The sequence below is a fragment of the Mycobacterium conspicuum genome, from assembly GCF_010730195.1.
Classification (GTDB): Bacteria; Actinomycetota; Actinomycetes; order Mycobacteriales; family Mycobacteriaceae; genus Mycobacterium; species Mycobacterium conspicuum.
The window spans coordinates 3,996,641-4,054,311 of the sequence record NZ_AP022613.1 but is presented as its reverse complement, the minus strand read 5'-3'; the positions used below and the strand labels follow the sequence as shown (position 1 = coordinate 4,054,311).

At 67.4% G+C, this 57,671-nt stretch carries 46 protein-coding genes, 2 tRNA genes and 2 pseudogenes (2 of these 50 running past the window's edge); 28 read left to right on the top strand and 22 right to left on the bottom strand.

The window, feature by feature from the left end:
- Nucleotides 1–49 (bottom strand): annotated as a pseudogene (locus G6N66_RS30580) (acyl-CoA dehydrogenase family protein); its annotated part reaches 584 nt to the left of the window's first position; the annotation flags it as partial.
- Nucleotides 46–1,122 (bottom strand): acyl-CoA dehydrogenase family protein, encoded by a 1,077-nt coding sequence (locus G6N66_RS18585; RefSeq protein ID WP_085233133.1) that lies wholly within the window; start codon nt 1,120–1,122, stop codon nt 46–48. The pseudogene G6N66_RS30580 and the gene G6N66_RS18585, both read right to left, overlap by 4 nt.
- A 71-nt stretch (nt 1,123–1,193) precedes the next feature.
- Here G6N66_RS18585 and G6N66_RS18580 point away from each other — a divergent pair, with 71 nt between their 5' ends.
- The gene (locus G6N66_RS18580; RefSeq protein ID WP_085233132.1) at nt 1,194–2,051 is read left to right on the top strand and encodes an LLM class flavin-dependent oxidoreductase; all 858 of its coding nucleotides are present in this window, start codon (nt 1,194–1,196) and stop codon (nt 2,049–2,051) included.
- Nucleotides 2,052–2,059: 8 nt separating this feature from the next.
- Here G6N66_RS18580 and G6N66_RS18575 read toward each other — a convergent pair.
- Both G6N66_RS18575 and G6N66_RS18570 read right to left on the bottom strand, forming a co-directional pair.
- A pseudogene (locus G6N66_RS18575) lies at nt 2,060–2,761 on the bottom strand (SDR family oxidoreductase); the annotation flags it as partial.
- A 7-nt stretch (nt 2,762–2,768) separates the two neighbouring features.
- Complete coding sequence (locus tag G6N66_RS18570) at nt 2,769–3,599, bottom strand: FadR/GntR family transcriptional regulator (protein ID WP_085233131.1); 831 nt, start codon at nt 3,597–3,599, stop codon at nt 2,769–2,771.
- A 148-nt stretch (nt 3,600–3,747) separates the two neighbouring features.
- Between G6N66_RS18570 and G6N66_RS18565 the strand changes: the two genes are divergently transcribed.
- Nucleotides 3,748–6,144 carry a CaiB/BaiF CoA-transferase family protein gene (locus G6N66_RS18565; protein WP_085233130.1) on the top strand — a complete coding sequence of 799 codons (2,397 nt, stop codon included), beginning with the start codon at nt 3,748–3,750 and terminating at the stop codon, nt 6,142–6,144.
- Between the two features lie 14 nt (nt 6,145–6,158).
- Entirely contained in the window at nt 6,159–6,350 is a 192-nt protein-coding gene (locus G6N66_RS18560) for a ferredoxin (protein ID WP_085233129.1), read from the top strand.
- Nucleotides 6,351–6,355: 5 nt separating this feature from the next.
- On the opposite strand, the gene G6N66_RS18555 is transcribed toward G6N66_RS18560, so the two are convergent.
- Nucleotides 6,356–7,609 (bottom strand): cytochrome P450, encoded by a 1,254-nt coding sequence (locus G6N66_RS18555; RefSeq protein WP_085233128.1) that lies wholly within the window; start codon nt 7,607–7,609, stop codon nt 6,356–6,358.
- Between the two features lie 154 nt (nt 7,610–7,763).
- Here G6N66_RS18555 and G6N66_RS18550 point away from each other — a divergent pair, with 154 nt between their 5' ends.
- From G6N66_RS18550 to G6N66_RS18530, 5 genes are all read left to right on the top strand, one after another.
- On the top strand, nt 7,764–8,888 hold the full coding sequence (locus G6N66_RS18550) for an aromatic ring-hydroxylating oxygenase subunit alpha (RefSeq protein WP_085233330.1): 1,125 nt from the start codon (nt 7,764–7,766) through the stop codon (nt 8,886–8,888).
- Between the two features lie 19 nt (nt 8,889–8,907).
- Nucleotides 8,908–10,497 carry an AMP-binding protein gene (locus tag G6N66_RS18545; protein ID WP_085233127.1) on the top strand — a complete coding sequence of 530 codons (1,590 nt, stop codon included), beginning with the start codon at nt 8,908–8,910 and terminating at the stop codon, nt 10,495–10,497.
- A gap of 116 nt (nt 10,498–10,613) precedes the next feature.
- Nucleotides 10,614–11,042 (top strand): nuclear transport factor 2 family protein, encoded by a 429-nt coding sequence (locus G6N66_RS18540; protein WP_085233126.1) that lies wholly within the window; start codon nt 10,614–10,616, stop codon nt 11,040–11,042.
- Between the two features lie 70 nt (nt 11,043–11,112).
- Nucleotides 11,113–11,592, top strand: coding sequence for an FAS1-like dehydratase domain-containing protein (locus tag G6N66_RS18535; RefSeq protein WP_276012651.1), 480 nt, complete (start codon nt 11,113–11,115; stop codon nt 11,590–11,592).
- A complete protein-coding gene (locus G6N66_RS18530; RefSeq protein WP_085233124.1) occupies nt 11,589–12,029 on the top strand; it encodes a MaoC family dehydratase in 441 nt (146 codons plus the stop codon). The genes G6N66_RS18535 and G6N66_RS18530 overlap by 4 nt, the downstream gene beginning before the upstream one ends.
- Here G6N66_RS18530 and G6N66_RS18525 read toward each other — a convergent pair.
- Nucleotides 12,026–12,418, bottom strand: coding sequence for a hypothetical protein (locus tag G6N66_RS18525; RefSeq protein WP_085233123.1), 393 nt, complete (start codon nt 12,416–12,418; stop codon nt 12,026–12,028). The genes G6N66_RS18530 and G6N66_RS18525 overlap by 4 nt on opposite strands.
- Nucleotides 12,419–12,431: 13 nt before the next feature.
- Nucleotides 12,432–13,898 (bottom strand): aldehyde dehydrogenase, encoded by a 1,467-nt coding sequence (locus G6N66_RS18520; RefSeq protein WP_085233122.1) that lies wholly within the window; start codon nt 13,896–13,898, stop codon nt 12,432–12,434.
- Between the two features lie 152 nt (nt 13,899–14,050).
- On the opposite strand from G6N66_RS18520, the gene G6N66_RS18515 reads away from it, so the two are divergent.
- Nucleotides 14,051–15,418, top strand: coding sequence for a lipocalin-like domain-containing protein (locus G6N66_RS18515; protein WP_085233121.1), 1,368 nt, complete (start codon nt 14,051–14,053; stop codon nt 15,416–15,418).
- Here the strand turns inward: G6N66_RS18515 and G6N66_RS18510 are convergent.
- Nucleotides 15,372–16,526 (bottom strand): aromatic ring-hydroxylating oxygenase subunit alpha, encoded by a 1,155-nt coding sequence (locus tag G6N66_RS18510; RefSeq protein ID WP_085233120.1) that lies wholly within the window; start codon nt 16,524–16,526, stop codon nt 15,372–15,374. The two genes, G6N66_RS18515 and G6N66_RS18510, sit on opposite strands and share 47 nt — an antisense overlap.
- A gap of 186 nt (nt 16,527–16,712) precedes the next feature.
- On the opposite strand from G6N66_RS18510, the gene G6N66_RS18505 reads away from it, so the two are divergent.
- The 4 genes from G6N66_RS18505 (at nt 16,713) to qcrB (ending at nt 29,314) form a co-directional block, all read left to right on the top strand.
- Nucleotides 16,713–17,435 carry a DUF1906 domain-containing protein gene (locus tag G6N66_RS18505; RefSeq protein WP_139825232.1) on the top strand — a complete coding sequence of 241 codons (723 nt, stop codon included), beginning with the start codon at nt 16,713–16,715 and terminating at the stop codon, nt 17,433–17,435.
- A gap of 503 nt (nt 17,436–17,938) precedes the next feature.
- The gene (locus G6N66_RS18500; RefSeq protein ID WP_085233118.1) at nt 17,939–27,190 is read left to right on the top strand and encodes a type I polyketide synthase; all 9,252 of its coding nucleotides are present in this window, start codon (nt 17,939–17,941) and stop codon (nt 27,188–27,190) included.
- Nucleotides 27,191–27,218: 28 nt separating this feature from the next.
- The gene (gene acpS / locus G6N66_RS18495; RefSeq protein ID WP_085233117.1) at nt 27,219–27,611 is read left to right on the top strand and encodes a holo-ACP synthase AcpS; all 393 of its coding nucleotides are present in this window, start codon (nt 27,219–27,221) and stop codon (nt 27,609–27,611) included.
- Nucleotides 27,612–27,754: 143 nt separating this feature from the next.
- Nucleotides 27,755–29,314 (top strand): cytochrome bc1 complex cytochrome b subunit, encoded by a 1,560-nt coding sequence (gene qcrB, locus G6N66_RS18490; RefSeq protein ID WP_085233116.1) that lies wholly within the window; start codon nt 27,755–27,757, stop codon nt 29,312–29,314.
- 10 nt (nt 29,315–29,324) lie between these two features.
- Here the strand turns inward: qcrB and G6N66_RS18485 are convergent, their stop codons facing one another.
- The 3 genes from G6N66_RS18485 to macS all read right to left on the bottom strand — a co-directional run bounded on the left by G6N66_RS18485 (nt 29,325) and on the right by macS (nt 32,991).
- Nucleotides 29,325–31,130 carry a DUF2339 domain-containing protein gene (locus G6N66_RS18485; RefSeq protein WP_085233115.1) on the bottom strand — a complete coding sequence of 602 codons (1,806 nt, stop codon included), beginning with the start codon at nt 31,128–31,130 and terminating at the stop codon, nt 29,325–29,327.
- A gap of 66 nt (nt 31,131–31,196) precedes the next feature.
- Nucleotides 31,197–31,853 (bottom strand): response regulator, encoded by a 657-nt coding sequence (locus G6N66_RS18480; RefSeq protein ID WP_085233114.1) that lies wholly within the window; start codon nt 31,851–31,853, stop codon nt 31,197–31,199.
- The gene (macS, locus tag G6N66_RS18475) at nt 31,846–32,991 is read right to left on the bottom strand and encodes a MacS family sensor histidine kinase (protein WP_085233113.1); all 1,146 of its coding nucleotides are present in this window, start codon (nt 32,989–32,991) and stop codon (nt 31,846–31,848) included. Before macS ends, G6N66_RS18480 begins: the two co-directional genes overlap by 8 nt.
- 40 nt (nt 32,992–33,031) lie before the next feature.
- On the opposite strand from macS, the gene G6N66_RS18470 reads away from it, so the two are divergent.
- On the top strand, nt 33,032–34,366 hold the full coding sequence (locus tag G6N66_RS18470) for a dipeptidase (protein WP_085233112.1): 1,335 nt from the start codon (nt 33,032–33,034) through the stop codon (nt 34,364–34,366).
- Here G6N66_RS18470 and G6N66_RS18465 read toward each other — a convergent pair.
- The 3 genes from G6N66_RS18465 to bcp all read right to left on the bottom strand — a co-directional run bounded on the left by G6N66_RS18465 (nt 34,363) and on the right by bcp (nt 36,078).
- Entirely contained in the window at nt 34,363–34,842 is a 480-nt protein-coding gene (locus G6N66_RS18465; RefSeq protein ID WP_085233111.1) for a DUF3060 domain-containing protein, read from the bottom strand. The two genes, G6N66_RS18470 and G6N66_RS18465, sit on opposite strands and share 4 nt — an antisense overlap.
- Before the next feature lie 108 nt (nt 34,843–34,950).
- Nucleotides 34,951–35,451 (bottom strand): PE family protein, encoded by a 501-nt coding sequence (locus tag G6N66_RS18460; protein WP_139825231.1) that lies wholly within the window; start codon nt 35,449–35,451, stop codon nt 34,951–34,953.
- Between the two features lie 153 nt (nt 35,452–35,604).
- Nucleotides 35,605–36,078 (bottom strand): thioredoxin-dependent thiol peroxidase, encoded by a 474-nt coding sequence (bcp, locus tag G6N66_RS18455; RefSeq protein WP_085233329.1) that lies wholly within the window; start codon nt 36,076–36,078, stop codon nt 35,605–35,607.
- 194 nt (nt 36,079–36,272) lie between these two features.
- Here bcp and G6N66_RS18450 point away from each other — a divergent pair, with 194 nt between their 5' ends.
- Nucleotides 36,273–36,500, top strand: a complete 228-nt coding sequence (locus G6N66_RS18450; protein ID WP_085233109.1) for a DUF3618 domain-containing protein — start codon at nt 36,273–36,275, stop codon at nt 36,498–36,500.
- On the opposite strand, the gene G6N66_RS18445 is transcribed toward G6N66_RS18450, so the two are convergent.
- The 3 genes from G6N66_RS18445 to G6N66_RS18435 all read right to left on the bottom strand — a co-directional run bounded on the left by G6N66_RS18445 (nt 36,487) and on the right by G6N66_RS18435 (nt 39,718).
- Entirely contained in the window at nt 36,487–38,235 is a 1,749-nt protein-coding gene (locus G6N66_RS18445; RefSeq protein ID WP_085233108.1) for a DUF3556 domain-containing protein, read from the bottom strand. The genes G6N66_RS18450 and G6N66_RS18445 overlap by 14 nt on opposite strands.
- Nucleotides 38,236–38,327: 92 nt before the next feature.
- A tRNA-Lys gene (locus tag G6N66_RS18440) sits at nt 38,328–38,400 on the bottom strand.
- 85 nt (nt 38,401–38,485) lie between these two features.
- Nucleotides 38,486–39,718, bottom strand: coding sequence for a GNAT family N-acetyltransferase (locus tag G6N66_RS18435; RefSeq protein ID WP_085233107.1), 1,233 nt, complete (start codon nt 39,716–39,718; stop codon nt 38,486–38,488).
- A 303-nt stretch (nt 39,719–40,021) separates the two neighbouring features.
- Between G6N66_RS18435 and G6N66_RS18430 the strand changes: the two genes are divergently transcribed.
- A complete protein-coding gene (locus G6N66_RS18430) occupies nt 40,022–41,215 on the top strand; it encodes a L,D-transpeptidase (protein ID WP_372515640.1) in 1,194 nt (397 codons plus the stop codon).
- 154 nt (nt 41,216–41,369) lie between these two features.
- Entirely contained in the window at nt 41,370–41,723 is a 354-nt protein-coding gene (locus G6N66_RS18425; protein WP_085233105.1) for a hypothetical protein, read from the top strand.
- Nucleotides 41,724–41,780: 57 nt separating this feature from the next.
- On the opposite strand, the gene G6N66_RS18420 is transcribed toward G6N66_RS18425, so the two are convergent.
- A tRNA-His gene (locus G6N66_RS18420) sits at nt 41,781–41,856 on the bottom strand.
- A 31-nt stretch (nt 41,857–41,887) separates the two neighbouring features.
- Nucleotides 41,888–42,535 carry an oligoribonuclease gene (gene orn, locus G6N66_RS18415; RefSeq protein WP_085233104.1) on the bottom strand — a complete coding sequence of 216 codons (648 nt, stop codon included), beginning with the start codon at nt 42,533–42,535 and terminating at the stop codon, nt 41,888–41,890.
- A gap of 110 nt (nt 42,536–42,645) precedes the next feature.
- On the opposite strand from orn, the gene G6N66_RS18410 reads away from it, so the two are divergent.
- The gene (locus G6N66_RS18410) at nt 42,646–44,196 is read left to right on the top strand and encodes a helicase HerA-like domain-containing protein (RefSeq protein ID WP_085233103.1); all 1,551 of its coding nucleotides are present in this window, start codon (nt 42,646–42,648) and stop codon (nt 44,194–44,196) included.
- Nucleotides 44,197–44,199: 3 nt separating this feature from the next.
- Here G6N66_RS18410 and cmrA read toward each other — a convergent pair whose 3' ends face one another.
- A complete protein-coding gene (gene cmrA / locus G6N66_RS18405) occupies nt 44,200–45,006 on the bottom strand; it encodes a mycolate reductase (RefSeq protein WP_085233102.1) in 807 nt (268 codons plus the stop codon).
- A gap of 78 nt (nt 45,007–45,084) precedes the next feature.
- Here cmrA and G6N66_RS18400 point away from each other — a divergent pair, with 78 nt between their 5' ends.
- A complete protein-coding gene (locus G6N66_RS18400) occupies nt 45,085–46,407 on the top strand; it encodes an MFS transporter (protein WP_085233101.1) in 1,323 nt (440 codons plus the stop codon).
- Between the two features lie 4 nt (nt 46,408–46,411).
- On the opposite strand, the gene G6N66_RS18395 is transcribed toward G6N66_RS18400, so the two are convergent.
- Nucleotides 46,412–47,191 (bottom strand): MmpS family transport accessory protein, encoded by a 780-nt coding sequence (locus G6N66_RS18395; protein WP_085233100.1) that lies wholly within the window; start codon nt 47,189–47,191, stop codon nt 46,412–46,414.
- Nucleotides 47,192–47,271: 80 nt separating this feature from the next.
- Nucleotides 47,272–47,934 (bottom strand): SACE_7040 family transcriptional regulator, encoded by a 663-nt coding sequence (locus tag G6N66_RS18390; protein ID WP_085233099.1) that lies wholly within the window; start codon nt 47,932–47,934, stop codon nt 47,272–47,274.
- Nucleotides 47,935–48,103: 169 nt separating this feature from the next.
- Here G6N66_RS18390 and G6N66_RS18385 point away from each other — a divergent pair, with 169 nt between their 5' ends.
- The 9 genes from G6N66_RS18385 to bkdB all read left to right on the top strand — a co-directional run.
- Nucleotides 48,104–48,847 carry a CoA transferase subunit A gene (locus G6N66_RS18385; protein ID WP_085233098.1) on the top strand — a complete coding sequence of 248 codons (744 nt, stop codon included), beginning with the start codon at nt 48,104–48,106 and terminating at the stop codon, nt 48,845–48,847.
- A 16-nt stretch (nt 48,848–48,863) separates the two neighbouring features.
- A complete protein-coding gene (locus G6N66_RS18380) occupies nt 48,864–49,511 on the top strand; it encodes a CoA transferase subunit B (RefSeq protein ID WP_085233097.1) in 648 nt (215 codons plus the stop codon).
- Entirely contained in the window at nt 49,508–51,088 is a 1,581-nt protein-coding gene (locus G6N66_RS18375) for a carboxyl transferase domain-containing protein (protein ID WP_085233096.1), read from the top strand. Before G6N66_RS18380 ends, G6N66_RS18375 begins: the two co-directional genes overlap by 4 nt.
- Before the next feature lie 5 nt (nt 51,089–51,093).
- On the top strand, nt 51,094–53,067 hold the full coding sequence (locus G6N66_RS18370; protein WP_085233095.1) for an acetyl/propionyl/methylcrotonyl-CoA carboxylase subunit alpha: 1,974 nt from the start codon (nt 51,094–51,096) through the stop codon (nt 53,065–53,067).
- Nucleotides 53,054–54,226, top strand: a complete 1,173-nt coding sequence (locus G6N66_RS18365) for an acyl-CoA dehydrogenase family protein (protein WP_163645963.1) — start codon at nt 53,054–53,056, stop codon at nt 54,224–54,226. The genes G6N66_RS18370 and G6N66_RS18365 overlap by 14 nt, the downstream gene beginning before the upstream one ends.
- Nucleotides 54,223–54,714 carry a MaoC family dehydratase gene (locus G6N66_RS18360; RefSeq protein ID WP_085233093.1) on the top strand — a complete coding sequence of 164 codons (492 nt, stop codon included), beginning with the start codon at nt 54,223–54,225 and terminating at the stop codon, nt 54,712–54,714. Before G6N66_RS18365 ends, G6N66_RS18360 begins: the two co-directional genes overlap by 4 nt.
- Nucleotides 54,714–55,535, top strand: a complete 822-nt coding sequence (locus G6N66_RS18355) for an HpcH/HpaI aldolase/citrate lyase family protein (protein WP_085233092.1) — start codon at nt 54,714–54,716, stop codon at nt 55,533–55,535. The genes G6N66_RS18360 and G6N66_RS18355 overlap by 1 nt, the downstream gene beginning before the upstream one ends.
- 209 nt (nt 55,536–55,744) lie before the next feature.
- Nucleotides 55,745–56,842, top strand: coding sequence for a pyruvate dehydrogenase (acetyl-transferring) E1 component subunit alpha (pdhA, locus tag G6N66_RS18350; RefSeq protein WP_085233091.1), 1,098 nt, complete (start codon nt 55,745–55,747; stop codon nt 56,840–56,842).
- Nucleotide 56,843: 1 nt separating this feature from the next.
- A protein-coding gene (bkdB, locus tag G6N66_RS18345) for a 3-methyl-2-oxobutanoate dehydrogenase subunit beta (RefSeq protein WP_085233090.1) crosses the window boundary here: on the top strand, nt 56,844–57,671 show its 5' portion. It continues 207 nt past the right edge of the window; only the first 828 of its 1,035 coding nucleotides appear in the window; it begins with the start codon at nt 56,844–56,846; its stop codon lies off the right edge, out of view.

Here is a 57,671-nt window from a genome sequence, read left to right as displayed (position 1 = left end):
GCAGGAAGTCCGCCAACCACGCGCGGTATTCCTCGACCAGCGCGCTCACGCGGCGCCCCCGCAGAACCGCCGGCCCACCTCGTGATACAGGCTGCGGCTGTCACCCAGCATCGCGGCGCCCTGCCAGGCGTGCCTGACGTAGAGGTGAGCGTCGTGCTCCCAGGTCTGCCCGAGGGCGCCGTGCACCTGGACCGCCGTGCGCGCGGCGTTGGCGGCCGCGTCGCCGGCCGCCGCCTTGGCCAGCGCCGCGGCGGTCCACACCTCGGCGGGGTCCGCGCTCGGATCGCCGAGCTGGGCCGCGGCCGCATAGGTGAGGCTGCGGGCGCGTTCCAGTCCGACGTAGTTGTCGGCCAGCGCGTGCTTGATGCCCTGGAATGCGCCGATCGGAGTGCCGAATTGGCGGCGCGTCTTCGCGTGCTCGACCGAGCGGTGCAGGGCAGCGCCGGCCACGCCGACCAGGTCGGCGGCGGCGGCCACCAGCGGTGCGCTCAGCGCGGATTCGACGCTGTGCACCGGGGCGACGGCCACTGGCTCAGTGTCGATGTCGACGTCGGCCAGCGGTTGTGCGGGGTCTGTGCACTCGACGCTGGCCATGTTCACCCCGTCACCGCAGCGGGCGACCGCGGCCACCAGCCCGTCACCAGCTCGCGCCAGCGTGACGATCAGCTCGGCGCGCGACACGTTGGGGACGGCCACCGCTCGTCCGCGCAGCCGTCCGTCGTGCAGCGTCATCGTCGGCCCGGGCAGCCGGTGACCGGGGGAGTGGACCGCCAGGGTGGCGACCGCTCCGCCGGCGATGTCGGTGAGCGCCGCGTCGAGCCCGGTGCCGCGCAACGCGCCCGCGGCCAGGCCGACGCTGCTGAGCAACGGGATCGGCGCCAGGGCCGCGCCGCATTCCTCGAGGACCACCGCCAGCTCGACGGGACCGTAGTCGCCGGCCCCTTCCGCTGAGGGCGCCGCCAGCTCCGTCCAGCCCAGGCCGACGACCGTCTTCCACAGGGTGCGCCAGCGCTCCGGATCGGTCAGCGCTTGGCGCGCTGCGTCGGCCGGGCATTCGGTGCGTAGGATGTCGCGCACGGTCGCGCGCAGCGACAGCTGCTCAGCGTTCAGTCCGACATCCATAAGACCCCTAACATAATAAAGATAGTAAACTAGACCACCTGTTGCAATCGCACGAGAACCTAGGTGGGCGCATGGTCGAGTGGTTTCTGTTCCTGCCGCAGGTGCGGTTGTCGGTCGCCGACATCGCGGAGCGGGCGCGCCATGCCGAGGACAGTGGCTTCGACGGAATCGCCTTCATCGATCACCTCGAGGCACCCGGGCTGCCCGGCGAAAGTATTTGGGAGGCAATGGGCATTGCGACCTGGGTGGCCGCCAAGACACAGCGGCTGCGGATCGGCCACCTTGTCCTGTGCGACGCCTTTCGGCATCCCGCCGTGTTGGCCAAACAAGCCGTCACCCTCTCGGACGCGTCGGATGGCCGATTCGAGCTCGGCCTCGGTTCGGGTTCCTGGCCGGCCGAGTTCACCAGATTCGATGTCGGTCAGCAGGATCCGGTGGCCAGGGTCGAGCAGCTGGGCCGCCATCTGGGCTTGATCCGGCGGTACTGGGGGGACAGCGATGACGGTGGCGGCGCGAGCGCAGCCCAACTACCGAAACGGACGCATCCGATACCGCTGGTGCTGGGTGGCAGCGGGCCGCGCATGATGGAACTCGTTCGTAGCCATGCGGATTGGTGGAATCTGCAGGCGAATCACCTGGACCGGTTGCCCAAGCTGGCAGCGGCGGCGGGAACCGCACGGGTGTCGATTCAGCAGATGGTGGGCTTCGCCAGATCCGGCAGCGACCCGAACAAGGTCCGCGAGGTCAGCACCCGACGGTTCGGCAACCTCGGCCCCGGGCTGGTGTGCGGCGATGCCGACGAGTTGGTCGAACACTTCCGCGGCCTGGCCGCGCAGCGGGTGGAACGCTGCTACGTGTGGTTCGCCGACTTCGCCGCCCCGGAATCGCTCGCCGAATTCGGGGAGTCGGTGATCAAGGCGTTCCCCTGAGCGGCGCGGCGGCGGCGCGCCTCGGTGGGCACCACCGGCGGTCGCGCGTACGGACCGCGCTGCACCGCACTGAGCCGGATCTCTGGTAGGTCCACCGACGGGTCGACGGTGTCGAGCCACGCGACCGCCTCGGCGACGTCGGACACCTGGATGGCGTACATCTCGAAGGGGACGTCGGCCAGCATCTCGGTCTCCACCGGTCCCGGCGTCACGATGTGCACCGCGATTCCATCGCGGTCGACTTCGAGCGCCAGGGCGCGGGCGAACGCGTTCATGCCGGCCTTGGACGCCGAGTAGGCGGTCCGGGCCATCATCGGTTCGTGTGCCGCCGACGACGAGATGAACACCAGTCGTGAGCCGGCGCGCATCCTGGGTAGCACGGCCGAGGTCACCACGAAACACGAATCCAGGTTGGCCGACATGATCGCCCGCCATTGCTCGAATGTTTGCTTGCGCGCGTAGGTTCCGCCGAGCGTGCCCGCCGCGTGGACCACCAGGTCGATCCGCTCCAGTTCGCTTGTCGCAGCGGCGAATCCGACCGGGTCGGAGGCATCGGCGACGACATAACGCGCACCGATCTCCTCGGCGGCGGCCCGCAACGGGCCTTCGCGGCGCGCCGTGAGCACGACGTCGTAGCCCAGCTCGGCCAGCTTGCGGCCGCATCCCTTTCCGATCCCGCCGCTGCCGCCGGTGACCAACGCAGTTCGCATAGCAGTCTCAGGGGTGGCGGATATCTTGCGGGCGCGATCCGGGCCGGGACAACGCCTGCGGCGAAAGCGCATAGATCCGTTGGTCGGGCCGGCCGTTCAGCACATAGGTCTGGGTGTCGGCGAGATGGCGGCCGGCGATGCGGCGGGCCCGGTCGACGTCGCCCTCGGCGATGGTTTCGGCCAGCTTGATGTGCGTGTTGAGCGCGGCGCGGCGCTGGGCCAGCGAGGGGTAGGTGCCGCGCGCCGCGCTCTCGTCGGCCCACTGCCGCTCGTGGCTGGTCCACAGCGTCTCCAGGCTGCCGACGACCGCGATGATCGTGTGGTTGCCGCAACCCTGGACGACGAGATTGTGGAATTCACGGCCGATTTCGGTGAATCGCCGTCCGTCCTCGAGGTGCTCGGCCATGGCGTCGTTGACCTTCTTGAGCTCGGGCACCAACGTGTCCGCGCGGTCCGGCCGCCGCGCCGCCAGCGCCGCGCAGGCCGGCTCGAGCTCCTGCAAGGCGAAGCCCAGGTCGGCGACCTCGACCGCCTCGCTCTGCAACAGCAGACCAAGCATGTAGGCGGTGCTGGTCTTGGCCGGCGCGTGCACGACGGCGCCGCCCCGATTGCCGCGCCGAACCGAAACCAGGCCCTCGGTCTCCAAGATCCGCAGCGCCTCGCGCAGCGAGACCAGGCTCACGTTGAACTGCTCGACCAGCACCTCCTGGCGCGGCAACAGGTCTCCGTCGGCTAGCTCGCCGTCGATGATCTGACGTCGCAGCTCGTCGGCTACGATTTCGGCGATCCTCGGCGCCGACAACCGCCGACGGGCGTCCGGGCCAATACCCACGGTCATCCGGTCCTCGCAACAAGCAGCAGGATGAGCGCGCAGCACAGCGCACTCGACTGGTTTTGCTATTTTAGCAGTAATGGCATAAATAGCCGCTCTGTCGAAACGGCCCCCGAACTATGCTCTTGCAACGTGAGGCAGACGTGAGTACATCGTGAGCCCGGCGCCCGACAGCCACCCGACACCGCTGCACGAGTTGCGGGTCGTCGAGATCAGTGACCGGATAGCCGGCAGCTACTGCGGGAAGTTGTTGCTCGACGCCGGGGCGGATGTCTGCAAAGTCGAACCACCGCAAGGGGATTGGCTGCGCCGGTACTCGGCCAGCTGTTCGCCGATGCCGCGGGGTGCCAACTCGCCATTTTTCAGTTATCTCAACGCGGGCAAGCGCAGCATGACATTTCCGTCCGATGATTCGGCGCGATTGCGTGACCTGCTGGCCGGAGCCGATGTCGTGGTCGTCACCGCGGGCCGCGCGCGGGCGGCGGCGCTGGGCGTCGATCCGCAGCGGCTGCTGGCAGATTCACCGCAGGCGGTCGTGGTGACCATCTCCGACTTCGGCTGGAGCGGGCCGTACGCCGACCGCGCCGCCAGCGAATTCACGCTGCAGGCCTGGGCGGGCTCGCCCGGGTTTCGTGGCGACCCCGCCGGCCCGCCCATCGCGATCGGTGGCGATTTGGGGGAGTACATGGGTGGCGTGTTCGCCGCGTTCGGTGCGCTGGCCGTGCGCCGCCGCGTCGAGCACGGCGGACCGGGTGAGCATCTGGATCTGTCCATGCTCGAAGCGATCACCGCGATGCAAAGCAGCGAATGGCTGCACTCGCAGCTGCTGCGGGTGCCGCCGATTCGCCGCACCCTGGAAGTGCCCTCGATCGAACCCGCCAAGGACGGCTTCGTCGGGATCACCATGGTCACCGGTCAGCAGTGGCTCGACTTCGTGGCGATGGTCGAGTGCCCGCAGCTCGAGGAGATCGAGCAGCTGAAATTTCAGATCGGCCGATGGGACTACCGCGACCTTATCCGCGAACACATCGGTCCCTGGATGGCCGAGCGAACGGTGGCGGAGATCGTCGAGCTCGGTCAGCTGTTCCGGTTGCCGATCGCGGCGCTGGGCAACGGAGCCACGATCCGCGACATCGAATACAGCACCGAACGCGGGGTATTCGTCCGCAACCCCGACGGTTTTCATCAGCCCCGCCCGCCCTGGCTGATGTCGCACTGCGCGCCCGCGCCGGTGCGGCCCACCGCGGCCCTGGGCAGCTCCGACGACGAATCACCCTGGCACAAAAGAAAATCCGAAGGTGCTACGGACGACAACCGTCCGCCGCTCGAGGGCGTTCGTGTCGTGGATCTGACCGCGTTCTGGGCCGGCCCCGCCGCCACCCACCTGTTGGCCGCGTTCGGTGCCGACGTTGTCAAGGTGGAATCCATCCAGCGGCCCGACGGCATTCGTTACTCGGGCGGCATGCGCAAGGATGTCGACGACTGGTGGGAGTACGGCTGGGTGTTTCACGCGATGAACACCAACAAGCGTTCGGTCACACTTGATTTGGGCTCTAGCGACGGCCGCGACCTTTTCCTGCAGCTGGTGGCTGGCGCCGACGTGGTGATAGAGAACTTCTCACCACGGGTGATGGACCACTTCGGGCTCACCGCCGACGTGCTGCTCGCGGTCAACCCCAAGCTGGTGGTCGCGCGGATGCCGGCGTTCGGGCTCGATGGCCCCTGGCGCGAGCGTGTGGGATTTGCCCCCACCATGGAACAGATCGCGGGCCTGGCCTGGGTGACCGGGTTGCCCGACGATCCGCCGGTGACGCCGCGCGGAGCCTGTGATCCGCTGGCCGGTGTCCATGCGGCGTTCGCGGTGCTGGCCGCGCTGAGCTTCGCCGAGCGCACGGGCGTGGGCCAGCAGGTCGAGCTGCCGATGATCGAAACGGTGTTGAACGTCACCGCAATTCAGCCGATCGAAGCCGAGGTCCTTGGAGTCACGCTGAGCCGGCGGGGCAATCGCGGTCACGGCCACATCATTCAGAACCTTTACCGGTGCGCCGGTTCGGGCGACGAGTGGATCGCGGTGACGGTGCGCACCGACCAGCAGTGGGACGCGCTGGTCGAGCTGTTGGGCCGGCCGGCGTGGTGCGAGGGCGTGACGGACCTGCGCGACGCGGCCGCGCGGGACGACCGGGCCGACGAGATCGATCGGCGGTTGCGGGACTGGTTTGCCGCGCAGTCCAGGGATTCGGCGGTGGAGCGGTTGGCCGGTGCGGGCATTCCGGCGGCGCCGGTGGTTTCGCCGTCGCTGGTGACCGAGAATCCGCAGCTGCGCGATCGCGGGTTCTTCGAGGAACTCGAGCACTGCAGAACCGGTGCCGGCCTGTATCCCTGCCCGCCATTCGCCCAGCTGGCCGGCCAGCGTCGCTGGCTGCACCGGCCGCCGCCGACCCTCGGCGAGCACAATGAAGAGGTGCTGCGCGATCGGTGCGGGCTGACAGACGAACAACTGGCCCGCCTCGCGGCCAGCGGGGTCATCGGGACCCGACCCAAAGGCGCCTAGAGAAGGAGCAGCTGATGCGTGTGACCGTCGACGAAAACTTGTGTGAGGCCAACGGCTTCTGCGAATCGATCGCGCAGGACATCTTCGAACTCGGCGATGCCGACGTCGTGCAGATCGCCGAGGGCGAGGTACCCCCCGACCGCGAGATCGACGTTCGTGCCGCGGTGGATCAGTGCCCCAAGGCCGCGCTGCGACTGGTCGACTGAGGCGATCAGGCGCGCCGTTCCGTCAGCGATATCGCCATCTCGTCATAGATCGACATGTTGGTGGTCAGGTTCGGATACGACACCTTGGCCGGGCCGACGCGCAGGTCGTCGCACCGCAACAACAGTTCGTCGAACGCCGCGCGCAGTTCGGCACGCGCCAGCATCGCGCCTAAGCAGTGGTGTGGGCCCCCGCCGCCGAAGGCCACGTGCGGGTTGGGGTGCCGCCCGATGTCGAAGGTGAAAGGCGACTCGAAGACCTCCTCGTCCCGGTTGGCCGAACGCAGCATCGACACCACCCGATCGCCTTGCGGTATGTGCTGGCCATCGATCTCGACGTCGACCTTGGCGGTGCGCGTCCAGTACGCCACCGGGGACGCCCAGCGCAGCACCTCCTCGACGGCGCTGGCGCGCAGCGCTTCCTCGGCTCGATACCGTTCGATCTGCCCCGGATTCGCAGCGAACGCCTGCAGCCCGATGGCCAACGCGTTCTTGGTCGTATCGCTGCCGGCGAAGGTGAGCACGAAGAAGAAGAACTCGAGTTCGTTTGCGGGCAGGCTGAATTCCTCACCGTCGTCGCCCGTGATGACCGCGGTCGCCAACGTGCTCCAGATGTCGTCGGCGGGGTTGCGCCGCTTTTCCGCGGTGAGCTCCATCGCGTACCCGAAGATGGTGGAGTAAAGCTCGACATAGTCCTGCTGGCGCAGCCGCACCCCGGGCGAATTGGCCTTCAGAATGCGGTCGAGGGAATCGAAGATTCGCGGCCGGTCTTCGTCCGGTATGCCGATGATGTCGCCGATGACCGTCATGGGCAGCGCGTCGGCGACGTCCGCGATCCAGTCCCCACCGCCCTTGCTCAACAGGTCGTCGATCATTCGCGCCGCCCGCGCCCGGATGCCGGCCTCGAGTTTGGCGATCGCGCGCGGGTTGAACGCGCTGGAAATGAGCTTGCGGCGCTTGTTGAGTCCCGGTGGGTCCATGTTGATGATCGTCGGATACGACGAGAACATCCCGACCGGTTGGATGAGCGGGCCATCCACCGCGGTGAAGGAATCAACGTCGCGGTGCAGGCGAACGGCATGCCGGTGCTTGGTGGTCACCCAGAAGTCACGCTGCAGCGTTCCGGAAAAGAGCTGCTGGACGCCGGCGGTCAGCTCATGGCGGAAAAGTGGCCTGGTGCGCCGCAACTCGCCGAACAGCTCGTCGGGAAAACCATTGCGCCACAACGAAGAATCGGAGAGATCCACCGCGACTGCCGTCATTGCAACTCCACTCTGCCCGGACGTCACTCACCGGCCGGTCGGCGGCGCGTTGACGTTCAATGCTTAAGATAGTAAAAATAGACCTAGCCGTCGAACTGCGGCGTGTTGAAGGGCGGCCCAGTTGTGCTCGGCCGCGTGGGAATCGGAGTGCTTCGTGACAGATACGGTTTCGGACTCGGCTTCGAATTCGAGCGTGGATCCATCGGACCAGGAGTTCGGATCGGGCATCGCGCTGTCGAAGTACCGGTTCCCGACGGGATGGTTCATCGTCGCCTTCGCCTCCGACCTGGCCCCCGGTGACGTGAAGCGCGCCCACTACTTCGGCGAGGAACTGGTGATATTCCGCACCAAATCCGGCCAGGTGCACGTGATGGACGCCTACTGCCAGCACTTGGGCGCCAACATGGGCGTCGGCGGCGAAGTGGAAGGCGAGAACATCGTCTGCCCCTGGCATGGCTGGCGGTGGCGCGGTGACGGCACCAACGCCGAGATTCCCTACAGCAAGATCAAATGCAAGACCAACGTGCGCATCCGCACCTACCCGACCGCGGAGTGGTACGGCTTCATCGTGGTGTGGCATGAGCGGCACGGGCGGGCGCCGTATTGGCAGCCGCCGGTGCTGCCCGAGCTGGAAACCAACGAGTACTACCCGCTGCACCCGCACAGCCGGATGCTCAACCGGGTCAAGGTGCACGCGCAGATGATCATCGAGAACGCCGCCGACCCGTACCACGTCCAGTACGTGCACAAGGCCGCCAACCCCGCCAACACCACGTCATTCGAGGTGTCCGGCTACCACCTGCACGCCACGGTCAGCGCGCATTTCGGCGGTGGGCGCGGGTCGACGTGGTTGACCCCGAACGGACCCGTTGACGCCAAGATCATCTACGACAACTACTCACTGGGGCTGGGCATCGTCCGTTTCCCCGCAGACTTGGTGGCCACCATCGAGGTCACCGGGCAAACGCCGGTCGACGAGGACTACACCGACTACTTCTACACCCAGGCGTCGGTCCGTGAGCCTGGCGATGACGGCGACGTGCCCACCGGCCGCGCCGCCAAATTCCTGGCGCTGCAGCAAGAGGTCATCAAACAGGACTTCTTCACCTGGGAGAACATGAAATACCTGGAGAAGCCGAACCTGGCGCCCGAAGAGGCACGCGATTACGCCGCCCTGCGCCGATGGGCTCACCGCTTCTACCCGGGAAGCGAGCCGTCGGCCACCGACTTCGGCTACACCGCCGAGGGTGAGCCGGATCCGGCCGCTGCGGGCGCCTGACTAAATCCGCCGACGCCTGATGTGCGCTGACCGGAGCGGACCCCTCGGCCCGTCCGATTTCGACGTCGACCGTTTCACCGTGCCCGCCGTGCTGGATCGCCGGGCCGAGCAGTACCCCGACCGGGTGATGATGGCGATCGCCGGTGTCGAGGTGACCTTCGAACAGATGCGCCAGCGATCCCGCGCGGCCGCGAACCTCTTGGCCGACTTGGGTATTGGGCGCGGTGACTGTGTGGCGCTGTTCAGCGCCACCTGCCCGGAATGGGTGTACTTCTGGCTGGGCGCGGCGCGCATCGGCGCGGTGAGCGCGGCGGTGAACGCGGCGAACAAGGGCGACTTCCTGCTGCACACGCTGCGGTTGTCGCGGGCCAAGGTGGTCTTCACCGACGCCGAGCGGCGGCCACGCGTCGATGACATTGCCGGCCAGCTGGAAACCGTGACCGATGTTGTGGTGCAAGGTGATTCGCTCACCGAGGCGCTGATGCGCCCGGCTGGCCCGGCCGACTCCGCCGACGGTCCCGTGGCTCCCGAGGAGGTGGGATGCCTGTTCTTCACGTCGGGCACCACCGGACCGTCGAAGGCGGTGGCCACCAGCTGGCACTACCTGTTCTCGGTCGCCGCGACGGTCGCCTCGGCCTGGCAGTTCGGCCCAGGCGAAGTGTTGTGGACCGCGATGCCGCTGTTCCATCTCAGCGCGGCGCCGAGCGTGCTGGCCCCGATGCTGGTCGGCGGCACGACCGCGCTCGCCGGCGCGTTTCATCCCGGCGAGGTGTGGGACGACGTGCGGGCCCGCGGCGCCATCGGCTTCGCGGGCGCCGGCGCGATGGTGTCGATGTTGCAGAACCTGCCCCCGGATCCGCGCGACGCCCAGCTGCCGTTGCGCTTCATCTCCGCGGCGCCCATCGAGGCGAACGCCTATCGCGAGATCGAAAAGCGTTACGGCTGCAAGATTGTCACCATGTACGGGATGACGGAGGCCTTTCCGATCGCCGTCAAAGGGGTGGCAGACGAGGGCGTGCCCGGAACGTCCGGCCGGCCCAACCCGAATTTCGATGTGCGCATCGTCGACGCCGAGGGCAATCCGTTGCCGCCAGGAGCCGTCGGCGAGATCGCCTGCCGGCCCAGATACCCGCACGCGATGAGTGAGGGCTATGTGGGTCAGGATGCACGGGTGCAGCCGCACCAGGAGTGGTTTCGCACCGGGGACTTGGGCAGGCTCGACGGCGACCACAACTTGACCTACGTCGATCGGATCAAGGACGCGCTGCGCCGGCGCGGCGAAAACGTGTCGTCGGTGGAAGTGGAGACGGTGGTAATGCGCCACCCCGCGGTGCAGGAGGCCGCGGCCGTCGGTGTGCCCAGCGAGCTGGGTGAGGACGACATCTTGCTGCTCGTCACGCTGCGTGCCGGGGCCACGCTGGATTACGCGGAGCTGCTCGACTTCTGCGCCGCCCGCATGCCGTACTTTTGCGTGCCCCGGTTCGTCGAGATCCTCGACGAACTGCCGAAGAACGTGATCGGGCGGATCCGCAAAGACCTCTTGCGCTCGCGCGGCCTGAGTCCGACGGCGTGGGATCGCGAACGACATGGCTACATCGTTCGCCGCTAAGTTACGCCGATGTTACGTAGGAGTCGTTAAGTTAAGTTATTGTTACGTAAAGCGTCCGCTCATCCCCTTGTCCTCGCGTTTTCCCCGTCCTTGTCCAGAGAGGCTGAAGTGCACACATGACCAACTTGAGCTATCAGGAGCAACAGATGCTCGCCGCCGCGACGGGCCGGGACGCGATCCTGAATCTGAACGCTCGGCACAACCGCGCCTACTCCGACGGCGACCGCGATGCCTGGATCGCCACATTCCGCCACTCCGGGGCCACCTTCATCCGCGACCACGACGTGTTCACCGACCTGCGGGTGGCGTTCGACGGCGGCGACAACCAGCGTCTGGTCTGCGTCGACCACGAGATTGAGGTCGACGGCGTGCACGCCCGGCAGCGCTGTGTCGCCGTGCTGTATGCCTCGATGTTCGGTGACGTCGCACTGCGGGCCACCGGGACGTTCCGCGACGAGCTGATTTACGAGCGCGGCGGCTGGTATTACACGTCTCGCGAACTCGCGTGGGATGCCATGCCCAGCCGGCACCCGCTCGTCATGTAGGCGGTAGCGATACGTGGAGCAGGACCTGAGCTACGAGTTGGCTTTCGGTACCTACGAAGATGCGCTGCGGATGGTTGGCGCGACAAGCGAACCGCGAACCGCGCCGGCGGCCGTCAGTCGCGCGCGCATCCAGTTGTTCGCCGCGATGGTCCACGACGGCAATCGTTCGTACTGGGACGCCGAATACGCCCGGCAGCGATGGGGTGGCCTGCTGGCCCCGCCGGCTCTGTTGATGGGATGGCTGATACCTCCGCCCTGGCAGCCGCCGCACCAGGCCAGCGCGCGGCCCGCGGGCCTGGTATTGCGAATACCGTTGCCCGGCACCACATTCATCAACGCGGCCAACGATGTCGAGTTTCTCGAACCGATCGTCGAGGGCGATCTACTTACCGTGGTCGAGGAACTGGTGTCGGTGTCGCCCGAGAAGACGACCCGCCTGGGTGTCGGTCACTTCGTGCAGACGCTGGAGACCTTTCGCCGCCAGGACGGCACGGTGGTCGCCCGGAATCGAAACACGTTGTTCCGCTTCACTCCTGCGACAGCGTTATGACCGGTGCGGATGTGGACTGGAACGAAATCGAGGTTCCGGTCGAGCTGCCGGAAGTCGTCGACGAGATCACCTACCAACGTGTCGTGGAGAACGCCGGAGCAACGTGGGACTATTTTCCCGGCCATTTCGACCCGGTCTATGCCCAAAGTCAGGGCAACCCAACGATTTACGTCAACACCATGCACCTTGCGGGATTCGCCGACCGCGTGGCGACCGAGTGGGCCGGCCCGGGCAGTCGCGTGGTGCGCCGTTCGCTGCGACTGGCCGGCTCGGTCTATGCCGGCGACACCATGGTCGGCCGGGGGCGGGCGGTGGCCAAGCGGTGTGACACCTCGGTCGAACCGCCGGGCTACCTCGTCGACCTTCAGATCGAAGTGACCAACCAGCACGGCCAGCTATGCTGCCCGGTCGAGCTCACGCTGCAGCTGCCGGGTTAATCCGTCTTCTGCCAGGTCTGGCAGCTGTGCGTCAGAAACGCTGTGTCACCGGGCAGGACCTTTACCGACTGGGGGCCGGTGCTGATGTCGTTGGTAATGATGTCGGTCGAATTGAGGCTGTGCAGCCTCGCCCAGTAGCAATCGGATTCTCCGCCGGGCCTGGGGCCGGCGGAGTGATAGGTGCCGGGCAGGATATCGATGCCGACCCGATACGTGCCATCGGTTTCCATGATGGTTTTGGGGACATTCGGTGGCGGTGGGCCGGTCACCGTCACCGTTTTCGTGACTTCGAGCGTGGACGTCACGGTGACCGCCGCCTTGTTGCCTGAGCCGCCGCAACCGGTGAGCACTATGGCCGCTGCGGCGACGGCGGCCTTCTTCCACTGCATTGAAGGAGGATATCTAGAGCGGTGGCAGCTTCCCGGCGCACACCACCGACTGCAGCTCGACATACTCGTCGAGACCCTCGGGCCCGAACTCGCGTCCGATGCCCGATTGCTTGAAGCCGCCGAACGGACTGCTGATGTCGAGCATGTACATGTTGATGCCGTAGGTTCCGGTGCGTACACCGGCGGCGATCTCGAGACCGCGGGCCGTGTCGGCCGTCCAGACCGAACCGGCCAGGCCGTAGTCGCTGTCGTTGGCGATCGCCACCGCGTCGTCCTCGTCGGTGTAGCGCAGCACGGTCAACACCGGGCCGAAGATTTCCTCGCGCGCGATCCGCATGTCATTGGTGGCGTCGGCGAACAGCGTCGGGCGCACATACCACCCACGTTCGGCCGGACTGTCCGGACCACCGAGCACGACGTGGGCGCCTTCCTGCTGGCCCGAACGGATGAAGTCCTGGACCCGACGTTGTTGCCGTTGCGCGACAAGGGGTCCGATGTCGGTTGCCTCGTCGTCGGGGTCGCCGACGCGCAAGCCCGCCATCATCTCGGCCAGCGCGTCGACGAGCTCGTCGTGGCGGCGTTCGCTGACCAGGATGCGGGTCTGCGCGACGCAGGCCTGGCCGTTGTTCATCAGGCTGGCCATCTTCAACCCGGCCACGGTCTTGCCGATGTCGGCATCGTCGAGAATGATCGCCGCCGACTTGCCGCCTAGCTCCAGGCTCACCCGCTTGAGTTGCTCTCCGCACAGGGCGGCGATGCGGCGCCCGGCCGCACTGGATCCGGTGAAGGCGATCTTGTCCACATCGCGATGGCGCACCAGCGCCTCGCCGACGTCCGGCCCGCCGGGCAGCACCGACACCACCCCGTCGGGCAGGCCGACCTGCTCGATCATCTCGGCCAACCACAAAGCGTCCAGCGGTGTTTCGGGTGCCGGCTTGACGATGACGGGGCAACCGGCGATCAGTGCGGGAATCAGTTTGGGCATGATCAGGTTCTGCGGCACGTTCCACGGCACGATCGCGCCGACCACGCCCACCGGTGCCCGACGCAGGTGCGCCTGGCCGAGGACACCCTGGCGACGTTCCACCCACGGAAACTCGCGGGCGGCCGCCAGCGTCAGGTGCATCATCGAGGCCGCACCGGCCGCCTGACCCAGCCTGCTGAAGCTGCGCGGAGAACCCATTTCCGCGGTGATCAGGTCGGCCATTTCGTCGATGTGGCCGGCGTAGATCGCGGCCAGCTCCTCGATCTTGGCCATCCGCTCGTGGGGTTGCATCCGCGGCCACGGGCCGTGGTCGAAGGCCTGCCGCGCGGCGGCGACGGCCGCATCGACATCCTCGGGACCGGCCACCTGCGCGTGGCCGATGGGCTCTTCGGAGTGCGGGGAAATCACCTCGAGCCGTTGCGGGTTGGCCGGCTTGCGCCAATGACCTCCGATGAACAGTTCGTCATAGCGGCGGTGGCCGGGATTCGCTGTCATCGGGCGGGTACCTTCCGGGACCGTAACTTTACTATTGCTGCTAACATAGCAAAAAAGGACGCTGGACCATTGGCGAGCAGACGCAAAAGCCCCCGCACGCCCGGCGTGTCGGGGCTTTTTGCGTCTGCTCGCGCCAACAGACAAGGCCTGACATGAATTGGCGCGCTTACCCTTTCCAACTCGTGCCCGGCGATGCCCAGCTCGAGTTTCCCGCCGCCGAAGGCGAACACCCCGACCAGGAGTCCGACACCTGGTTTATCGCGGGGCAACTCGACGCGACCGCGGGCGGCCGCTCCTTTGCCTTCCTGACGATCTTCAACAAGAACCAGCCCGGCGGAACCGTCGTCGCCGACTTCTATACCTTGGCGCTCTTCGACCTGGACACCGGCGACTATGGCACCTATACCGACTACGACATGCCGCCGGCCAACATGAAGCCGGGTGCGCAGCGCAAGCTGACCATGGCCACCGGGTACCTGGACATCAGTTACCAAAGCGGCGCCGGTACCGCTTCCTGGGTCGCCTGCCGCGACGCCGACGGGGAACTGCGCCCCTACACCTACGCCGTCCACCTCGTCGGCGAGGACCATTCCGGTCGACTGATGCAACTGGATTTGGCCGTAACGCCAACGCGCGCACCGACACCGGTGGGCGCGTCGGCCTACAACGGCAAGATGGCGTGTTTCGGCCAGCCCGACACGTACTCCTACTTCCAGACCGGAATGGCGATGAGCGGAACCCTGCGCTGGGGTGACGTGGTCGAAGAGGTCAGCGGCAGCGCCGGACACATCGACCGGCAATGGTTTCCGAAATATGCCGGCGGCGGCGGAACCGGGGGAGACCCGCGGGCCCGCTCGCACGAATGGCGCACCATCAATTTCGACAACGGCATCGACATGAGCATCTGGCGTCAGTTCGACCGCACGAATGGCAATGCGCTGCAGCCGTTTACCGGTGTCACCGTGAGCTACCCGGACCCGGGCAGAGCGCCGGAGTGCGCCGAGGACGTCGAAGTCACGGTCAGCAGCTACGTGAAGTGGCCGAACTCAATCAGGCCCTTGGTGCGCCCACTCGCGATGGCCCGGTACATGCCCGACCGCCACCGGATCACCTGCGACACACTGCAATTGGACATCGTCGGGGAGCCGCTGGTGGCGGCTCCCGCGCACGGCCTGCCGATCGAATACATGGAAGGCCCCTATCGCTACCGTGGCACTCTGCGGGGCGAACCGGTGACCGCCTTCGCGTTCAACGAACGCTCGCTCGCGCTGTACCGGGATTGGGAGCTGGTCGAGGTGCTGGCCACGACCCTCGCCGATCCCGCAACCGTCCCACCGGCCGATCCGGATCTGCAGGCTGCGGCGGATCAGCTGGCGCCGCTGCTGGCTGCGGGCCGTCGCGCCGAGGCACGCGATTTGCTGACAAAGGTTCGGCCAGGCCAAAACGGCATGCTTGCAACGCTTCTCGATGATCTTATCGGGGTGTTGTCGCAAGACGAGGCAGAGCCTGCTCCCAGGTGATGTGGCGATGCTGAAGCCCCGGTTCGTTGCGCCCGAACACGAGTTGATCTCGGGCGCCCGACTCGAGGTTGGCCTGCAGCCCTGCGACTAGGCGGTAGTCCTCGTCGCGCACGGTGGCGTGGGCGTAGTCGAAGACGGCTTGCGCGCCCGCGGCAACGGAGTCGTCGGAGAGGTCCAGCGGTGTCGAGTTCTGGTGAACGGTAATGGATCGACCCGGTCGGTCTGCGGGGTAGATGCGGAACAGTTCGCCGTTGGCGATCGTCACCGAGAGCACGATGTTGGGGAACAGCGCGTAGATCACCACCATGTTGTGGAACGGATCCCACTGTTCTTCGGGAGTGTTCTCCAGCTCGAGGATCGTGTTGAGCGGAAAGATCAGCCGGTGGTGCGGGCCGTAGGCATCGAAGACCGTGCAATTGCTGCGGGCGATGGTGGCGAAGGTCTGCCGATGCACGGTGGCGAAATGGTAATTCTCCGCGAAGGTGTCGACGGCTAGCTTCCAGTTGATGGGGGAGTCGAGCACCTTCTCGCCCAGTGGTGACCATCGGCCGATGCCCCACGAGTCAAGCTCGTCGGCCAGCGGCCCCAGGTGGGCGGCGACGTCCAGGGTGGCGCCGGGATCCAGGGCCACCCAGAGGAACCCGGCGAACTCGCTGGCCGGCAGCTCGGTCAGACCGTCGGACTTGGGTGCCACGTCGGGGAAGCCCTCGCGGCCGGGCACGGAAACCAATCGTCCGGTGTTGTCGTAGGTCCAGGAGTGATAGGGGCAGGTGAACCGTTTCGCCGTGCCGCAGCCCGTCGCCACCTGTGACTGGCGGTGCAGGCAGACATTGTCGAATGCCTTGACCGAGCCGCTAGGGGTTCTGGTCATCAGGATCGATCGCCCCATGACCGTCTTGGTGCAGAACGCGCCGGGTTCGGGAAGTTCGGACACATAGCCGACCAATTGCGGGCTGGCCATCAGCATGGCCCGGTCACGATCGTGTCGCTCGACTGAGGTGTACTCGCGCGCGTCGACGGCGTGCTGCGCGGGTGCGAGGTCGGTGGTGTTGTCGCGGGCCAGTTTCAGCGCGCGCCGGGTCAGGTCGATGAGCTGCTCACGGTCCATCGCGTCCCCCTGCAGTCGAAATGCCTCTCAACCCTAACCCCCGACGCCGAACGTGACGGGAGGGCGCCAATGAGCCCAGATCTCGCCGTGAGTTCACGCTCGGCGGAGGGACTTTGCGCCACTGTGATGCACATGTGACTGATGAGATTGGTGTGTCGGATGGTGTCGGTGTCGTACCCTGTGGCAGTGCCAGTCACGCGGCGTGATGTGCTCAAATTCGCGGCCGCGACCCCAGCCCTGTTAGGTCTGGGTGTCGCGGCGGCATCGTTGCGCGCCGCGCCGGTATCGGCGGCCTCGCTGGGCACCCTGCTGGATTACGCGGCCGGGGTCATCCCTGCCCAGGAGATCAGGGCTGCGGGCGCCGTCGGGGCAATCCGCTACGTCTCCGATCGGCGGCCCGGCGGGAACTGGATGCTGGGCAAGCCGATCCAGATCACCGAGGCGCGCGACTTGACCAGCAACGGGCTCAAGATCGTGTCGAACTATCAATTCGGCAAGGGCAGCAGCTCGGACTGGCTGGGCGGCGCGGCCGCGGGATTGCAGCACGCCAAGCGCGGCGCGGAGTTGCATGCCGCGGCCGGGGGGCCGGCCGCGGCCCCGATCTACGTGTCAATCGACGACGACCCCTCCTATGAGCAATACAAAAACCAGATCGTCCCGTATCTGCGGTCCTGGGAGTCGGTGATCGGACATCAGCGCACGGGCGTTTACGCCAACTCGAAGACGATCGACTGGGCGCTGCACGACGGCCTGGGGTCCTATTTCTGGCAGCACAACTGGGGCTCGCCCAAAGGGTTCACCCATCCGGCCGCTCATCTGCATCAAGTCGAGATCGACAAGCGCAGCGTCGGCGGGATCGGTGTGGACATCAATGAAATCCTGCGCCCCCAATTTGGGCAGTGGGTCTAGAGCGCGGCACTCCAGCAAACACTTGTTCGCTCTTAATCCCGCGCGGCTGACGGCCGCCGCCGTCGAGTAGCGCCGGGAAGAGCCGCGTCGCGCGCCCGTCGGAGCACGAAATTTTTACATAACGATTTGATAACAAAACTGCTTTGATCTGCGCAGTTATGGCTACTCGACCGTAACCACTCACATGCAGGACGTTTGTTGGCGGGGCTGATGGCCGCGGCTGGGCCGGGTGTTATCCAGGACACGGTTACCCACGCGTAGAACTCACCAGTAACCACTCACCAGCCAAAAAGGGCCTTGATCCTTATGACACTCTTAGTGGAGCCGATGCAGTGCGCCGCGCCGCTCGACCCACGCGGCGGCCCGCCGACAACACACCGGTCAGGCGATTTTTCGGCTGCGATTCAACGCGGAATCGACCCCGAACCAACTGGGGCCGCCACGCGGCGATCCAGACGGGCGAACGAACCGATACGAAAAGACGCATACAGGAGATACGAAACGTGACGATCCACGAGCACGACCGGGTGTCCGCCGACCGGGACGGCACGGGCCCGCACAGCTCCCACGCTCTGGTCGACCGTCTGACGGCCGGAGAGCCCTACGCCGTGGCGTTCGGCGGCCAGGGCAGCGCGTGGCTGGAGACCCTCGAGGAGTTGGTGTCCTCGGCCGGGATCGAGGCGGAGTTGGCGGCGCTGGCCGGCGAGGTGGACCTGCTGCTGGAACCCGTCGCGAAAGAACTGGTCGTGGTGCGTCCGATCGGCTTCGAGCCGCTGCGCTGGGTGCGCGCGCTGGCGGCCGAGGACCCGGTCCCGTCGGACAAGCACCTGACCTCGGCCGCCGTGTCGATCCCCGGCGTGCTGCTCACTCAGATCGCCGCCGGCCGGGCCTTGGCGCGTCAGGGCATGGACTGGGTGGCCACGCCGCCCGTCGCCGTCGTCGGGCATTCGCAGGGCGTGCTTGCCGTCGAGGCGTTCAAAGCCGGCGGCGCGCGCGACGTCGAGCTGCTGGCCCTCGCCCAGTTGATCGGTGCGGCCGGAACGCTGGTGGCGCGCCGGCGCGGCATCTCGGTGCTCGGCGACCGCCCGCCGATGGTGTCGGTGACCAACGCCGACCCGGAGCGGATCCGTCGGCTGCTCGACGAGTTCGCCCAGGATGTCCGAACCGTGCTGCCGCCGGTGTTGTCCATCCGCAACGGCCGGCGTTCGGTGGTCATCACCGGCACCCCGGAGCAGTTGTCCCGCTTCGAGCTGTATTGCCGGCAAATCTCGGAGAAGGAAGAGGCCGACCGCAAGAACAAGATCCGCGGCGGCGACGTCTTCGCCCCGGTTTTCGATCCGGTCCGGGTCGAGGTCGGCTTCCACACGCCGCGGCTGGCCGACGGGATCGATATCGTCGGCGGCTGGGCCGAGAAGGTGGGCCTCGACGTCGCCCTGGCCCGACAGCTGACCGAGGCCATCCTGGTCGACGGCGTCGATTGGGTGGAGGACATCACCCGGGTGCACGAGGCCGGCACCCGCTGGATTCTCGACCTGGGGCCCGGCGACATCCTGACCCGGCTGACCGCGCCCGTGATCCGCGGCCTCGGGGTGGGCATCGTGCCGGCCGCGACCCGCGGCGGACAACGCAACCTGTTCACCGTCGGCGCCACCCCGGAGGTGGCACGCGCCTGGTCGAGCTATGCCCCGACCGTGGTCCGCCTGCCCGACGGCAGGCTCAAGCTGTCCACCAAGTTCACCCGGCTGACCGGGCGGTCGCCGATCCTGCTGGCGGGCATGACCCCCACCACCGTCGACGCCAAGATCGTCGCCGCGGCCGCCAACGCCGGGCACTGGGCCGAGCTGGCCGGCGGCGGGCAGGTCACCGAGGAGATCTTCACCGACCGGGTACAGCAGCTGGCCGGGCTGCTCGACGAGGGCCGCACCTACCAGTTCAACGCGCTGTTCTTGGACCCCTACCTGTGGAAGCTGCAGGTCGGCGGCAAGCGGCTGGTGCAAAAGGCGCGCCAGTCGGGCGCGGCGATCGACGGCCTGGTGGTCAGTGCCGGCATCCCCGACCTCGAGGATGCGGTCGAGCTCATCAGCGAGCTCAACGACGTCGGCATCAGCCATGTGGTGTTCAAGCCGGGAACCATCGAGCAGATCCGCTCGGTGATCCGCATCGCCACCGAGGTGCCCACCAAGCCGGTGATCATGCACATCGAGGGCGGGCGCGCCGGCGGCCACCATTCGTGGGAGGACCTCGACGACCTGCTGCTGGCCACCTACTCGGAGCTGCGGTCGCGGCCCAACATCACCGTGTGCGTCGGCGGCGGCATCGGCACCCCGGAGCGCGCCGCCGAGTATTTGTCGGGGCGCTGGGCGCAGGCGTACGGCTTCCCGTCGATGCCGATCGACGGCATCCTGGTCGGCACCGCCGCGATGGCCACGCTGGAGTCCACCACGTCGCCGTCGGTCAAGCGGATGCTGGTCGAGACCAAGGGCACCGACCAATGGATCAGCGCCGGAAAAGCCCAGGGCGGCATGGCTTCCAGCCGCAGCCAGCTGGGTGCGGACATTCACGAGATCGACAACGCCGCGTCGCGCTGCGGCCGGCTGCTCGACGAGGTCGCCGGCGATGCCGAGGCGGTCGCCGAGCGCCGCGACGAGATCATCGCCGCGATGGCCAACACGGCCAAGCCGTATTTCGGCGACGTCGGCGAGATGACGTACCTGCAGTGGCTGCGGCGCTATGTCGAGCTGGCGATCGGCGAGGGCAACTCGACCGCCGACACCGCGTCTCCCGGCAGCCCATGGCTGGCCGACACCTGGCGCGACCGCTTCCAAGAGATGCTGAAGCGCACCGAAGCCCGTTTGCACCCACAGGATTTCGGACCCATCGCGACGCTGTTCGACGACTCGGGGCTGCTGGAGAATCCCGAGGCTGCGATCCGCACGCTGCTGGACACCTACCCCGACGCCGAGACCGTGCAACTGCATCCGGCCGACGTGCCCTTCTTCGTCACGCTGTGCAAAACCCTGGGCAAGCCGGTGAACTTCGTCCCGGTAATCGACAAGGACGTGCGGCGCTGGTGGCGCAGCGACTCGCTGTGGCAGGCGCACGACGCCCGCTACGACGCCGACCAGGTGTGCATCATTCCTGGCACCGCCGCGGTCGCCGGCATCACCCGGATGGACGAGCCGGTCGGCGAGCTGCTGGACCGCTTCGAGCAGGCCGCCATCGACGAAGCACTCGAGGTGCTGGCGTCATCGGGAGCCGAGCCGCGCGAGGTCACCTCGCGCCGGCGGGGTCGCCCCGACGTGACCGGACCGCTGGCCGTGGTGCTCGACGCGCCCGACGTGGTCTGGGCCGGCCGCACCGCGACCAACCCGGTGCACCGGATCGCCGAGCCGACCGACTGGCAGGTGCATGACGGACCCGAAAGTCGGCGCGCCACACACTCTTCCACGGGCGCCCGACTGCAGGTGAGTGCCGACGACCGGGTGGTGCTCAGCGTTCCGGTGTCGGGCACCTGGGTCGAGATTCCCTTCACGCTGACCGCCAACACCGTTGACGGTGGCGCCCCGGTAGTTTCGGCCGAGGACGCCGCCACCGCCATGCGCGCGGTGCTGGCGATCGCCGCCGGCTGCGAGGGCAAAGGCGAACAGCTACCCGCGGTTCAGGACGGGTCTGCGACCGTGACCGTGGACTGGGACCCCGAGCGGGTCGCCGACCACACGGGAGTCACGGCCACCTTCGGCGAGCCGCTGGCGCCCAGCCTGACCACGGTGCCCGACGCGCTCGTCGGTCCCTGCTGGCCCGCGGTTTTCGCCGCGATCGGATCGGCGGTCACCCACGCCGGCGTCCCGGTCATCGAGGGCCTGCTGAGCCTGGTGCACCTGGATCACGCGGCCCGGATGGTCGGCAAGCTGCCGGTCGTCCCGGCCCAATTGCGCATCACCGCAACGGCTTCGGAGGCGACCGACACCGACATGGGCCGCGTGGTGCCGGTGTACGTGACGGTCACCGGGCCCGACGGTGCCGCGATAGCTCACTTCGACGAGCGGTTCGCCATCCTCGGCCGCACCGGTGCGGCGGAGCTCACCGACCCCCCGCGGGCCGGCGGCGCCGTGTCGGAAAACGCAACGGACACACCGCGCCGTCGTCGCCGCGACGTCACGCTGACCGCGCCGGTCGACATGCGCCCGTTCGCCGTGGTGTCCGGTGACCACAACCCCATCCACACCGACCGGGCGGCGGCGCTGCTGGCCGGTCTCGAATCGCCGATCGTGCACGGCATGTGGCTGTCGGCCGCCGCGCAGCACGCGGTCATGGCCACCGACGGTCAGGCTCGGCCGCCAGCCCGGCTGATCGGCTGGACGGCGCGGTTCCTGGGCATGGTGCGTCCCGGCGACGAGGTGGACATCCGCGTCGAACGCGTCGGAATCGATTTGGGCGCAGAGGTTTTGGAGGTAGCCGCGCGCATCGGTTCGGATCTGGTGATGTCGGCGACCGCGCGGCTCGATTCCCCCAAGACGGTCTACGCCTTCCCCGGCCAGGGCATCCAGCACAAGGGAATGGGCATGGACGTCCGAGCCCGCTCCAAGGCGGCCCGCAAGGTCTGGGACCGCGCCGACAAGTTCACCCGTGACACGCTGGGCTTCTCGGTGCTGCACGTGGTGCGCGACAACCCGACCAGCATCATCGCCAGCGGTGTGCACTATCACCACCCCGAGGGCGTGCTGTTTTTGACGCAGTTCACCCAGGTGGCGATGGCGACCGTGGCGGCGGCCCAGGTTGCCGAGATGCGTGAGCAGGGCGCCTTCGTCGAAGGCTCCATCGCCTGCGGCCACTCGGTCGGCGAGTACACCGCCCTGGCGTGCGTCACCGGCATCTTCGAACTCGAGGCGCTGCTGGAGGCGGTGTTCCACCGCGGGTCGAAGATGCACGACATCGTGCCGCGCGACGAGTTGGGCCGCTCGAACTACCGGTTGGCCGCGATCCGGCCGTCGCAGATCGACCTGCCCGACGACGAAGTAACCGCCTTTGTGGCCGAGATCGCCGAGCGCACAGGGGAATTCCTGGAGATCGTCAATTTCAACCTGCGCGGCTCGCAGTACGCGATCGCCGGCACGGTGCGTGGTCTGGAGGAACTCGAGGCCGAGGTGGAGCGGCGCCGCGAGATCAGCGGTGGCAAGCGGTCCTTCATTCTGGTGCCGGGCATCGACGTGCCGTTCCACTCGCGGGTGTTGCGGGTCGGTGTCGCCGAGTTCCGCCGGTCGTTGGAGCGGCTGGTGCCGCGCGACAAGGATCCCGACCTGATCGTCGGCCGCTACATTCCCAACCTGGTGCCGCGTCCGTTCTCCATGGACCGCGACTTCATCCAGGAGATCCGCGACTTGGTGCCCGCCGAACCGCTCGACGAGATCCTCGCCGACTACGACACCTGGCGTCGCGAGCGCCCGCGGGAGATGGTGCGCACGGTCTTCATTGAGCTGTTGGCCTGGCAGTTCGCCAGCCCGGTGCGCTGGATCGAAACCCAGGACCTGCTGTTCACCGAGGAGGCCGCGGGCGGCCTCGGCGTGGAACGGTTCGTCGAGATCGGCGTGAAGACATCGCCAACCGTGGCCGGCCTGGCCACCAACACGCTGAAGTTGCCCGAATATGCCCACAGCACAGTGGAAGTGCTCAATGCCGAGCGCGACGCCGCGGTGCTGTTCGCCACCGACACCGACCCCGAGCCGGAGCCCGAGGAGGAGGTTGAGGTTGCCGAGGCACCCGCGGTCGAGGGCGTGGAGGCCGCACCGGCGGCCCCCGCTCCCGTGCCCGCCGGGGCCCCGTCCGGTGCCCCCCGCCCCGACGACCTCGCGTTCGACGCCGCAGACGCCACCCTGGCGCTCATCGCGTTGTCGGCCAAGATGCGCATCGACCAGATCGAGAAGCTCGATTCCATCGAGTCCATCACCGACGGTGCGTCGTCACGACGCAACCAGCTGCTGGTGGACCTGGGCTCCGAGCTGAACCTGGGCGCCATCGACGGTGCCGCCGAGGCCGACCTGGCCGGGCTGCGCGCGCAGGTAACCAAGCTGGCGCGCACCTACAAGCCTTACGGCCCAGTGCTTTCCGACGCGATCAACGATCAGTTGCGGACCGTTTTCGGGCCCTCGGGCAAGCGGCCCGGCGCCATCACCGAGCGGGTCACCAAGACCTGGGAGCTGGGTGAGGGTTGGGCCAAGCACGTCACCGTCGAGGTCGCGCTGGGCACCCGCGAGGGCACCAGCGTGCGCGGCGGCGCCATGGGACACCTGCACGAGGGCGCGCTCGCCGACGCCGCCTCGGTCGACAAGGTGATCGATGCCGCTGTCGCCGCGGTGGCTGCGCGCCACGGCATTTCGGTGGCCCTGCCGTCCGCCGGCGGTGGCGGCGGCGCGACCGTGGACGCGGCCGCGCTGAGCGAGTTCACCGATCAGATCACCGGGCGCGACGGTGTGCTCGCTTCGGCGGCCCGGCTGGTGCTGGGTCAGCTGGGGCTGGACGACCCGGTGGCCGCGTCCCCTGCGGCCAGCGATGCCGAGCTCATCGACCTGGTCACCGCCGAATTGGGCGCGGACTGGCCACGTTTGGTGGCACCGGTGTTCGACGCCAGGAAGGCCGTCGTCTTCGACGACCGTTGGGCCAGCGCCCGCGAGGACCTGGTCAAGCTGTGGCTGACCGACGAGGGCGACATCGACGGCGACTGGGTGCGCCTGTCGGAACGGTTCGAGGGCGCCGGTCACGTCGTTGCGACCCAGGCGACCTGGTGGCAGGGCAAGGCGTTGGCGGCGGGGCGTCAGATCCACGCGTCGCTGTACGGCCGGATCGCGGCGGGCGCCGAGAACCCGGACCCCGGTCCTTACCAGAGTGAAGTCGCGGTCGTGACCGGCGCCTCGAAGGGCTCGATCGCGGCGTCGGTCGTTGCCCGACTGCTCGACGGTGGCGCAACGGTCATCGCCACGACGTCCAAGCTTGACGGCGAGCGACTGGAGTTCTACCGCTCGCTGTATCGCGACCACGCCCGGTATGGCGCCGCGCTGTGGGTGGTGGCGGCCAACATGGCGTCCTACTCCGACATCGACGCTCTGGTCGAGTGGATCGGTAACGAGCAGAGCGAAAGCCTTGGGCCGCAGTCGATTCACATCAAGGACGCGCAGACCCCGACGTTGCTGTTCCCGTTCGCGGCGCCGCGCGTCGTCGGCGATCTGTCGGAGGCGGGTTCGCGCGCCGAGATGGAGATGAAGGTGCTGTTGTGGGCCGTGCAGCGGCTGATCGGCGGCCTGTCGACGATCGGTGCCGAACGCGACATCGCGTCGCGGGTGCACGTGGTGCTGCCCGGCTCGCCCAACCGCGGAATGTTCGGCGGCGACGGCGCTTACGGCGAAGCCAAGTCGGCGCTGGACGCCGTGGTGAGCCGCTGGCACGCCGAGCCGTCCTGGGCGGCCCGGGTCAGCCTGGCGCACGCGCTGATCGGTTGGACCCGCGGCACCGGATTGATGGGCCACAACGACGCCATCGTGTCCGCCGTGGAAGAGGCCGGCGTCACCACCTACTCCACCGACGAGATGGCAGCCATGCTGCTGGACCTGTGCGACGTGGAGTCCAGGGTGGCCGCGGCGCTCGCGCCGATCAAGGCGGACCTCACCGGTGGGCTCGGCGACGCCAACCTCGACATGGCCGAGCTGGCCGCCAAAGCCCGCGAGGACATGTCGGCTTCGGATCCCGCCGCCGACGAGGATGGCCCGACCGAGGGAATCATCTCCGCGCTGCCGTCGCCGCCGCGCGGATACACGCCGGCACCGCCGCCGGAGTGGGCTGATCTGGACGTCGACCCGGCCGATTTGGTGGTGATCGTCGGTGGCGCCGAGATCGGCCCGTACGGCTCGTCGCGCACGCGCTTTGAGATGGAGGTCGACAACGAACTGTCGGCGGCCGGCGTGTTGGAGCTGGCCTGGACCACCGGGCTGATCCGCTGGGAGGACGACCCGCAACCGGGTTGGTATGACACCCAATCCGGCGAGCTGGTCGACGAGTCCGAACTGGTCGAGCGCTACCACGACGCGGTGGTGGAGCGTTGCGGCATCCGCGAATTCGTTGACGACGGCTCGATCGACGGCGACCACGCTTCGCCGTTGCTGGTGTCGGTGTTCCTGGACAAGGACTTCACCTTCGTGGTGTCCTCGGAAGCCGATGCTCGCGCCTTCGTCGAGTTCGATCCCGAGCACACGGCGATCCGTCCGGTTCCCGACTCGAGCGACTGGCAGGTTATTCGCAAGGCGGGCACCGAGATTCGGGTCCCGCGGAAGAGCAAACTGTCGCGTGTGGTCGGCGGCCAGGTCCCGACCGGGTTCGACCCGACGGTGTGGGGCATCAGCCAGGACATGCTCAGCTCCATCGACCGGTTGGCGGTGTGGAACATCATCGCCACCGTCGACGCGTTCTTGACCGCCGGCTTCAGCCCCGCCGAGGTGATGCGCTACGTGCACCCGAGCCTGGTGGCCAACACCATGGGCACCGGCATGGGCGGCGGGACATCAATGCAGACGATGTACCACGGAAACCTGTTGGGCCGTAACAAGCCAAACGACATCTTCCAGGAAGTCCTGCCGAATATCGTTGCCGCACACGTGGTTCAGTCCTACATCGGCAGCTACGGCTCGATGATCCACCCGGTCGCCGCGTGCGCGACGGCCGCGGTGTCGGTCGAGGAGGGCGTCGACAAGATCCGGCTGGGCAAGGCCGAGCTGGTGGTGGCCGGCGGCATCGATGACCTGACCCTGGAGGGCGTCATCGGGTTCGGCGACATGGCGGCCACCGCCGACACCGAGATGATGCGCGGCCGCGGCATCCACGACTCGAAGTTCTCCCGCGCCAACGACCGACGCCGACTGGGCTTCGTCGAGGCCCAAGGTGGCGGCACCATCCTGCTGGCGCGCGGCGACCTGGCGCTCAAGATGGGTCTGCCGGTGCTCGCGGTGGTGGCCTTCGCGCAGTCCTTCGGCGACGGCGTGCACACCTCGATCCCGGCCCCGGGCCTGGGCGCGCTGGGCGCCGGGCGCGGCGGCAAGGGCTCGCCGCTGGCGCGGGCGCTGGCCAAGCTGGGGGTGGGTGCCGACGACATCGCGGTGATCTCCAAGCACGACACCTCGACGCTGGCCAACGACACCAACGAGACCGAGCTGCACGAGCGGCTGGCCGACTCGCTGGGTCGCTCCGAGGGTGCCCCGCTGTTCGTGGTGTCGCAGAAGAGCCTCACCGGTCACGCCAAGGGCGGCGCCGCAGTCTTCCAGATGATGGGGTTGTGCCAGATGCTGCGCGACGGGGTCATCCCGCCCAACCGCAGCCTGGATTGTGTCGACGACGAACTGGCCGGCTCGGCCCACTTTGTGTGGGTCCGCGACACGCTGCGGCTCGGTGGGAAGTTCCCGCTCAAGGCCGGGATGCTGACCAGTCTCGGGTTCGGCCACGTGTCCGGTCTGGTCGCCCTGGTACACCCGCAGGCGTTCATCGCGGCGCTGGATCCGCAGCAGCGCGCGGACTACCAGCGGCGCGCTGACGCCCGCCTGCTGGCCGGCCAGCGCCGGCTCGCCTCGGCCATCGCCGGCGGGCCGCCGATGTACGAGCGGCCGGCCGACCGTCGCTTCGATCACGACGCGCCGGAGAAGCGGCAGGAATCGGCGATGCTGCTGGATCCGGCCGCTCGGCTCGGTGACGGTGACGCCTACCAGGTCTCTGCCGGATGACTTTGGCCATCGGTTAACCTGGCGCTTCATGGGCATCGTCGGAGTGGGGATCGACCTCGTCTCGATTCCTGATTTCGCCGAGCAGGTCGACCAACCGGGCACCGCGTTCTCGGAGACCTTCACCCCCGGCGAGCGCCGCGACGCCTCGGACAAGAGTTCGTCGGCGGCGCGGCACTTGGCGGCCCGCTGGGCCGCCAAGGAGGCGGTGATCAAGGCCTGGTCCGGATCGCGGTTCGCCCAACGCCCCGTGCTGCGGGAGGACATTCACCGGGACATCGAGGTGGTCACCGACATGTGGGGGCGGCCGCGGGTTCGGTTGACCGGCGACATCGCCAAGCACCTGGCCGACGTGACGATCCACGTGTCGTTGTGCCACGAGGGCGATACCGCCGCCGCGGTCGCCATCCTCGAAACCAATTAGGTACGCCGTTTTCCGGCGATTTCGCGTCAAATCGGGCTTACGGGTAGACGAACTACTACGCGGCGTGGTACTACGGGTGATAGTAGATGCGTGGAGCGGCTGGGCCGCGGTGCGGCGGTTCGGCCCTGAGGGGATGATCGCCCGTGAGCCTGCAACTGGCCGATATCGACAGCCGCTATCACCCGTCGGCCGCGCTGCGCCGCCAGCTCAACAAGGTGTTCCCGACACACTGGTCGTTTCTGCTCGGCGAGATCGCGATGTACAGCTTCGTCGTGTTGCTGATCACCGGCGTGTACCTGACGCTGTTCTTCGATCCGTCGATGACCGAGGTCACCTATCACGGCGCCTACCAGCCGCTGCGAGGCGTCGACATGTCGCGGGCCTACGAGTCCGCCCTCAACATCTCCTTCGAAGTCCGCGGCGGGCTGTTCGTCCGCCAGGTGCACCACTGGGCCGCCTTGATGTTCGTCGCGGCGATCATGGTGCACCTGGCCCGCGTCTTCTTCACCGGTGCGTTTCGCCGGCCGCGCGAAGCGAACTGGGTAATCGGCTCGATTCTATTGATTCTCAGCATGTTTGAGGGATATTTCGGCTACTCGCTGCCCGACGACCTGCTATCCGGGATCGGACTGCGCGCCGCGCTCTCGTCAATCACGTTGGGGATACCCGTAGTTGGCACCTGGCTGCATTGGGCGCTATTCGGCGGCGACTTCCCCGGCACCGCGTTGATTCCCCGTCTTTACGCGCTGCATGTCCTGCTGTTGCCGGGGATCATCCTGGTCCTCATCGCGGTGCACCTGGCCTTCGTGTGGTTCCAAAAGCACACTCAGTTCCCGGGTCCGGCCCGCACCGAAACCAACGTCGTCGGGGTGCGTGTGATGCCGATTTTCGCGGTCAAGTCCGGCGCGTTTTTCGCCGTCGTCGTCGGGGTGCTGGGCCTGATGGGTGGCCTGCTGCAGATCAACCCGATCTGGCAGCTGGGTCCCTATACGGCGTCCCAAGTTTCGGCGGGATCGCAGCCGGACTTCTACATGATGTGGCCGGACGGCCTGCAGCGGCTGTGGCCGGCGTGGGAACTCTACATCGGCCATCACACGGTGCCCGCGCCCACCGCCGTCGCGCTGATCATGGGGGTGATTTTCACCCTGCTGACGATCTACCCGTTCCTGGAGAAGCGGTTCACCGGCGATCGCGCACACCACAACCTGCTGCAGCGGCCCCGAGATGTGCCGGTGCGCACTTCGGTTGGCGCCATGGCGATTTCGTTCTACCTGGTGCTCACGCTGTCGACGATGAACGACATCATCGCGTTGAAGTTCCACATCTCGCTGAACGCGACGACGTGGATCGGGCGGATCGGCATGGTCATCCTGCCGCCGATCATCTACTTCATCACGTATCGGTGGTGCATCGGGCTGCAGCGCAGTGACCGCGCGGTGCTCGAGCACGGCGTCGAGACCGGCATCATCAAGCGGCTGCCGCACGGCGCCTACGTGGAACTCCATCAACCGCTGAACCCGGTTCCGCTGGAGTACGCGGGGGCGCCAATTCCCAAGCGGATGAACAAATTAGGTCTCGGCGGCAGGCCCGGTTCCGGCGGCTTCCTCTTCCCCGATCCGGCCGCCGAGGACGCGGCGTTGTCGCAGGCCGAACACGAAGCCGAGCGACGCGCCCTCACCGCGCTGCGCGTCGCTGGGCGTTAGTGGCGCGCGCCTACCTGTCGGCGAGGCTGCGGGCGTAGCCGGCGCCCATGCCCAGCAGCACCAACCCCACGACAATGAACGCCGCCACCCGGAAAATGCCGTCCAGCGTGGCCAGGTCGAAGAGGAACAGCTTCGCCGTGGCGGCCGCGGTGAGCGCGAGCCCGGCGGTGATTGGCGCCGTGCGGTGTTCGCGGTCGGCCCGTCGCAGCGCGTAGACGAACAGCGCGGCCGCCATGCCGATCCAGCAGATGGTGGCCACCATGTGGCCGGCCAGGAAGCCGCCGCCGGTCCCGCCGACGAGGACACCGGCAGTGACGGTGAACGCGGTTGCGGCGTAGACGGTTAACCCTCCGGCGGCTCCGCCGAGCACCCGGGCAAGGTCGGGGTCGCGACGCCCAAGGCCGGCGCACGCTCGTGCCATCGCGACCACGAACCCGACGACGAGCACGCTGGCGGCCAGAACGCACACCGCAATGTGGGTCGGGACGACGGTCGCCCGCAACAGTGCATCCAGGGGCGCGTAGGAGAAGAACAAGCCGACCCCGAGGACGCCGAATCCGGCTGCGGCCCAACGCGCCACGACGGCGCTGCGGCCGGCCACGGCGATGATGATGGCCAACGCCAGCAGCACCGGGCCCTCGACGTAGCCCTGCAGTGCGACGTCTACGGCAATCAGCCCCGAAACCGCCGACAACGCCGACCAGATCTGCGTGACGATGCGGGGGAGCGCGGTGGCGGCCAGCACGATGCACAGCATGCCCACCGCGAGCGCGGCCGCCAGCACCGCGGCGAGCACCTGGTTGACCCCGATTGCCGAGGCAAGTACCGGCAGCGTTCCGCATGCCGTGAGCACAGCCAACGCCGCCGGGTCGGTGGTGGAGCGCATCAGGACGAGGCCGCTCGCGATCGCGAGGAGCGCGGCCACACCGCAGGCGCCGCCGATGAGCAGCGGGTTGTCATGCGGGCTGATGCCGATCAGCGTCACCAACAGCGGCACGGATACGGCCGCGATCCGGGCCGCATGCATCCACGTCCAGTCCTTGCCGAGTTGCACCGGCAAGGCGGCGGCCGACAGGGCCATCATGAAGGCGACGAGCAGCAGGTCGACGCCGTTGGTGAGGACCGGGGCCAGGCCGATCAGCGGCACCAGCACCAGCAGCCCAAGGTGTTCGGAGTCCCAGCGGCGGGCCAGGGTCAGGCCGGCAGCGCCGACGACGGCGGCGATGACGAGGCCGACGGGCGCCGGCGCCCAGCCGTAGATGGTGGTGATCGCGATGACGTCCAGATACGCCGCGGCGATGCCGGTGGCGGCCAGCGCGATCGCCCCGATCCGCCCACCGGGCCGGGTGCGCATCCACACCGCGACGCCGACGAGCGCGATCGACAATGCCGTACCGCCGGCCACCCGAATCTCGGGCCGCAGCAGGCCCGCCTTGGCGGCCAACACCAGCAGCAACACCACACCGACCAACGTCACGGCCACCCCGGCGACGGCGAGCAGTTTGCCGATCCAGCCCGACTCCGCCGCCGGCTCGGGCGCCGCCGGACGGGGCTGGGGCGGCGCCGCGTAGGCGAACGTCGGCGCTGGTGCCGGTGCGGCGGGCGGGTAGTACTGCGGCCACTGCGGATACCAGTAGGGCGTCGTGTTCTGGTGCGGCGGCGGAGCCGGGTTGGGCGTCGCGCCCCCCGCAGCGGCGATCACCCGGTCGAGTTCGACGAGCTCGCCGGAGACGCGGGACATCTGCCGGGATAGGGCGTCGAATTGTTCGGAGAGCCTGGCAAAGACGGCACGGTCGGAACGGGGCGGTTCGGTCATGGCGGCCACGTTGCCGGGTTATGCGGCGGAATGGATGAGTAGGACTACCCAATCCGCGTGCGAGCGCTATTGGTCCAGGCCGTGCTCGATCGCGTAGCGGGTCAACTCCACCCGGTTGGCCACCTGCAGCTTGCGGAACGTCGCCTGGACGTGGTTTTCCACCGTCCGGTGGCTCAGCGACAGCTTCTCGGCAATCTGCTTGGCGGACAACCCTTTTGCTACGTAGCGCAGCACCTCGGTCTCGCGTTCGGTGAGGCTGGGGCGAACCGGCCCGTCATCGCCGCTGTGCGCGATGCGCCGATACTCACCCAGGACCAAGCCGGCCAGGCTCGGGGTGAAGACCGCGCGCCCGGCCGCGGTGGCCTGCACCGCTTCGCACAGTTCGGCCTTCGACGCGCTTTTGACCAGGTATCCGGTCGCCCCGGCCTTGACCGCGTCGAGGACGTCGTCGCGTTCGTCGGAGGCCGACAGGACCAGCACCCGTGAGGAGGGCGACACCGCGAGCACTTCCGTGGTGGCCTGCACGCCGGTGCCGTCGGCCAGCTGCATGTCCATCAGCACCACGTCGGGTTTGACCACGGCCGCTCGCCGTCGCGCCGCGGCCACGCCGTCGGCGGTGGCCACCACGTCGAACCCGTCGTCGGCGAGGTCACGGGCGACCGCGTCGCGCCAGATCGGATGGTCGTCGACGACCATCACGGTGGGCAGGGCTCGCTCAGCCATGCTTTGTATTCTGCCGCGGCACGCACAGCTCCCACTCCGTGCCTTCGCCGACGTCGGTGCGCAGTTGTGCGGTGCCGCCCAGCGACGCCAGCCTGCCCACGATCGACTGCGAGACGCCCAACCGTCCCTGACGGGCCGCCTCTTCGAGCCGCCCGGCCGGAATGCCGACGCCGTCGTCGCGCACGCTGACCGCAACCGAATCGCCCAGGTCCTCCAGCAACACGAAGGCGTGGGCGTCCGGACCCGCGTGCGAGCGCACGTTGTCGAGGGCATTGCCCACGGCGGCGTCCAGCTCGCTGGCCACGCGCCGTTCCAGGGTCACGGCGGTTCCGGGCAGGCTCAGGGTCACGCGATCGGACTCCCGGCGCCGCAGCAGCGCGCGCAGGTCGACGTCCCCGTCGTGCTTGGTGTCGCCGTCGAGGGCCGCCGACGACAGCCATCGTCGCAGCGCGCGTTCTTGCTCGCTCGCCAAATCCGCCAAATCGGATGTGGCACCACCGATTTCGCGGCCCCGCTTGGCCACCAGCGCCAGCACCTGGATAACGCCGTCATGCACTTGCCGGGATAGCCGCTCGCGTTCCTCCACGGCGGCGGAGAGTTGCGCGGCTCGTTGCAGTTCGTCGTGGGCGCGCCGGGCGGTGCGCGCGGCCATGCCGATGGCCAACCCGATCGCCAGCTCGATGATGATGCTGGCGTTGTGCCCCAGGTTGAGGGTCAGGTAGTTCTTGACGGCAAAGTTGGTGGCCATCACTATCAGCCCGGTCAGCATGCCGCCGACCGGCCCGAACTGCAGCGCCGCCGAAATCGTGGGGTTGCTGGCCCACAGCGTGGTCGGCCAGGTCTGGTTGTCGGCCGCCCACTGTGGTGACGCGACCACTTTGTTGGACCACATCAGCAGCACGACGACGATGATCTCCGCGATTACCCACGCCGGCCGACGTCCGAACCCGCGCAGGTACGCGACCGCGCACGCCGCACTCCATGCCATCAGCACGCCGAACAGCACCCATGCGGTCGTGGGGTGCCGCAAATCGGAGTTGATCGCCGTTTGGAAGCCGAGCGCGTAAAGGCAGCTCAAGAGGCGAAACGCCTGCGCCGCCCGCCAGAGCGGCGCGGTCGGATCGGGACCGCGGGTCACAGGCCCAGCTTAGGGGGCGGCGTTCGCTAGCCTGAAAACCATGACTGATCTGGTTGAGCGAGTTCGCGACGTCTTGCCTTCGGTGCGTCGCGACCTCGAGGACTTGGTGCGGATCGAATCGGTGTGGGCCGACCCCGGCCGGCGTGACGAGGTGCATCGCAGCGCACAGGCCGTCGTAGAACTGTTGTCGCAGGCTGGTTTTGACGATGTCCGCACTGTCAGCGAGGGCGGCGCGCCCGCGGTCATCGCCCGGTATCCGGCGCCACCGGGTGCTCCGACCGTGCTGTTGTATGCCCACCATGACGTGCAGCCCGAAGGAAATCACGAGCAGTGGGTGTCCCCGCCGTTCGAACCGACCGAACGCGGTGGCCGACTCTACGGACGGGGCAGCGCCGACGACAAGGCCGGTATCGCAACGCATTTGGCGGCCTTCCGGGCGCATGGCGGCCGACCGCCGGTGGGCGTGACGGTCTTCGTCGAGGGCGAGGAGGAATCGGGGTCGCCGTCGTTGGGCCGGCTGCTGGCCGCGCACCGCGATGCGTTGGCCGCCGACGTCATCGTCATCGCCGACTCGGACAACTGGAGCACCGAGGTGCCGGCGCTGACAATATCGCTGCGGGGACTGGTCGACTGCGTGGTCGAGGTGGCCACGCTCGACCACGGGCTGCACTCCGGCCTGTGGGGCGGAGTGATACCCGACGCGCTGAGCGTGCTGGTGCGCCTGCTCGCCAGCCTGCACGACGACGACGGCAACGTGGCTGTGGCCGGCCTGCACGAAACGAACGCCGCCGCCTTGAACTATCCGGACTTCCCGCCCGAGCGGGTGCGCGCCGATACCGGGCTGTTGGACGGGGTGTCGGAGATCGGCTCTGGGTCTGTGCCGCAGCGACTTTGGGCCAAGCCTGCGATCACCGTGATCGGTATCGACACCACATCCGTTGCGGCAGCATCCAATACGCTCATCCCGCGGGCCCGCGCCAAGATCAGCATGCGCGTCCCGCCCGGCGGCGACGCCAAGGCCCACCTGGACGCGTTGACCGATCATCTGCGGCGCCACGTCCCGTGGGGTGCGCGGGTTAGCGTCGAGCGCGGCGAGATCGGCGAGCCGTACGCCATCGAGGCCCGCGGGCCGGTGTATGACGCCGCGCGTGCGGCCTTCCGGCAGGCGTGGGGCGCCGACCCGGTCGATGTGGGGATTGGCGGTTCGATTCCGTTCATCGCCGAGTTCGCCGCCGCCTTCCCCGAGGCGAAGCTGCTCGTGATGGGGGTGGAAGACCCCGCGACACAGGCGCACAGCGTCAACGAAAGCGTCCATCTGGGTGTGCTGGAACGCGCGGCGATCTCCGAAGCGCTGCTGCTGGCCAATTTGGCCTAACGGGTGCTTTGGCCTCGCCAGACGGTGTTGTTGTTGCCGGTCTTGTTGATCGTCGGCGACCCGGAGTGGTAGATCACCGCGTTGTCGTCGCCGAACGCGCCGATGGTATCGGCGCTGTCGACGACGACATGATTCGCGCTGCCGAAGATGTCAAGCCTGCGACAGTGGCCGGTGACGGTGTAGGTGTTGTTGTCCCCGTCCAGCCTGAGGTTTCCGTCGTTGCAGTCGATCGTGTCCTTCGCGCCGTTGTTGATCATGGTGAGGTTCCCGTGCACGGTGGTCTTGCCGGCGTACTGACCCAAGAACACCGCGATCGCGACCGCGCCCGCGACCGCACACGCCAACACCAGCCGTCCCCGGGTGGTGTTGGCAAGTTTCGCGACCCCTTGTAGCGGCCGCGGTCGGGGCGTGTCCGACGGCTGATTGATCCCGCGTTCGTGCTCGCGGATGTAGTCCTCGGGGTCTGGGGTGTTCATGGTCGGCTCCCTTTGGCCGCTCCGATTAAGGAGCGCGCTGCTAGTTTGCCGCGACGCGCTTGCGAGATTCTTGCGCCCGGGCGGCTAGTGATCTCAGGGCCTGGCGTTTTAGAGCCCCAGTTGACCCAAGAAATTGCTCAGCAGCACGAATACGTAGGCCCCCGAGAGAAGAAGCAGAAGGAGGCTCAGCCCCAATATCGCGCGTATCGGCTCCAGCACCTGCTGCAGAATTTGGAAGAATACGTTTTCGCTTCGCAGCGTTGCGAACAGATACTGACTCGCGGCGAATACGCCCGCATTCTCAAGCAGCCAACGCAAATTCGCGACATTGATGGCCTCGGCACCGGCATACGAGTGCGCGGCCTCCGTCAAGTGTTGTGCAAAGTGCTCATGAAACGCCGCGGCCCGCCCCGCCAGCCCCTGAAAGTCCTCGGCGTACCGCGAGAACAGGTGCGCGATACCCGCTGACACCTCGTCGGCGGCCGCGGGTACCAGCCCGACGGTCGGGGCTGCCGCCGCCGCATGCGCCTTGCTCAGCGCCGAACCGATGCCTGCCAGATCCCCGGCCGCCGCCGTCATCATTTCCGGCGCGGCGAGCACATACGGCATGTCTGTCCTCCACCAGCTCATCGAGCCGACCTGGGCGAGCTAGGGTCGCGGCCCGGCGCTCAACCTAGGCTCACACGAACTCACGCGGTGGGGTGCAGTAGTCGGCTACTGAAATCGAATTCATAGACAGGCCGGCAGCGGCGGAGCGTGCCGCTAGACCGACAGGTCGCGGCGCAGCTTGGCCACGTGACCGGTGGCCTTGACGTTGTACTGCGCGACGGCGATCTTGCCCTTTTCGTCGACGACGAATGTCGAGCGGATGACGCCCGTGACGGTCTTGCCGTACATCTGCTTTTCGCCATAGGCGCCCCAGGCGGTCAACACCTTGCGCTCCGGATCGGACAGTAAGGGGAACGTCAGCTTCTCGGCATCACGGAATTTCGCCAGCTTCTCCGGCTTGTCGGGGGAGATGCCGACGACGTCAAGGCCGGCGTCGTTGAGCTCGGCAAGGCTGTCGCGGAAATCGCAGGCCTGTTTCGTGCATCCCGGCGTCGAGGCCGCCGGATAGAAATACACGACGACCCGGCGGCCCTTGAAGTCGGACAGCGACACCTTGTTGCCGTCGGCGTCGGGCAGGCTGAACGCGGGCGCCTTATCCCCGGGCGCCAGCCGCGTGGTCTCCGTCACGGTTCTCTCCTTGAAATAGTCGTCGGTGTCCGGGCGCCAACCCGCGAGCCGAACCCCACTGCGAAAACCGCGCCGCGAAATCGCAGCCAGGTTCGGCTCGCGGTCAGTGCTTCCGCTTTCGGCGCACGGGATTGTCGGCACTAGGGTAGTGCCTCAGTGCACCAGGCCGACTGGGTGAGTTGGAGGACAGACACGTGGCGGACCGCGACCCCGAAGCCATCAAGCAGGACATTGACGTCGCTCGCGATCAGCTGGCGGCCACCGTCGACTCCCTTGCCGAGCGCGCCAACCCCCGCCGCCTCGCCGACGATCTGAAGGCCCGGGTGATCGAGTTCGTCAGAAAACCCGTGGTCACGGCGTCACTGGCCGGGGTTGGGGCGCTCGTCGTGGTGGTCGTGGTGCACCGCGTCAGGAATCGCTGACGGCATCCGCGCCGCTGCGCTGGACATGTATCGGTAGGTCATCGGCCCACGGCTGGGCGTCGGCCATGTCCGCGACGTTGACGTAGCCGCGCTCGAATTCCCCGGTGGCCGCGTCCACGAGGCGGTATTCCTGGGTCTGGCGGTGGATGGGTTGCGAGTCGAGAATCACCACCCGCACGTCGCCGGGCTCGAACCCGCACCGCTCCTGGAGCGCCTCGATCAGGCACTCGTTGTGCAGATGCCCGTCGCCGAAGTTCCAACCGAGCACCACCGCGCACAGGGTCTCGCCCTCGCACAGGTTGTAGTCGTCCTCGTTGTAATCTGCCAGCGCGCGGTGCACCAGGGTATACAGCGCGCGGCCGTGGGTGTTCATCCCGCGGAACGCCAAGGCCAGGTGCAACGGGACGAGGGTGTCCTCCTTGGACTTGTACAACCGTTCGAGCTGCAGGTGCTGCAACGGGCCGAGCGCGCGGGAGCCGATACGGATCTTTTCGTCGACCGACGGCTTGACGCACCACACCGTGGTGTCCCAGTTGCCGGCGTAATAGCGCATGCCGGGTAAGAAGGAAACCTTGCGCGGGTAGAGGTTTCCGACCACGACGGTTCCGGCGACGACGACGAACAGCGCGACGATCGGCACCGGGTTGGTGACGTCCGACAACCCCAGGGGCGCGTGCGCGACGAACAGCCAGAGCACCCCGAAGATCATGAAGACGTTCCATTCCAGCGGCACGCCCATCGGGAAGGCCAGCAGGATGTTGAGGTGAAACACGATCATCACGAAGGCGGCAGCGGCGGTCAGCCAGCCGCCGTGGGAGAAGAACAGCGCCAATGGCACCAAACCCTCTACCGCGGTGGAGAAGTGGGCGATGAACCCCGCCAATCCGCTGGGCCGCAGGTCATCTGGATAGTGCCGAAACATCGACCGCTTGAGCGGTCCCGACGGGATGAACGGGTTGTTAGCCAGCATCGTGGAGATCACGAAGGGGAAGTGCCGGTTGAGCTTTGAGGTCGCCGCGCCCAGCCAGATCACCATGAACACGACCTTGGCCCCGACGATGATGTCGGCCCCGGAGAACGCGAACACCAACGCCAGCGGCGCGTACACCTCGCCGCGGGCGGCCAGGAAGATGATCTTGTCGCGCACGCCGAGCACGGCCAGGACCGTCAGGATCGCGATGGTGTGCCAGCGTGGTAGCACACCGATTGCCGTGTGCAGCACGGGTATTGGGCCGCTGCCGTCGGACACCAGCGCGCTCGCGAGCAGCACCAGCAGCGCGCCGTAGAGCAGTGCGTCGAACCAAGTCCTGTTGCTGCCCTTGGTCATCGGCACCCGGCCCGGCCACGGCGGTAGCCGGATGGTGCCCGGTCGCAGCCAGTAGAGGATCGAACCCATCGGCGGAAAGTAGCGACCGGCCAGCGGACCGAAGCAGCAACCCAGACCGACGACTTCGAAGAGCATCGTGTAGAGCACTGCCTTTTGGAACACGATCGGTTCGGTCCACCACGCCGCGACGTTGGTGAAGCTGCCGATACCCGTTGTGGACCAGGCGAACAGCCAACCGCCGAGGATGTACAGCCCGATCTTCACGCCGTACATCACATGCATGATCAGCGGGGTGCCGAACCCGTTCGCGGCGATATGGCGTGCCATTGGCACGATCCGCTCGGCCCGCGAGAGCTTGGTCCACTCGGCGACGTCGACGACGGGCAGGTTGGGCTGGATGAACCCCATTGCGGCTCCTTCGGCACCAAGTGACGGTGACGAAAGAAACTACCCGCACCGACCGCTGGTGCGAAGCCCAGGCACAAAAATGCCCCCAGAAGTGCGCCGTCAGGGTTTCGAACCCCGGACCCGCTGATTAAGAGTCAGCTGCTCTACCAACTGAGCTAACGGCGCCGGTCGGCCGTGACCGCGTTGCGACAATAACAGGCGTTCTGTCGCAGAACGAAATCTCGGAACCCTTCCAGGGTAGCTGCACCGATCAGAAAAGTGTCCCGCAGTACGGTGCCCGCTCGACGTCGAATGCGGCGTCCAGGTCGCGCAGCGCGCCCGCGCGCAGCTCGGTGATGCGGCCCGCGCGGGACAGTTGGGACGCTCGGTGCGCCCCCATGAAGATCGTCGTCAGCGCAGCGAGACCCAATTCGACGTCCGGCGGCCCGTCATGTGGCGTGCATTTGCCGACGCCGTCACGAGTCTGCAGCAGGAACCGACCGCCGGCGAGGCCGAGCGGGTCGGTGATTTCCAGCACGAGGTCGGTGTCGGCGCCGTACACGCGGCTTCCCAGCACCTCGGGCACGTCGTTGATCCGTACCCACAGGTAGTCGTCCATGCCCTTGGTGTGGGCGGCCCGCTGGTCGGAGAGCTTCAGCGGCAGCGGATCGTCGGGCGGCACTTCGATCTCGATGGTGTCGAACATCTCCATCGCCAACAACGTTTCGAGCAGCTCGGTGTGAGCGTCGTCGGTGATCGGGCAAAAGTCCTGCACCACCACGGTGCCCAGCGGCGGCCGGAAAGCGTGCGGAGTGTCGGAGACGACGCGATAGGTAAGGAAGCCGTCCGGATGGATGGTGTAGTTCAGCGCCGACGCCCTGCCTCGCAGCGTCGGCCGATCCTCCAGATGGTCGGCCCACCAGGCGCGGTCGCGGCTCACCGCCCCATTGGTTGCCGCGCACCAGCGCTCGTAGATTTCCGGCAGATGCGTGCGCGCGTCGGCGGCGTTGACCTCGCGGGCGCGGTTTTTCCCCGGGGCGGCTCGCAGCTTCGCGCCGCGGCGATCGATGGAGTAGGTCTGCGAATAGCTGGCCACGCCGGCGCCGAATCCGTCGTAGATCGCCGTTTGGGTGGGGACGCCACAGATCACCGGGTAGCCGCGGTCGATGAGGATTCCCAGCCCCTGAGCGCTGAGCTGCGCCCATACCTGCTTGCCCTGATGGGTCGACGCGACGCTGATCATCGTCAGCCACGCGGCCCGCAGACCGCCGCCACCCGGCACGGTGAGCCGCGTCCGGTAGATGATCGAGGTTCCTACCAGCAGTGGGTCGTGCGAGACGTCCTCGGCGATCAGAATGTCCTCAAGCCGGACCCGACGTTTCCAGGCTTCGACGTCCGCCGTGGTGATCGGATCGCCGAAAGCGCGCGCCTGGTTTTCGTAGACCGCCTGCCAATCGCTCTCGGTGGGATGCCTGATTTCGATGGCGTCGTCGGTCGTGTTCATCGTTGATCCAATCCGCTTGTGAGCCAGCCGAACCGGCGCTTATCCCGCTTGCGTGCGGTACCCGGGTGCTGGCCGGTCAAACGGGGGTGGGCATGACGGGTCCGACCGGGGGCAATTCGCCGCGCCTTGATCGCCTGCTACCAGCTGTTTTCGCACACCACGTGGAGAATCTGTCACGATGGCGACACTGAACCGCTGACCGGTTCCATCTCCGCGTGGCGAGCGGCCGCGAACATTTAGAATGCATGCACTGTGTCTGGTCAGCGGTGACCAAGAGTAAACCCCTCGCACTTGGAAGGTCACTTGAGAACGCCTTTGCGCAGCGGCCGATCGTTACTGGTTGTTGCCCTGTTTTTGTTTGCTGCCGTGGGGTGCGGCAGCAGCCACAGCGCCGCGCCGGCGAAGGTCATCTTCGACAAGGGCACGCCGTTCGCCGATCTGCTTGTTCCCAAGCTCACGTCCTCGGTGGCCGACGGTGCCGTCGGGGTCACCGTGGATGCGCCCGTGACCGTCAGCGTCGCCGACGGGGTGCTGGGTTCGGTGACGATGGTCAACGAGAACGGCAAGGCGGTTAGCGGTCAGCTCAGCCCGGACGGGCTGCGCTGGGCCACCACCGACCAGCTCGGTTACAACCGGCGCTACACGCTGAGCGTCAAGGCGCTCGGCCTGGGCGGCGCGGCCACCCGGCAGATGACCTTCCGGACCAGCTCGCCTGCGCACCTGACGATGCCCTACGTCAATCCCGGCGACGGCGAGGTGGTCGGCGTCGGCGAGCCGGTCGCGATCCGCTTCGACGAGAACATCACCAACCGCGCCGCTGCCCAGAAGGCCATCGTCATCACCACCAACCCACCCGTCGAGGGCGCGTTCTACTGGCTGAACAACCGCGAAGTGCGTTGGCGCCCAGAGCATTTCTACAAGCCGGGTACGACGATCGATGTCGCGGTCAACACCTACGGTGTCGACCTGGGTGACGGAATGTTCGGCGAGGACAACGTCAAGACGCACTTCACCATCGGCGACGAGGTCATCGCGACCGCCGACGACACCACGAAAATGGTCACGGTTCGGATCAACGGCGAAGTGGTCAAGACCATGCCGACGTCGATGGGCAAGGACAGCACCCCGACGGCCAACGGCGTCTACATCATCGGCGGGCGGTTCAAGCACATCATCATGGACTCGTCGACCTACGGTGTACCGGTCAACTCGCCCAACGGATATCGCACCGACGTCGAGTGGGCCACTCAGATGTCGTACAGCGGAGTGTTCGTGCACTCGGCGCCGTGGTCGGTGGGCGCCCAGGGCCACACCAACACCAGCCACGGGTGCCTGAATGTGAGCCCGAGCAATGCCGAGTGGTTCTATGACCACGTCAAACGCGGTGACATCGTCGAGGTCGTCAACACCGTGGGCGGCACGCTTCCGGGCACCGAGGGCCTCGGCGACTGGAACATCCCCTGGCCGCAGTGGAAGGCCGGCAACGCCGACACCTGACGTCTTGCCCTTCGGAGCGACGAGCAGGCTTGCGCGCGGGTGAAACTCGCGCGCTGAAGTGATCCTGTTGGGATCGGTAGCCCAAGGCGGACGCAAGAATTCCGCAAGTTACCGGCGATACCGTCGCGGCACGGGCCGAACGAAAGGGATCGAAATGAAGGGACTCATCAAGGGGTCGGCAAGCGCTCTGCTGGTGTCCGCCGGCTTGGGCTGCGCCGCGTTGGGGCTCGGCGCTGGGCTCGCCCACGCCGACAACAGCGACTGGGGTCCGGCGCATCATTGGTGCCCGGGAGAACCCCTCCCGGAGACCGGCAATCATGTCACCGACCCACTGCGCTGGGACATGACGATCTGCCACACGTACTACTTCACCTACCCGTACGGGAATGTGGCAAAGACGATTTGGGACGGGGAGAACCCCCCGCCGAAGCCGCCGCCGCCCTACGGCCTCTACTGCAACGGCCCGGGCCTCACGAATTGCTATATCGACAACCACCCGCGCCCCTGAGCGAGCCGTGGGCTCTCCAAAAATGGTCAGAGGCGGCTAGTTGCCGCCTCTGACCGATGGGGTGGCTGACGGGACTCGAACCCGCGACACCCAGGATCACAACCTGGTGCTCTACCAGCTGAACTACAGCCACCATTGCCGCCTACCGCGCGGCGACGTCGATACTAGCCGCTCGGTGCCTCGTCGGCCGAATCGTTTGTTTCGGGTGCGTCGGACCCGTTACCAAGCTCGGCCGCTACCAGCGCGATTTCGCTGGTCGGCGGGCCCGGCGGCGGAACAAACGCGGTGCGCCGGTAGAACTGCAGCTCACGGATGGATTCGTGAATGTCGGCCAGCGCGCGGTGCGCGAGCCCCTTGGCCGGCTGACCGAAGTAGATGCGCGGATACCAGCGCCGGCACAGCTCCTTAATCGAGCTGACGTCGATCATCCGGTAATGCAGAAACGAGTCCAGCTTGGGCATGTCTCGGGCGATGAACGAACGATCGGTGGCGATCGAGTTGCCCGCCAGGGGCGCGGTCTTGGGCTGTTTGACGTGTGCGCCGATGTAGTCGAGCACCATCGCCTCGGCGGTCGCCACGTCGACGACGGACGCTTTCACCTCGTTGATGAGCCCGGAGCGCGTGTGCATTTCGGTGACGACGTCGATCATCGAGGACAGTGCGGCGTCGTCGGCGTGGATCACCACATCGATTCCGTCGCCGAGGATGTTCAGATCGGCGTCGGTGACCAGGGCCGCGATCTCGATCAGCTTGTCCGAGCCCACGTCCAGGCCGGTCATCTCGCAGTCGATCCACACCAATTCGTCGCGCACAGCGCTCTACAGTAGGCCCACCGTCAGCCCTGCCCCTGCATCCCCCTGGCAAGTAGTGTGAGCTTTGCCTGGCGGCGCGGCGACTACTCGGGGAAGAAGGACGCGGCACGATGAGCACCGAAGCGGCGGGGACGCCCGCCAAACGGATTTCCGCTGGTTATGCCGTCGAGGGTAAGGCCCTGGAGTTGGGCACCGTCGTCGTCGACGGTCAGGCGGACCCGACCGCCCAGATCCGCATCCCGCTGGCCACCATCAACCGGCACGGTCTGGTCGCCGGCGCGACCGGCACCGGCAAGACCAAGACGTTGCAGCTGATCGCCGAGCAGCTCAGCGCGGCAGGCGTTCCGGTGCTGATGGCGGACGTGAAGGGCGACCTGTCTGGGCTGTCCCGGCCGGGGCAGGCCAACGACAAAACCGCGGCGCGCGCCAAGGACACCGGGGACGACTGGACCGCCACGAGATTCCCGGTGGAGTTTCTGTCGTTGGGCACCGGCGGAATCGGGGTGCCGGTGCGGGCAACCGTTGCCAGCTTCGGCCCGGTGCTGCTGTCAAAGGTGTTGGGGCTCAACGCTACTCAAGAATCCACGCTGGGGCTGATCTTCCATTGGGCGAAGGAGAACGACCGTCCGCTGATCACGTTGAACCAGTTGCGCACCGTCATCGCCCATTTGACCAGCGACGAGGGCAAAGACGATCTGAAAAACCTGGGCGGAGTGTCGCCCACGACCGCGGGCGTCATCCTGCGCGCGCTGGTCAACCTCGAGGGCGAAGGCGGCGACACGTTCTTCGGCGACCCGAAGCTTGATACGCGCGACCTGCTGCGGTTCGACGACCAGGAACGCGGCATCATCACCCTCCTCGAGTTCGGCGGCCAGTCGTTGCGCCCGATCATCTTTTCCACCTTCCTGATGTGGCTGCTGGCCGACCTGTTCGCCGAACTGCCCGAGGTCGGCGACGTGGACAAGCCCAAGCTGGTGTTCTTCTTCGACGAGGCGCACCTGTTGTTCACCGAAGCCTCGAAGGCATTCCTGGACCAAGTGGAGCAGACGGTCAAGCTGATTCGCTCCAAGGGCGTCGGGGTGTTCTTCTGCACCCAGCTGCCCACCGACGTGCCCAACGATGTGCTGTCCCAGCTGGGAGCGCGCATTCAGCACGCGCTGCGCGCGTTCACCCCCGACGACCAGAAGGCGCTGAGCAAGACCGTCCGCACCTACCCGAAAACCGATGTCTACGACCTCGAATCGGCGCTGACGTCGCTGGGTATCGGCGAGGCCGTCGTCACCGTGCTTTCGGAGAAGGGTGCGCCGACGCCCGTGGCATGGACGCGCATGCGCGTTCCCCGCTCGCTGATGGGCGCTATCGGCGATGACGCGATCGTCGAAGCGGTCAAAGCCAGCCCGCTGCAAGCCAAGTACGGGCAGACGGTCGAGCAGCCACCCGAGCCCGACGCGACCCCGCAGGCGGCGCCGGACTCCGGAGCGCCCGAATCTCCGCCGCTGCCAACCGATTCCGAGATCCCGCCGATGCCAGCGCCCTGGGAGCCCAAGCCTCCCCCCTGGTGGAAGGATGTTCTCAGCGACCCGACGGTGAAGAGCGGGTTCAACACCGCGATACGCGAGATTGTCCGCGGCTTGTTCGGCTCGGGCCGACGCCGGAAGTAGCCGCTACCCGCCGCCGAGCTTCTTGTAGAACGCGCCCACGATCGGCGCCACGATCGCGCGCGGCGCATACCCGCTCGCGACCGACATCGCCTTCGATGTCACGCCCGGGACGACGCGCATCTTGTTGCGCTCCAACGCATCCAGCGATCGCCGCGCGGTGTGCTCCGTGGAGATCCACAGGAAGTCCGGGACCAGCTTTTCCACCAGGGATCGTTCCGCGTCAGCGGGCAGATCGGTGCGCACCGGCCCGGGGGCCAGCAGCGTGACGTGCACACCGGTGTTGCGCAGTTCGCCGCGCAACGATTCGCTGAAGGTATTCGCGAACGCCTTCGTCGCGGCATAGGTGGCGTTGTACGGGATCGGCGAATTGCCCGCCGTCGAACCGGAAATCAGGATGCCGCCGGCCTTGCGCTCGATCATACCCGGCAGCACCGCCAACGTAAGATCATGCACCGCAACGGCGTTCAGCTGCACCTGAGCCTTCTCGCCCGCCGGATCGAGGCCTGCCACCGGACCGAATGTCGCCGTCCCCGCGTTGGCGCACAGGATCGACACGGGGCGGGCGGCCAATTCGTCGCACAGCTTCGCCCGTTGAGCCGGGTCGGCTAGATCGGCGGGGCGTACTTCCACCGCGACGCGATACTTGTCGGATAGGCGCGTGGCCAGGTCGGTGAGCAAGTCCTCGCGTCGCGCGGTGACGATCAGGCTGTGCCCGCGGGCGGCGAGTTCGGTGGCCAGCGCCGCGCCGATGTTTTGGGAAGCTCCGGTCACCACGGCACGCGCGTCGGGGCTGGGAGCGGGTAGCGGCATGCGGCCAATGGTAGACACCGCCCCCTGTGAGCCGCCGATAGAGAGAGCCGGCGCCGCGGGCCAGATAGAGTCCCCTGCATGAATCAGCCGGGGCGGAGGGGCGTGCGATCCCCGGTGGTGGCGTGGGCGCTGTGGGACGCCGGTTCGGCCGGCCTCAGCGCCATCGTGGCGACGTTCGTGTTCTCCGTCTACCTGACCGGCACGGTCGGGGCGAACCTGCACGGCGGCACCACCGCGGCGAGTTGGTTGGGTCGCGCGGGGACCATCGCCGGGCTGACCATCGCGGTGCTGGCGCCCGCGGTCGGGGTGTGGGTGGAGTCTCCGCATCGCCGGCGGGTGGCGATGAGCGTGTTAACGGGCGGGGCGGTGACGCTGACCTGCGCGATGTATTTGATCCGCGCCGATCCCAGCTATTTGTGGGCCGGGCTGGTGCTGCTCGGGGCCACGGCGGCCTGCTGCGACCTGGCCAGCGTGCCCTACAACGCGATGCTGCGCCAGCTCTCGACGCCGGAGACGGCCGGCCGGGTGTCCAGCATTGGCGCGGCGGCGGGATTCGTCGGGAGCGTGGTGCTGCTGGTGCTGATCTACGTCGGATTCATCGCCGGAACCGGTCCGGAGCGCGGGCTGCTGCACGTGCCCACCCACGACGGGCTCTACGTCCGGACGGCGATGCTGCTGGCCGCGGGGTGCTTCGCTGTGCTGGCCCTGCCGCTGCTGCTGGGCGCACACCGGCTGCCCGACTCCGGCGCGGTGGGCCCGACGACCACCATGCTGGGTGGGTATCGGCGGCTGTGGTCGGAGATCAAGGGGGAGTGGCGGCGCGACCGCAATCTGGTCTACTTCCTGGGCGCCAGCGCGCTGTTCCGGGACGGGCTGACGGGCATTTTGGCGTTCGGCGCGGTGCTGGGCGTCAGCGTGTACGGCCTCTCGCAGGGGGACGTCCTGGTATTCGGGGTGGCGGCGTCCGTCGTCGCCGCTGTGGGCGCCGTGCTCGGCGGGTTGGTCGACCATCGGATCGGATCCAAACCGGTCATCATCGGGTCACTGGCCGTGATGGTCGGCGTCGAGCTCGCGCTGCTGGGCTTGTACGGCCGGGCGGCGTTCTGGGTGGGCGGACTGCTGCTGGCTCTTTTCCTCGGCCCGGCGCTGGCGTCGTCGCGGGCGCTGTTGCTGCAGATGGCGGACCACGGCAAGGAGGGGGTCGCCTTCGGTCTGTACACCATGACCGGGCGGGCGGTGTCGTTCATTGCGCCGTGGCTGTTTTCCGTGTTCGTCGATGCGTTCGGTGCCGTCCGTGCCGGATGGGGTGGCATCTCGCTGGTGTTGCTCGCGGGCCTACTGGCCATGCTGGTGGTCCGCGTCCCGCCGCGCCGTGCGGCCGTCCCGGCGGAACAGGTCTAGAGCATTAGGACAGCGGCGCGTCGCAAATCGTGATACCCGCCCCGGTCCGCTGGCGCACCTGAACCCCGGCCACCGTGACCGAGCAGGTGATCGTGTGGCCGATGTTGACGATCGTGACGTTCGCCGGGTGCGCGGCCGACTTCGACAGGCTGACCTCTTTGCTCCACGGCAGCGACACATTGAACTCGGTCTGAATCATGCCGCCGGTGTCCATGTACGTGATGCTGATCGCGCGGCCTTCGCCGCTGACGTTGTAGACGACGGGCTGCATCGCGCCGGGTTCCGGCGACTCGGTGGTCTCGCCCGGGGCGGTGGAGGGCGCGGCGCTGGGGGTGTGCGTCCTGGTCGTCGGCAGGGGCGACGCCGAACTCGGCCCGGGCATCGGGGGCAGCGGCTCGACCGCGGTCTGTGTCTTCATCGAGCCATTAGCGATGATCAGCGCGATGACCAATCCCACCACCAGCAGGACCGCCGCGGCCGCGGCAATCCACAGCCAGCGCGGCGATTTCGGGCCCTCCGACGGCGGGGGAGAAAGCCGCGCGGTGGGCGTTCCGTCCGGCGGGGGCTGGTCGTATTGCCAATACGGCGGCAACTGTTGGGTCGGGTTCGGTTGGCTCGAGGTCGGCGCCCACTGCGTCGGCGGCGCGCCGTACGCGGGCGCGTAGGGCGCCTGGTCGGCGTACGCGGGATCGACGCGCGGTGGGTCCTGATGACCCTGCGGCGCGGATGATCGGGACCAAGGCTGAGCAGCACCGAACCGCTCCGTTCGGTGTGGATCGCTCATGAATTGCAGGGTACCTAAGCTGGGCGCGCCCGCTGGAAGTTCGCGCGGATCATCGGTGGCACAACCCGTGGCGCACCCAATCAGCGCTGATCAGCGGCCCGCAGCGCGGCGACCGTCATTGCCCGCATGACGGCCCGATACCGCGCGGCGAAGGCCGGCTTGGTGCGTGAGTTGTCACCGGACTTCATGCTGTGTGGTGTCGAGTTCAGCAACCCGAACACCGCGTGCGCGGTCAACCGTGCGTCGGCCTCGGCGAGCTGCGGGCTCAGCTCGCGCAGCACGCCCACCCAGATCTCGACGTACTGGCGCTGTGCTTTGCGCACCTGGCGCTCCGCGGCGTCGGGCAGGTACGCGAGGTCGCGGTCCTGGATCCGGATCAGGTCGGGCTCGCCCAGGGCGAAGTCGAGATGGAAATCGATGAGGCCGTTTAGCGCACCCGCCGGGTCGGCGTTGCGGGCGGTCACATCGCGGGCACCGGCGAGCAGCCGGGCGCTGATTCCGACCAGCAGCTCGACCAGCAGCGACTCCTTGTTCGGGAAGTGCCGGTAGATGGCCGGGCCGCTGACCCCGGCGGCCGCGCCGATGTCTTCCAGTCGGACGGCGAGGAAGCCGCGTTCGGCGAACAGCCGTTCGGCTGCTGAGAGGAGTTGCAAACGCCGGTCGGATTTCAACTGGCTGCGGCGGCTTGGGGATTCGGGCTGACCAGGCTGGTCGGGCTGGCGGTCCGGGGCGGACGTTGCCATGACGGTCTCCGTCGGGACGCTTCGGTTAATCGTCCCTAACGTAGCACGAGTTAGTCGCTATTAACTGTCGATTGCGCGGACGTTCGTCCCTCTCTGGACGCACCGGACGGGTAATGGTATTCTCACCCCAGTTAATGAGCATTAACTGAATCTGGGAGGCTCTGCGGTCATGGACAAGGTGGTGGCGACGGCCGCGGAGGCGATCGCCGACATAACCGACGGTTCGTCGCTGGCCGTGGGCGGGTTCGGTCTGTGCGGCATTCCCGAAGCGCTGATCGCAGCGCTGGCCGACACCGGGGTGACCGACCTGGAGACGGTCTCGAACAACTGCGGCGTCGATGGTATCGGGCTGGGAGTGTTGTTGGGGCACAAGCGTATTCGCCGGACAATCTCGTCCTATGTGGGCGAGAACAAGGAGTTCGCGCGCCAGTTCCTGTCCGGCGAACTCGAGGTCGAGCTGACCCCGCAGGGCACCCTCGCCGAACGATTGCGCGCGGGCGGGATGGGGATACCCGCGTTCTACACCCCCGCCGGCGTCGGCACCCAGATCGCCGACGGCGGGCTGCCGTGGCGCTACGACGCGTCCGGCGCGGTGGCGGTGACCTCACCGGTCAAGGAGACCCGCGAGTTCGACGGCGTGACCTATGTTCTCGAGCGCGCCATCCGCACCGACTTCGCGCTTGTGCACGCCTACAAGGGCGACCGGCACGGCAACCTGGTTTATCGGGAATCGGCGGCCAACTTCAACCCGGAATGTGCCGGCGCCGGCCGGATCACCATCGCCGAGGTCGAGCACCTCGTCGAGCCCGGGGAGATCGACCCCGCCACCGTGCACACGCCGGGGGTGTTCGTCCAGCGCGTCGTGCACGTGCCCAATCCGGCGAAGCGGATCGAGAAGGAAACGGTGCGATGAGGAGCAGGGGCGCCAGATGAGCTGGAGCAGAGACGAGATGGCCGCGCGGATTGCGGCCGAATTCGAGGACGGCCAGTACGTCAACCTCGGCATCGGCATGCCCACCCTGATCCCCAACCACATCCCCGAGGGCGTCCATGTGGTCTTGCATTCGGAGAACGGCATCCTCGGCGTCGGGCCGTATCCCAAGCGGGAGGATCTCGACGCCGATCTGATCAATGCGGGCAAGGAGACGGTGACCGCGCTGCCGGGCGCCGCGTTCTTCGGCTCGGCAACTTCGTTCGGCATCATCCGCGGCGGACATCTCGACGTCGCTGTGCTTGGCGCCATGCAGGTTTCGGTCACCGGCGACCTCGCCAACTGGATGATCCCGGGCAAGATGGTCAAGGGCATGGGCGGCGCGATGGATCTGGTGCACGGCGCGCGCAAGGTGATCGTGATGATGGAGCACGCCGCCAAGGACGGCAGCCCGAAGATTCTGGAGCGCTGCACACTGCCGTTGACCGGCGTCGGCTGCGTGAATCGCATCGTCACCGAGCTTGCGGTCATCGATGTCCGCGACGACGGCCTGCATCTGATCGAGACCGCGCCCGGCGTGTCGATCGAGGAGGTCAGCGCGAAAACCCAACCGCCCCTTCTGCTTCAGGACCTGGCCACCAAGTGACCCAAGTCGCCGCGCCGTCCTTCGCCGACGAGCACCGTCGGTTGGTGGCGGAGCTGAACGCCAAGCTGGCCGCCGCGGCTCGCGGGGGCAACGAACGCGCCCGCGAGCGTCACGTCAGCCGCGGCAAGCTGCTCCCGCGCGAACGGGTGGACCGCCTGCTCGATGCGGGCAGTCCGTTCCTGGAGCTGGCCCCGCTGGCCGCCGGCGGCATGTACGGCGACGAGTCTCCGGGCGCCGGGATCATCACCGGGATCGGGCGGGTATCGGGACGCGAATGCGTGATCGTCGCCAACGACGCCACCGTCAAGGGCGGCACCTACTACCCGATGACGGTCAAGAAGCACCTGCGCGCCCAGGAGGTCGCGCTGCAGAATCTGCTGCCATGCATCTACCTCGTCGACTCGGGCGGCGCGTTCCTGCCGCGCCAGGACGAGGTGTTCCCGGACCGCGAACATTTCGGGCGCATCTTCTACAACCAGGCGACCATGAGCGCCAAGGGAATTCCGCAAGTCGCCGCGGTGCTGGGTTCGTGCACCGCCGGCGGAGCCTACGTGCCGGCGATGAGCGACGAGGCGGTGATCGTGCGCGAGCAGGGCACGATCTTCCTCGGCGGGCCGCCCCTGGTCAAGGCCGCCACCGGCGAGATCGTCACGGCCGAGGAGCTCGGCGGCGGCGACCTGCACTCCCGGGTCTCCGGTGTCACCGACCATCTCGCCGACGACGACGAGCATGCCCTGCGGATCGTCCGCTCGATCGCGGCCACCTTCGGACCGCGCGAGGCGGCGCCGTGGGACGTGCTGCGTGCGGTCGAGCCCAAGCACGCCCAGAGCGAGCTCTACGACGTCGTGCCCCCCGATCCGCGGGTGCCCTACGACGTGCACGAAGTCATCGTGCGGCTGGTCGACGGCAGCGAATTCAGTGAATTCAAGGCCAATTACGGCAAGACGCTGGTCACCGCGTTCGCACGCATCCACGGCCATCCCGTGGGGATCGTCGCCAACAACGGTGTGCTGTTCAGCGAATCCGCTTTGAAGGGTGCGCATTTCATCGAGCTGTGCGACAAGCGCAGGATCCCGCTGCTGTTCCTGCAGAACATCGCCGGCTTCATGGTCGGCCGCGACTACGAGGCGGGTGGCATCGCCAAACACGGCGCCAAAATGGTCACCGCCGTGGCCTGTGCGCGGGTGCCCAAGCTGACCGTCGTGATCGGCGGATCCTATGGGGCGGGTAACTATTCGATGTGCGGAAGGGCGTATTCTCCGCGTTTTCTGTGGATGTGGCCAAACGCGCGGATCTCGGTGATGGGCGGCGAACAGGCGGCTTCGGTGTTGGCCACGGTGCGCGGCGAACAGCTCGCCGCGGACGGCAAACCCTGGACCGCCGAAGAAGAGGACGCATTCAAGGCGCCCATCCGCGAGCAGTACGAGGACCAGGGCAACCCCTACTACTCGACGGCCCGGCTGTGGGACGACGGGATCATCGACCCGACCGACACGAGAACAGTTGTCGGGCTGGGGCTTTCGGTATGCGCCCAGGCGCCCCTGGAACCGGTCTCCTACGGCGTGTTCCGGATGTGAGTGCGATGTTCGAAACGGTATTGGTCGCCAACCGCGGCGAGATCGCGGTGCGGGTGATTCGGACCCTGCGCCGACTGGGTGTCAAATCCGTCGCGGTCTACAGCGACGCCGACGCCGGCGCGCGGCACGTGCTCGAGGCGGACGAGGCGGTGCGGCTGGGGCCGGCGCCGGCGCGGGAGAGCTACCTCAACAGTGACAAGGTGCTGGGCGCCGCGGCCCGAACCGGGGCCCAGGCGATCCATCCCGGATACGGGTTTCTTTCCGAGAACGCCCATTTCGCCGCGGCGTGCGAGAGCGCGGGCGTGGTGTTCCTGGGCCCGCCGGCACGCGCGATCGAGGTGATGGGCGACAAGATCACCGCCAAGAACGCGGTCGCCGCCTTCGACGTGCCGGTGGTACCGGGGATCGCCAGGCCGGGGCTCAGCGATGACGACCTGGTGGCGGCGGCCGACGACGTCGGCTACCCGGTGTTGATCAAGCCCTCGGCGGGCGGCGGCGGCAAGGGCATGCACCTGGTGCAGGAGCCGGCGCGGCTACGCGAAGCACTGGTGACCGCGCGCCGGGAAGCCGCCTCGGCGTTCGGCGACGACACCCTGTTCCTCGAGCGATTCGTGCTGCGGCCCAGGCACATCGAGGTGCAGGTGCTGGCCGACGCGCACGGCAACGTGGTGCATCTGGGTGAGCGCGAGTGCAGTCTGCAGCGACGCCATCAAAAGGTCATCGAGGAGGCGCCGTCGGCCCTGCTGGACGCCCAGACGCGCGCCCGAATCGGAACGGCGGCCTGCAACACCGCCCGCAGCGTCGACTACGTGGGCGCCGGCACGGTGGAGTTCATCGTCTCCGCCGAGCGGCCCGACGAGTTCTTCTTCATGGAAATGAACACCCGCCTGCAGGTGGAACATCCGGTCACCGAGGCGGTCACCGGGCTCGACCTCGTCGAGTGGCAACTGCGGGTGGGTGCCGGCGAGAAGCTGGCCTTCGCCCAGGACGACATCGCGCTGAGCGGGCACGCCATCGAGGCGCGTGTCTACGCGGAGGACCCCGCGCGAGGGTTTCTGCCCACCGGCGGGCGGGTGCTGGAGGTGATCGAACCGTCCGGCGATGGTGTGCGGGTGGATTCGTCGCTGCTGGCCGGCACCGTGGTCGGCAGCGACTACGACCCGATGCTCAGCAAGGTGATCGCACACGGGGCCGACCGCGCGGACGCGCTGACGCGACTGGACCGGGCGCTGGCACGGACCGCGGTGCTGGGCGTGCAGACCAACGTCGAGTTTCTGCGGTTCCTCCTGGCCGACGAGCGCGTCCGAGCCGGCGATCTGGACACCGCGCTGCTCGAAGAGCGGCTGCCCGACTTCGTGCCGCTGCCGGCGCCCGACGACGTGCTGGCGGCGGGCGGTCTCTACCGCCAGTGGGCCCTGGCACGTAGCGCGCGAAATGACCTGTGGGCCTCGCCGACGGGGTGGCGGGTCGGTGGCGTGGTGGCGCCGGTGCGCACCGAGATGCGCACCGCGCTGCGTGAGGAAACGGTGTCGGTGTGGGGTTCGCCGGACGCGGCTCGCGTGCAGGTCGGCGACGGTGAAATCAGCTCTGCCAGTGCGCAATTCGACGGATCGAGGATGAGCGTGACACGCGACGGCGTGCGCCGCGACTACCGATGGGCGGAAGCCGACCGGCACCTGTGGATCGCCGACGAGCGAGGCACCTGGCACCTGCGCGAAGCCGAGGAGCACACGATTCATCGCGCGGCGGGCGCCAGGCAGGCGGAGGTCGTTAGCCCCATGCCCGGCAATGTGATTGCCGTGCGGGTCGCCTCCGGTGCGGAGGTCTCCGAGGGCGACCCGGTGGTGGTGGTTGAGGCGATGAAGATGGAACACTCGCTCGCCGCACCGGTCTCGGGATCAGTGGAGGTGCTGGTGTCTGTTGGTGACCAGGTGAAGGTCGATCAGGTACTGGCCAGGATCAAGGATCAAGAATCATGACGACGACAATTACGGCGGGGCGCTGCCCAAGGAATACGAAGAACTGCGTGACACGGTTGCCGACTTCGCGCGCACCGTGGTTGCTCCGGTGTCGGCCAAACACGATGAGGAGCACAGCTTTCCGTACGAAGTCATCGCCAAGATGGGCGAGATGGGGCTGTTCGGGCTGCCGTTCCCCGAGGAATACGGTGGCATGGGCGGCGACTACTTCGCGCTGGCGTTGGCGCTCGAAGAACTGGGCAAGGTCGACCAGTCGGTCGCGATCACGCTGGAGGCCGGGGTGGGCCTCGGCGCGATGCCGATCTACCGGTTCGGAAACGAGGAGCAAAAGCAACAGTGGCTGCCGGACCTGACGGCCGGCCGGGCGCTCGCCGGTTTCGGGCTCACCGAGCCCGGGGCAGGTTCGGACGCCGGAAGCACCCGCACCACCGCCCGTCTCGAAGGCGACGAGTGGATCATCAACGGCAGCAAGCAGTTCATCACTAACTCGGGCACCGACATCACGTCGCTGGTCACCGTCACCGCAGTGACCGGAACAGTGGGGGACAAGAAGGAGATCTCGACGATCATCGTGCCCAGCGGCACACCGGGATTCACCGTCGAACCGGTCTACAACAAGGTCGGTTGGAACGCTTCTGACACCCATCCGCTGAGCTTCGACGACGCCCGCGTCCCACAGCAGAACTTGCTGGGCGCGCGCGGCACGGGTTACGCGAACTTCTTGTCCATCCTCGACGAGGGCCGGATCGCGATCGCCGCGCTGGCGACGGGGGCCGCGCAGGGCTGCGTCGACGAGAGCGTCAAGTACGCCAAGGAACGGCAGTCGTTCGGCCAGGCGATTGGCTCCTATCAGGCGATCAGCTTCAAGATCGCCCGCATGGAGGCGCGGGCCCACGTGGCCCGCACGGCATACTACGAGGCGGCCGCAAAGATGTTGGCGGGCAAGCCCTTCAAGAAGGAGGCGGCGATCGCGAAAATGGTTTCCTCGGAGGCGGCGATGGACAACGCGCGCGACGCTACCCAGATCCACGGCGGCTACGGCTTCATGAACGAGTATCCGGTGGCGCGTCACTACCGCGACAGCAAGGTGCTCGAGATCGGTGAGGGCACCACCGAGGTGCAGCTGATGCTCATCGCGCGATCGCTGGGGCTGTCATGACAGAAAAGTCGATCATCCAGCGCGGCTTGTGGTTTGAGGAATTCGAGGTCGGCACCACCTACAAGCACCGACCGGGCCGCACCGTCACCGAGGCCGATAACGTGTTGTTCACCACGCTGACGATGAACACCCAGTCGCTGCACCTCGACGCGGCGTGGGCCGCCGAACAACCGGGCTTTCGGGGCGAGCGACTGGTGAACTCGATGTTCACCCTCTCGACGCTGGTCGGGTTGTCGGTGGCGCAGCTGACGCTCGGCACCATCGTGGCCAATCTCGGCTTTTCCGAGGTGTCGTTCCCCAAGCCGGTGTTCCACGGCGACACCCTCTATGCGGAAACCGTGTGCACCGCCAAGCGCGAATCGAAAAGCCGTCCCGGCGAAGGCATCGTCACGCTCGAGCACACCGGGCGCAACCAGCATGGCGACATCGTTGCGCGCGCCGTGCGTACCACGCTGGTCCAGAAGCGGCCAAACACAGAGGAGACGTAATGGATCTGCGTGCCGCCGGTCCGGGTTGGTTGTTCTGCCCGGCCGACCGACCCGAGCGCTTCGCCAAGGCCGCCGCTGCCGCCGACGTGGTGATCCTCGACCTCGAGGACGGCGTCGCCAAGGCGGATAAGCCCGCCGCGCGCAAGGCGCTGCAGGAAACACCGTTGGATCCGGAACGCACCGTGGTTCGGGTCAACGCGGCCGACACCGGCGAGCTGCCCCTCGACCTGGATGCGCTCGCCGGCACCCGGTACACGACGGTGATGTTGTCCAAGACCGAATCGGCCGCGCAGGTGGATGCGCTGGCGCCGCGCGATGTGATCGCGCTGATCGAGACGCCACGCGCGGCGGTGTTCGCCGCCGAGATCGCGGCGGCCGAGCGGACCGTCGCCCTGATGTGGGGCGCCGAGGATCTGGTCGCCACGCTCGGTGGCAGCTCCAGCCGTTTCGCCGACGGCACCTACCGCGACGTGGCCCGCCATGTGCGCTCGACCGCCCTGCTCGCCGCGTCGGCCTTCGGTCGAATCGCGCTCGACGCGGTGCACCTGGACATCCGGGATCTCGACGGGCTGCGGGCCGAAGCCGACGACGCCGTGGCGCTGGGATTCAACGGGACCGTGTGCATTCACCCGAGCCAGATCCCGGTCGTGCGCGAGGCCTATCGCCCCAGCGATGACAGGCTGGACTGGGCCCGCCGGGTTTTGGAGGCGGCCAAGACCGAGCGCGGCGTGTTCGCCTTCGAAGGGCAGATGGTCGACTCGCCGGTGCTCAAACACGCCGAGGCGATGCTGGCGCGGGCGGCGGAAACCGCCTCCAGCTGACCGCCCCCGGCGCGCCCGGGCGACACGTTGTCGGCTCATCGTCGATCAACGCGGTCTCGTCGAATTCGAGCGCATAATGGCGTATACGCCAGTGTCGCGGCGAGCGAAGCCTTTCGTCCTGCTGGCGATTGACTTCGGCTTCGCAGCGGGCCCCGGCTGGGGTGTCGCTGCGGCAGAGCCACGCCACTGCTTCGAGTTGAGGAGGCGGTATGGCGGCGAGTCCGATGCCGATGACCGTGGACCTCGAGCCGGTGCAACTCGTCGACCCGGCCGGGACGCCAACGGCCGAATGCCGTTACAGCCGTGAGCTTCCCGCCGAAACGCTGAGCTGGCTGTACGAGATGATGGTGCTCACCCGCGAACTGGACACCGAATTCATCAATCTGAAGCATCAAGGTGAATTGGCGTTGTACGCGCCCTGCCGCGGTCAAGAGGCGGCCCAGGTCGGCGCCACTGCCTGCCTGCGCAAGACCGACTGGCTGTTCCCGCAATACCGAGAACTGGGCGCCTATCTCGTCCGCGGCATCCCACCCGCACACGTGGGCGTCGCCTGGCGCGGAAGCTGGCACGGCGGGCTGGAATTCACCCGGAAGTGCTGCGCCCCGATGTCGATTCCGATCGGCACGCAGACACTGCACGCCGTGGGGGCGGCGATGGCCGCACAACGCCTCGGCGAAGACTCCGTCACGGTCGCGTTCCTCGGCGACGGGGCGACCAGCGAGGGGGACGTGCACGAGGCACTGAATTTCGCCGCGGTGTTCGGTGCACCGTGCGTGTTCTACGTGCAGAACAACCAGTGGGCGATCTCGGTGCCGGTATCCAGACAGACCATCGCACCGTCCATCGCGCACAAGGCGATTGGCTACGGCATGCCCGGCATCCGAGTGGATGGCAACGACGTGCTGGCGTGCTACGCGGTGATGGCCGAAGCGGCCGCCCGGGCCCGCCGCGGTGAAGGCCCGACGCTCATCGAAGCGGTGACCTACCGACTCGGCCCGCACACCACTTCCGATGATCCGTCGCGGTACCGGACGCAACAGGAAGTGGATCGGTGGTCGGCGTTGGATCCCATTCCGCGTTACCGCACCTACTTGCAGGGGCGGGGCCTGTGGTCGGAACGCCTGGAGGAGCGGGTCGGTGCCCGGTCCAAGCGGATGCGGGCCGAGCTGCGCGACGCGGTATTCGACGCACCGGATTTCGACGTCGACGACATATTCGACACGGTGTACGCCGAAATCACGCCCGGCTTGCGGACGCAGCGACAGCAAGTGCACGACGAATTGGCCCGGAGAGATCGGGAGGCGTGACGTGACGCAGCTCGCCGATCCTCCGGCACTTCCGGTACGCGGCGCGGCGCTCGGGGCGAAGTCGCTGACGATGGTGCAGGCGCTGAACCGCGCACTGCACGATGCGATGGCCGCCGACGAACGGGTCTTAGTGTTCGGCGAGGACGTCGCGGTTGCGGGTGGGGTGTTCCGAGCAACGGAGGGACTGGCCGAAACATTCGGTGAGGCAAGGTGTTTCGATACTCCGCTGGCGGAGTCCGCACTGATCGGGATCGCCGTGGGATTGGCGCTACGCGGCTTTGTGCCGGTGCCCGAGATTCAGTTCGACGGCTTTTCCTATCCGGCCCTCGATCAGGTGGTCAGTCATCTGGCGAAATACCGCACCCGCACCCGCGGCGAGGTAAACATGCCCGTCACGGTGCGGATACCATCGTTCGGCGGAATTGGTGCGGCCGAACATCATTCGGACTCCACCGAGTCCTACTGGGCGCACACCGCGGGGCTGAAGGTGGTGGTCCCGTCGACACCGGCCGATGCGTACTGGCTGCTGCGACACGCGATCAGCTGTCCCGACCCGGTGATGTATCTGGAGCCCAAGCGGCGCTACCAGACTCGCGGGCTCGTCGATACCAGCCGGCCGGAACCTCCGATTGGGCGCGCGATGGTGCGCCGGCGCGGCGACGACGTGACGGTCGTGACCTATGGCAGCCCGGTGGGGACCGCGCTGTTCGCCGCGGAAGAGGCCGAGCGGCAGCGCGGTTGGAGCCTGGAGATCATCGATCTGCGCTCGCTGGTCCCCTTGGACTTCGATACCGTCGCCGCGTCGATTCATCGGACCGGACGATGTGTG

Bases quoted from the DNA above. Each gene is read 5' to 3' on its own strand.
- G6N66_RS18465 (WP_085233111.1), bottom strand. From the start codon at position 34,842: ATGAACACCCCAGACCCCGAGGACTACATCCGCGAGCACGAACGCGGG.
- G6N66_RS18435 (WP_085233107.1), bottom strand. From the start codon at position 39,718: ATGAACACGACCGACGACGCCATCGAAATCAGGCATCCCACCGAGAGC.
- G6N66_RS18425 (WP_085233105.1), top strand. From the start codon at position 41,370: ATGAAGGGACTCATCAAGGGGTCGGCAAGCGCTCTGCTGGTGTCCGCC.
- G6N66_RS18580 (WP_085233132.1), top strand. From the start codon at position 1,194: ATGGTCGAGTGGTTTCTGTTCCTGCCGCAGGTGCGGTTGTCGGTCGCC.
- cmrA (WP_085233102.1), bottom strand. From the start codon at position 45,006: ATGCCGCTACCCGCTCCCAGCCCCGACGCGCGTGCCGTGGTGACCGGA.
- acpS (WP_085233117.1), top strand. From the start codon at position 27,219: ATGGGCATCGTCGGAGTGGGGATCGACCTCGTCTCGATTCCTGATTTC.
- G6N66_RS18510 (WP_085233120.1), bottom strand. From the start codon at position 16,526: ATGGACCGTGAGCAGCTCATCGACCTGACCCGGCGCGCGCTGAAACTG.
- G6N66_RS18485 (WP_085233115.1), bottom strand. From the start codon at position 31,130: ATGACCGAACCGCCCCGTTCCGACCGTGCCGTCTTTGCCAGGCTCTCC.
- G6N66_RS18395 (WP_085233100.1), bottom strand. From the start codon at position 47,191: ATGAGCGATCCACACCGAACGGAGCGGTTCGGTGCTGCTCAGCCTTGG.
- G6N66_RS18355 (WP_085233092.1), top strand. From the start codon at position 54,714: ATGGATCTGCGTGCCGCCGGTCCGGGTTGGTTGTTCTGCCCGGCCGAC.
- G6N66_RS18370 (WP_085233095.1), top strand. From the start codon at position 51,094: ATGTTCGAAACGGTATTGGTCGCCAACCGCGGCGAGATCGCGGTGCGG.
- G6N66_RS18390 (WP_085233099.1), bottom strand. From the start codon at position 47,934: ATGGCAACGTCCGCCCCGGACCGCCAGCCCGACCAGCCTGGTCAGCCC.
- G6N66_RS18410 (WP_085233103.1), top strand. From the start codon at position 42,646: ATGAGCACCGAAGCGGCGGGGACGCCCGCCAAACGGATTTCCGCTGGT.
- G6N66_RS18585 (WP_085233133.1), bottom strand. From the start codon at position 1,122: ATGGATGTCGGACTGAACGCTGAGCAGCTGTCGCTGCGCGCGACCGTG.
- G6N66_RS18525 (WP_085233123.1), bottom strand. From the start codon at position 12,418: ATGCAGTGGAAGAAGGCCGCCGTCGCCGCAGCGGCCATAGTGCTCACC.
- G6N66_RS18515 (WP_085233121.1), top strand. From the start codon at position 14,051: ATGAATTGGCGCGCTTACCCTTTCCAACTCGTGCCCGGCGATGCCCAG.
- G6N66_RS18560 (WP_085233129.1), top strand. From the start codon at position 6,159: ATGCGTGTGACCGTCGACGAAAACTTGTGTGAGGCCAACGGCTTCTGC.
- pdhA (WP_085233091.1), top strand. From the start codon at position 55,745: ATGGCGGCGAGTCCGATGCCGATGACCGTGGACCTCGAGCCGGTGCAA.
- G6N66_RS18460 (WP_139825231.1), bottom strand. From the start codon at position 35,451: ATGCCGTATGTGCTCGCCGCGCCGGAAATGATGACGGCGGCGGCCGGG.
- G6N66_RS18470 (WP_085233112.1), top strand. From the start codon at position 33,032: ATGACTGATCTGGTTGAGCGAGTTCGCGACGTCTTGCCTTCGGTGCGT.
- G6N66_RS18570 (WP_085233131.1), bottom strand. From the start codon at position 3,599: ATGACCGTGGGTATTGGCCCGGACGCCCGTCGGCGGTTGTCGGCGCCG.
- G6N66_RS18555 (WP_085233128.1), bottom strand. From the start codon at position 7,609: ATGACGGCAGTCGCGGTGGATCTCTCCGATTCTTCGTTGTGGCGCAAT.
- G6N66_RS18380 (WP_085233097.1), top strand. From the start codon at position 48,864: ATGAGCTGGAGCAGAGACGAGATGGCCGCGCGGATTGCGGCCGAATTC.
- G6N66_RS18545 (WP_085233127.1), top strand. From the start codon at position 8,908: ATGTGCGCTGACCGGAGCGGACCCCTCGGCCCGTCCGATTTCGACGTC.
- G6N66_RS18535 (WP_276012651.1), top strand. From the start codon at position 11,113: ATGGTTGGCGCGACAAGCGAACCGCGAACCGCGCCGGCGGCCGTCAGT.
- G6N66_RS18520 (WP_085233122.1), bottom strand. From the start codon at position 13,898: ATGACAGCGAATCCCGGCCACCGCCGCTATGACGAACTGTTCATCGGA.
- G6N66_RS18445 (WP_085233108.1), bottom strand. From the start codon at position 38,235: ATGGGGTTCATCCAGCCCAACCTGCCCGTCGTCGACGTCGCCGAGTGG.
- G6N66_RS18540 (WP_085233126.1), top strand. From the start codon at position 10,614: ATGACCAACTTGAGCTATCAGGAGCAACAGATGCTCGCCGCCGCGACG.
- G6N66_RS18400 (WP_085233101.1), top strand. From the start codon at position 45,085: ATGAATCAGCCGGGGCGGAGGGGCGTGCGATCCCCGGTGGTGGCGTGG.
- G6N66_RS18360 (WP_085233093.1), top strand. From the start codon at position 54,223: ATGACAGAAAAGTCGATCATCCAGCGCGGCTTGTGGTTTGAGGAATTC.
- G6N66_RS18480 (WP_085233114.1), bottom strand. From the start codon at position 31,853: ATGGCTGAGCGAGCCCTGCCCACCGTGATGGTCGTCGACGACCATCCG.
- G6N66_RS18530 (WP_085233124.1), top strand. From the start codon at position 11,589: ATGACCGGTGCGGATGTGGACTGGAACGAAATCGAGGTTCCGGTCGAG.
- G6N66_RS18385 (WP_085233098.1), top strand. From the start codon at position 48,104: ATGGACAAGGTGGTGGCGACGGCCGCGGAGGCGATCGCCGACATAACC.